Consider the following 54,000-nt stretch of genomic DNA (forward strand, 5'->3'; position numbering starts at 1 on the left):
GACTTCACCAAGAACCTCCAGAACGTGCTCGACACCGGCGCCTCCAAGCTCACCGATGCCGACCTCAACGAGGAGGCCGCGAACTCCCAGGCGCTGTCGACCCGCCAGTCGCTCGGCATCTCGGCCCTCTCGCTGGCCAACACCGCGCAGCAGGGCATCCTCCAGCTCCTGCGGTAGGCTGCGCCCACGCGCGTTCGGAGCGAGGTCGGGGCATCGCCCCGGCCTTTTTTCATGCGTGAGGCCCGGCGGCGATCGGGGGCGAGGCCGGAACGGTTCGTTAATCATCGCAACGCGACAGTCGCGCGGGGGAGGCATCATGGCCCGACGCACGAATCATCGCGACCTGCCGTTCGCGTCCCAGCGACGATCCTCGACCGCGAGGCTGCTGAAGGATGCCTCGCTCGAGCAGCGCGCCGGACGGCTCGCGGCGGCCGAGCGGCAGTATCGCCGGGTGCTGGATGCCGACCCGCAGAACGCCGAAGCCAACTACAAGCTCGGCATCATCGCGAGCCAGACCGATCGCGTCGCGCTGGCGGTGCCGCATTTCGCGGCCGCGTTGAAGGCGGGGCCGGACCAGCCGCATTACTGGCTCTCGCTCGCCACCGCCCTGCTCGGCGCCCGCCGGGTCGGCGACGCCCGCTCCGTGCTCGAGCGCTTCCGCGAGAAGCGCTTCGCCGATGCCGAGACCCAGGCGACGCTGACGGCGCTGATCGCCAACCTGTTCACCGAAGCGCACCAGCATTACGAGGACCGGCTGTTCAAGGACGCCGAGCCGCTGATCGACATGATCGTGATGCTCGACGAGGGCCACGTCGAAGCGCTCCACATGGCCGGCAGCATCGCCGCGCAGACGAACCGCCTGACCCTCGCCGTCGACCTCCTGCAGATCGCCGTCTCCCTCGACGACGACGCGCCGGTGATCAAGGCGAATCTCGGCACGGTCCTCGCGCGCCAGGGACGCTACCGCGAGGCGAATGCCTGCTTCGACCGATCGATCGAGATCGATCCGAACAACCCGAACAGCTTCAGCAACTTCGGGGTCGCCCTGCGCAAGCAGGGCCGCCTCCGCGACGCGATCGACCGCTTCGACGAGGCGCTTCGGCTTTGCCCCGACTTCGCGCAAGCCCACAGCAACCGCGGAAGCGCCCTGATGGACATGGGCCTGCTCGACGAGGCCATCGCCGCCTACGACGAGGCGCTGCGGATCGACCCGAGCCTATCCTTCGTCCAAAGCAACCGCCTGTTCACCAAGCTGTACTCCGCCGACTATACCGCTGAGGAACGCTTCGCCGACGCCCAGGCCTTCGGCCTTCGGTTCGCCGATCCGCTGCTGCGCCGCCGCCCGTTCGCGAACGATCGCGATCCCGAGCGCCGCCTGCGGGTCGGTTTCGTCTCGGGCGATTTCCGCGAGCATGCGGTCAACTACTTCTTCGAGCCTGCGCTGCACCGGTTCGATACGACGCAGATCGAGACCTTCGCCTTCTCCAACACGGTGAACGAGGACGCGGCGACGGAGCGCCTCAAGGCGAGCTTCGCCCACTGGCACTGCCTGTGCGGCCTCACCGACGACGAGGCGGCAGACCTGATCGAGGCGGAGGCGATCGACATCCTCGTCGACCTGTCCGGCCACACGGCCGAGAACCGCATCCTCGTCTTCGCCCGCAAGCCCGCCCCGATCCAGGTCGGCTGGATCGGCTATCCCGGAACGACCGGCATGTCGGCGATCGATTATCGCTTCACCGATCTCCACGCCGAACCCCCCGGCGTCGGCGACGACCTCAGCGTCGAGGCGCTTTGGCGCCTCCCGCGCGCCGGCGCGTGCTACCAGGCCCCCGCGGCCTCGCTGCCGCTGGCCGATCATCCGCCCTCGGAAGACAACGGCTACGTCACCTTCGGCTGCTTCAACCGCTTCACCAAGGTCAGCGACGCCGCGCTCGAAGCCTGGGGCCGCATCCTCCACCGGGTCCCGGGCTCGAAGCTGCTCCTCGAGATCGCCGACGTGGACGAGCCGGCGACCGCGCGCCACGTCGCGGCGCGGCTCGAGCGCCTCGGCGTCCCGCTCGACCGCACGATCCTGAAGGCGCGTTCGCCGAGCAACCGCTACGTCCTCTACGACCAGATCGACATCGCCCTCGACCCGTTTCCCTACAATGGCGGCACGTCGAGCCTCGATACGCTCTGGATGGGCGTGCCGTTCATCGCCCTGGAAGGGAGCCACTTCGTGGCCCGGATGGGCCATTCGATCCTGACGAATGCAGGCCTGCCGGAACTCAGCGCTCCGACCGTCAACGCGTATGTCGACCTAGCCAGCCGTTTGGCCGAGGATGCGGGGTGGTTGCGGTCCATCCGCCACGATCTTCGCGGCCGCTTCGCAGCGAGTCCGCACATGGATCATCGTCTTCTGGCGGACGACGTCGTCGCGGCTTGGCGCATGATGTGGCGGCGCTGGGTCGCTTCAACGCCTGCCCCCGCCGATCCGATCGGCAACCTAGAGCCTTAATTCGGCGTGACGTAGAGGACCGTGTCGAAGCCGTGGTGGCCATGCTGCCGCAGGCGGAACCGTGGGCGATGGTAGAGGCTGGCGATGATCCGCGGGATGTCCCATAGGTCCGAGGGACGATGGTAGACGCTGACGGCGATCGTCGGCCGCCGCGCCAGAAGCTCTGCCATGCCCTGCAGGGCGTCGCGTTCCGCCCCCTCGATATCGAGCTTCACGTAGACGTCGCCGGTGCAACTGACGGCGTCGTCCAATCTGACCACTTGGATATCCGTCGTAGAGGTGCTTGCCGCAACGAAGTCCTGCGAGCCCATGACGCGCGACGCTTCGCCGTCGCCGTCGGTGAATTGAACGGTCTCGTTCGCATCGGAAAGCCCCGCCTTGATCAAGGTGTAGCGGCCGAGCGTTGCGCGATGCCTTCGGGCGGTCTCGACGAGAGCTGCCATGTTCCGCTCGTCCGGTTCGAAAGCGATCCAGTCGTATACGGAGACGTCGTGCGCGAGCAGCGTCTCCAGCGTGTCTCCCGTATAGGCTCCGCCATCGACGAAGGTGATGGGTTGATCGAAGATGGGGAGGAAGGCGGGAACGTATGCGTCCGATGCGCAGAGTTCGGGATGGCGCCGTGGGTCGGTCGAAAGCCGATAGTCGAGCAGGGCGAGCAAGAGAGCCTGGCTCTCGGCGTCGCCCAGCCGATCGTGGAGCGCTTCGATATCGTCGAGCCGATCGAGCGTCGCAGCGGGTGGTGCGAGCCAATAGTTGTCGAGCGAGAATCCGGGTATCGTATACAGATCTGTCGGGAAGAGGACTTGGGTGAAACCGCGCGCAATGGCCCATTCTGCTAGGGAGCGCGACGGCACGTAATGGTTCATCAATCCATGCACGTAGGCCGATCCTTCGATCTCGGCATTGCCGAGATCGTCGGGATGGCGGCACGGCAGGCCGTCGACGGTCGATCGCTCGCGCCCGGTCCGGTCGACGAAGCCCAGGACCGGCACGTCGAGCCGCACGAGCTCGCGCGCGATCCGCCTGCCGAAGCCGCCGGCGCCGTAGATGTGACAGCCCCGCCCGACACCCGCGAAATCCTGCTCGGGGACGGCGAGGCGCCGGCGAAGGTCGGCAAACGCGGTTCCGCTCATCACGGCCTATCCTGTTCGGCGTGCGGCATCGGCGGTCCGGCGGATCGCCTGGTCGAGGGGGGTCCAGACGTCCAGGCCGAGGTCGCACCGGGCCTTGTCGATCGACGGGACGTAGCGGTTGCGGTCGGCGCCTGCGCTGGGGAGGCCTCGGATCGCGACGCCTCGGCTCGACGGAATTTCCGCGGCGACCGCGGCCGCCAGGTCGGCGATGCTGATCGGCTGGTCCGAGCCGACGTTGTAGGCCGTGCCGGGCATGCCGCGCACGAGGAGCGTCGTCAGCCAGCCCGCCAGATCCGCCGCGTAGAGGTAGGAGCGGACCGGCTGCCCATCGCCCGAGACGACGATCGTCCGCCCATCCAGGGCGTCGCGGATGAAGTTGCCGATGGCGAAATGCCCGTCGAGCGGCAATCCCGGCCCGATGAAGGCGAAGGCCCGCGCGATCACGGCGGCCGTCGCCGTCCGGGCGGAGACGATCGCGCACATCTGCTCGGCGAGCCGCTTGGCCTGCCCGTAGGCCGAGCGTGGATCGAGCGGATCGCAGGCGCCGGGGTGATCGTCCGGAATCGCCGCGAGGTCCGGCGGCTGGCGGCCGTAGACTGCGCCGGAGCTGACGTAGAGGAAGCGGAACACCTCCGCAGCGGTCGCGAAGTCGAGGACGCGCCGCGTGCCCTCGGTGATCGACGCGATCAACGTCATCGGATTGCGATCCGCCGCCGCGCTCGTGTCCGTCGCCGCGTGGATCACATGGGTGAAACGTCCGGCCGGAAAGGCGAAGGATCGCACGTCGCCGGCGATCAGCCGGACGCAGTCGAGTTGCGCGAGATCGGGCGAGGCGCGGAGGAACCCGCCGGGATCGCGCGAGAGGACGGTGACCGTGAGATCGATCGGCAACGTGGTTCGCGCGCGCGCCAGCAGCGCGAGCAACCATCGCCCGAAGAAGCCGGTCCCGCCGGTGAGGAAGATCGAGGCACGATCGAGTTCGGCGAGCGCCGGGGCCACGCGGGCGATCACCGCATCGAGATCGCCCGAGGCGATGCCGCCGAAGCCGTCGCTCACGCGGGTGCGCGCCGGACGATCAAGTGCTCGGGCACGGTCTCCGAGGCCGGATCGAGGGGAACGATCATGTTGGCGCGGAACTCGTCGCGCGGCAGCAGCGGCGACATGTCCTCCAGCGGCATCGAGCGCATCGATCCGTCGGCCTGGGGCAGGGCCGCCGATTTCGGGAACAGCGCCTCGGTTTCGATCACGCGCACGTCGACGAGGAGCGGCCCCGGGTGATCGAGCGCGCGCCGGATGCCGTCGCGCAGGTCGGCGACGTCCGAGATCGCAAACGCGTCCCAGCCGAAGGTCTTGGCCAGCGCGACGAGATCGGGGATGTCGAGCTTGGCCTGCGGCCCGCTGCCGACGTAACGGCCCTCGAAGTAGTTGCGCTGCGTCGTGCGGATCGAGGCGTAGCCGTTGTTGTTGAACACGAACATCCGAACCGGCATCCCGAGGCTGGCAATCGTCTGCAGTTCCTGCACGTTCATCATCAGCGAGCCGTCGCTCTCGATCCCGACGAAGGGCCGGCGGTCGGACGCCATGTAGGCGCCGATCATCGCCGGCAGGCCGTAGCCCATCGCGCCGAGACCCGAGGTCAGGAACACCCGCTGGCCCGGCTTGTTCTGGAAGCCGGTGTGGAAGAACTCGACCGCCAGGCCGGAGCTTCCGGTGACAATCAGGCCGTCCTCCGGCAGTTCCTCGGACAGCATCTGGGTCAGGTGGAAATGGCCGATCGGCCCTTCTGTCGGGAAGGGCGCGCCGTCGTTGATCGGATAGCGCCGCTTCCAGTCGGCGCAGCGCGCGAGCCAGCCGGACCGGTCGACCGGCGCGGCCTCGCGCGCCCGCGGCAGGAGCCGTCCGATGAAGTCGCGCGCGTCGGCCTCGATCCTCAAGGAGAAGCCGGCATTCTCCGAGAACTTTGCCAGCTCGGCGGCATCGACGTCGACGACGACCTTCTGCGCGTGGCGGCCGAACTTGGCCGGGTTGTGCGCGGTGACGACGTTGTCGAGGCGCGCGCCGATCGCGATCACGAGGTCGGCGTTCTGGACCGCGAAGTTCGGCGCGCGCAGCGCCACCGTGCCGGGCTTGCCGACGCTCAGGGGATGGGCCGCCGGGATCAGGTCGGCGGCGTTCCACGTCGTCACCACCGGGATCTGCAGCGTCTCGTAGAGCTCTCGGAACGCGCCCGCCGCCTCCGCCAGGCGGATGCCGTGCCCCGCCAGGATGATCGGCCGCTCCGCCCGCGCCACCATGCCCATCACGGCATCCAGCTGCGCCTCGCTCGGGCCGGTGCCCGGGTCGGGCGACGGCGGCGCGAAGCCGGCGAGCGCGGCGACGTCGATCGTAGCGTTCTGCACGTCCAGCGGAATGTCGAGCCAGACCGGCCCGCGCCGCCCCATCGTCGCGCGGTGCACCGCCTCCTCGAGATGCCGGCGGATCGCCGCCGGCTCCATCACCGTCGCGGCGTATTTGGTGATCGGCCGCACGATCGAGACGATGTCGACCTCCTGCGGCCCCATCTGCCGGACGCCGCTCGCGCCGATGAGGTCGTCGCGCTTCACCTGGCCCGAGATGATCAGCAGCGGCACGGACTCGATCCAGGCTCCGGCGCATCCGGTGATGGCGTTCGTCGCCCCCGGGCCCGTCGTCACCAGGGCGCAGCCGAGGCGCCCGTTCACCCGCGCATAGGCTTCGGCCGCGATGGCCGAGGCCTGCTCGTGATGGTTCGGGACGTAGGTCAGGGCGGGGCAGGCGCCGACGGCGTCGACGAGGTACATCGCGCCGCCGCCGGGCACGAGGAAGACGCAGCCGACCCCTTGGGCGGCCACGAACTGCGCGACGTAATCGGCCAGGCGCCGGAGATGGGTGGTCATCGCGGGTGGGTCTCTCGATGGTGCGGCAGGCTCGGAGATCGGCCGGGGGCGTCGGTCAGGCGAGCCAGTAGCGCAGGAAGGTCTTGCGATCCGGGTTCTGCCCGATCGCCGGATCGGTGTAGAACGAGTCGTCGACCGCGTGGGTGGAGGAGATCTCCTCGAACACCGCCCCGGTCCGGCTCTCGAAGGCGTGCCGCGTGCCCGGCGTGATCGTCACCACCGAGCCCGGCCGGCAGACCTGATCCTCGCCGTCGAGCCGCAGGACGAGATCGCCGTGCAGCATGTGGAAGGTCTCCTCCTTGCGCGCGTGGTACTGCTCGGGATGCGACTGCCCCGGCAGGACGACGATGAGCTTCTTACAATAGCCGCGGTTGACCACGGTCACCATCGTGATGCCGACCCGATCGAACCGGTCGAGACCGTAATGGTGCGAGATCTCGAGCTCGGCCTCGCCCGGCACCACCCCGCGGCTCTCGCTGAGCAGGGCCTTCACGCGCTCGACGATCGACAGGATCCGTGCCCGGACCTCCTCCCGCCGCGTGGCGGCGGACGTGACCGGGGCCGCGGCGGGGATGTCGTCGGTCGCGGTGTAGTGCGTGTACTTCGACCAGTCGTTGGCGGTGACCTGGCCCGGCTGCGCGGGGATCGCGAAGAACACGTCCTCGGCCTTGAGCCGCTGTCCCTTGGCGATCGGCCGCTTCGCGAACACGCCCCGGCGCAGGTCGCGCAGGGCGTCGCGTTCCTCCCGCGACGGCTCGACCCGCTCTCCCGTCACCCCGGCGCAGGCATAGGCCTTCCGGGCCGAATCCAGCCAGGCCCGCGCCTGGGCGGGCGATGCGGAGTAGGCGTTGAGCGCGTAGGTTTCGGTCGGGACGCCAACATGCTTCTCGAACAGCGTAGCGCCCTTCGCGATCGCCATCGCGACGGGCAGCGTCTCGTTCGGGTCCTCGTGCGTCGAGTATCCGATGCGCAGGTGGGGATAGCGCGCGCGCAGGAGATCGATCTGGTTGAGCTGCAGGTCGCTTGCGGGCGTCGGATACTGCGCGACGCAGGTCATCAGCGCGAAATCGCGCTCGCGGTGGCGCATGAAGGACACGATGTTGTCGATGTCGAGCAGCTCGATCCCGGCGGTCGAGCCGACGACGGGCAGATCGGTCCGCCCGATCGCCTCGATCAGCGGCCAGTCGGTGAACGAGCAGCTCGCGATCTTCAGGATGTCGAAGCCGTCCGCGACGATGCGATCGACGGAGGCCTCGTCGAAGGGCGTGCACATGGCGTACAGCCCGTGCTCCTTGATCCGCGCGACCAGGCGGCGCGTCTGCGCGCGGTCCAGGCGGGTTTCGGAGAACCGCTTGATGTACTTGATGTCGGTCCGGCCCTGGAAATCCGGGTGGATGAAGGTGTCGAGCTCGCGGAACTGGAGCTTGATCGCGAAGGCGAAATCGTAGCCGCGGGCCAGGGCTGCGAATTCGTCGATGATGCGAAGCCCATGCTCGACGTCGCCCATGTGGTTGTTGGCGAGCTCGAAAATGAACAGGCGCTCCGGGATCAGAGAGGCGACAGGCGACGTCCGCGACAGTGACATGGGGTTGGTCTCGTTCAGCAGGGCGCTTCGGTGTGTCGTTCGCTGCGCCGGCACGTCCGCGACGCTCGAGCGGACGCCGCGGACGCGCCGGTGCTCGCCTCCGGGGCGTCGTCCGGCGCGGGTCTGGCGATCACCGCGAATCTTCCCGGCGATCATAGGGGTGGTCGGGTGGGTGTCTCAAGCGGGCGACGCGAGCGGGCGACGATCGAGAAGACATGGCTGCCCTTGCCGCCGGCCGAGACCGGATGGGAGATCCGCGTCAGCGTCTCGAGGCCGGCCTGCTCCATCATCGCGTCGATCGCTTCCTCCGTGAAGAAGTTGACGTGCTCGTGCCAGTGCCGCTTCGCCGCCGCCCGATCCCCGGAGGCGGGAACGAGGCGGACGATGTCCTCGTGCGGGACCTCGAGGTACAAGATCGTCTTCGGATTCATCGCGGCCGCGATCTCGCGAAGCTGCTCGCGCGGAAAGGGCACGTGTTCGAGCACGTTGCTCGAGACGACGAGGTCGTAGGGTCCGGTCCGAGCCTGATCGAGGGTCACCCGCTCGGCGCCGGAAACGACCGGTTTGTCGGAGATGTCGTAGACGTGGTGGAGCGAGGCTCGGTCCTTGAACGGCGTGTTCACGCCGGTATCGCCGCCCCAATCCAACACGCGCGGCGCCGCCGCGACGTGATCGGCGAGGATCGCCTCGATCGCCGGGATGTAGGCGCTGCCGCCGAGCAGGATGTCGTTGCGGGCGCCGTATCCCGGCTCGAAGCGCTCGCGCTGGGCACGATAGGCGGGGCCGCGATAATCGGCGTAGAGCGCGGCCATCTCCGCGTCGTCGAAGCGCATGTCGAGAAAGAGCAGGCCGCAGCCCTCGCAGGCCAGCGTGTTGCAGACGCTGTAAGCGCGGCCGAGCGTCAAATCGCGCATCGCCCAGTCCGGCGTGATTTCAACGCTGTCCCAGCCGAAGATCCGATGGGCGAGGAACGGCATCAGCACCGCCGGGACGCGGCGCAGCGTCGTCCCATCGCAGCAGACGCAGCTTTTCGCGATCTTCATGCCGGCATCCCCGTGTAGCGCGCGATCTGGCTCGACAGGAGCCGGCGCAGCGGCGCGCCGGTCAGGTCCGAGCGATACAGCGCGACGCTCGCCGCCAGGCCCTGCTCCAGGCTCCAGCGCGGATGCCAGCCGAGGATGCGATGGGCCCGCGTCGAATCCAGGCGCAGCAAGCCGGCTTCGTGGAGCTGCCCCGGCACACCGGCTTCGTGCCAGCGCGCGTCGGCCGCCCACAGCCTGGCGACCGCATCGGCGACGTGGCGGACCGACACCTCGCCTCCCGCCGTCGGGCCGAAGTTCCAGCCCTGGCCGAGCAGGTCCGGCGCGTCGTGGGCGCGCTCGCACAGCACCAGGTAGCCGCAGAGCGGTTCCAGCACGTGCTGCCACGGACGGACCGCATCCGGGTTCCGGATCGCCACAGACCGCGCATCGCGGAAGCCCCGCACCAGATCCGGGATCAACCGGTCCGGCGCCCAGTCGCCGCCGCCGAAAACGTTGCCGGCGCGCGCGGTCAGGGTGCGCAGGCCGGCCCCGGGTCCGTACGACCGGGCGTAGGCGGAGGCGACGTGCTCGGCGCAGGCCTTGCTCGCGCTGTAGGGATCGTGGCCGCCGAGCGCCTCGTTCTCGCGGTAGCCCCAGGGCCATTCGCGGTTCTCGTAGCACTTGTCGCTGGTGACCACGAGGACGAGGCAGCCGTTCCCGCGTCGGCGGGCCGATTCGAGCACGTGGACCGTGCCCATGACGTTGGTCGCGTAGGTCTCGACCGGATCCGCGTAGGAGCGCCGCACCAGGGATTGCGCGGCGAGATGGAGGACGATCTCCGGCTCCGCCTCGGCCATCACGGCCTGGACCGCCGCGAGGTCGCGCACGTCGCCCCTGCGGTCGAGGAGGCCGTCGCCGAGCCCGGCGTCTCGAAACAGGCTCCGGCCTTCGAGGCGATCGCGCGAGAAGCCCGTCACGACGGCGCCGAGAGCGCCGAGCCAGTGCGCGAGCCACGCGCCCTTGAAGCCGGTATGGCCGGTCAGCAGCACGCGGCGCCCGCGCCAGAAGGCGGGGCTCGGCAGGGCGCCGGCGATCACCACCGCTTCCACGGCGCGGTGCCGTCGGCCCAGAGCCCGTCGAGATGGATCTTGTCGCGCAGCATGTCCATCGGATGCCAGAAGCCGTGGTGCCGGAACGCGGCGAGCTCGCCCTGCGCCGCAAGCGCCTCCATCGGTTCCTGCTCCCACATCACGTCGTCGCCCTCGACGAGGTCGAGCACCTGCGGCGACAGCACGAAGAAGCCGCCGTTGATGAAGTCGTTCGTCTCGGACGGCTTCTCCTGGAAGACCGCCACGCGCTCGCCGTCGAGCGCCATGGCCCCGAAGCGTGCCGCCGGCGACACGGCCGTCACCGTCGCGCGCTTCCCGTGCGCGCGATGGAAGGCGAGCAGCGCGTCGAGATCGACATCCGACAGCCCGTCGCCGTAGGTCATGCAGAAGTCCTGGTCGCCGACGTAGTTGCGCACGCGGCGCAGGCGGCCGCCGGTCATCGTCGATTCGCCGGTCTCGACCAGCGTGATTTGCCAGGGCTCGGCGACGCTGTTGTGGATCACGGTCGAATTGTTCTTCAGGTTGATCGTCACGTCGGACGTGTGCAGGAAATAGTTCGAGAAGAACTCCTTGATCATGTACCCCTTATACCCGAGGCAGATCACGAATTCCGTCAGCCCGAAGGACGAGTAGTACTTCATGATGTGCCAAAGGATCGGCTTGTTGCCGAGCTCGACCATTGGCTTGGGCCGGATCATGGTCTCCTCGCCGAGCCGTGTGCCGCGGCCGCCGGCCAAAATGACGACCTTCATGAGTGCCGTGCTCCCACCCTGCCCGCACCGGTTCGACGGTACCCCGTAGTGTCAGGGCGTTTCCATTCCGTTAACCATACCGGACGATAGCTCGCGCGCGGCTCTCGCGCGATGCAGGGGCCTCGAACAGCCGCCCGTGCGACAGGAATGGGGAATGTCGGTGCATGGCGGACGGTGACGGGACGGAAGCGCCCACTCTCGACGCCACGGCCAGCGCGGACCGGATCCGCGACGAGATCCTGCGCCTCGTCGATCTCTACGCGTCGAAGGCCCATGCAACGCGTCCGTTCGAGGCCGGCGCATCGCCGGTTCCGGTCTCGGGCCGCGTCTACGGCGCCCCGGAGATGCGGCTGCTCGTCGATTCCGCGCTCGAATTCTGGCTGACCACCGGCCGCTTCAACGCGGCGTTCGAGGGGCGCCTCGCGCGCTTCATCGGCGCCCGCTACTGCCTGACCTGCAATTCCGGGTCCTCGGCCAACCTCCTCGCGGTAACCGCGCTGACCTCGCATCTGCTCGGCGACCGGCGGCTCGTGCCCGGCGACGAGGTGATCACCTGCGCCACCGGCTTTCCGACCACCGTCAACCCGATCCTGCAGAACGGCCTCGTCCCGGTCTTCCTCGACGTCGAGATCCCGACCTACAATCTCGATGTCCGCGCGCTCGAGGCTGCGCTCTCGCCGCGGACGCGGGCGATCGTCGCCGCCCATACGCTCGGCAACCCGTTCGACCTCGGCGCCGTCACGGCCTTCGCCAAGACGCACGACCTGTTCCTCGTCGAGGATTGCTGCGACGCGCTCGGGGCCACCTATGACGGCCGCATGGTCGGCACCTTCGGCGATGTCGGCACGCTCAGCTTCTATCCGGCCCACCACATCACCATGGGGGAGGGCGGGGCGGTCTTCGCCGGGTCGAGCCGGCTCAAGCGCGCGCTGGAATCCCTGCGCGACTGGGGCCGGGATTGCTACTGCGCGCCGGGCCAGGACGACACCTGCAAGAAGCGCTTCGACTGGAAGCTCGGCGACCTGCCGCACGGCTACGATCACAAATACACGTACTCGCATCTCGGCTACAATCTGAAGATCACCGACATGCAGGCCGCGGTCGGGGTCGCCCAGCTCGACCGGCTCGACGGCTTCATCGCGCTGCGCAAGCGCAACTACGCGCTGCTGAGGGACGGGCTGCGCCGGTTCGAGGACCGATTGATCCTCCCCGAGGCGACGCCGCTGAGCGAGCCGTCCTGGTTCGGCTTCCCCCTGACGCTGCGCGAGAGCGGCCGGCGCAACGACCTCTTGAAGCACCTCAACCGTCACCGGATCGGCACGCGGCTGCTGTTCGGCGGCAACCTCACTCGCCAGCCCTATATGCTGGAGCGGCGCTTCAGGACGGTCGGAGACCTCTCGGCGAGCGATCGGGTGATGCACGACACCTTCTGGATCGGCGTCTATCCCGGGATCTCGCCGGACGCGATCGCCTACATGGTCGACAGCATCGGCGCGTTCTTCGCCGGCTGAGCGCGCGCACCGGCCGCGCGGCGTCGGCGTCACCAGTACAGCTGGAACCGCCCGATGAAGACGTCGGCGTCGACGGCGCGGCCGCCCTGGAGCGCCGACGGCGCGGTCCGCGAGCGGACGTAGTCGGCCATGATCCGCACGTTGCGGTCCGGGTACCAGTTCACCCCGACGCTGACGTCGCGCTCGATCCCGCCGCGGACCGTGCCGTCGTCGAGGTCGATCGCGCTGACCCGGGCGGCGACCTCGAACACGCCGATCCCGCCACGGCTCACCCGCGCGTCCTCGCCGACCTTGACGCCCTCGAAGATCGCGTAGGTCGTGCCGTATTTCGGCGTCACGGCGTAGGCGCGGCCGGCGCCGTTGAGCACGTAGCTCGCCTCGACGTAGCCGCCCTGGAACGCGACCGATCGCGCCCCGTCGAAGCGCGACACCTCGGTGCGGATGTACTCGGCCTGGATCAGCAGCGGTCCGGTGCGGTAGGCCGCCTCGAGCCCGATCCGGCCGATGCTCGCCGCATCGCGGATGTCGCCGGTGTTCACGAACGGGCGGGCGAACAGGAAGGCCTCGGAGCGGCTCGACAGGGCGAGCGGCGTCTCGTCCCGCGGCAGGCTGCGATAGCTCCCGGCGATGCCGAGATGCAGCACCGCGTCGTCGGTGTGGATGGGCGCGAAGGTGGCGCGGGTGGTCGAGGCCACGCCCTCGCTGCGGATGCCGGTGTTGGCGTTGCCGCCGAAGACGCCGGTGACGACGCTCCAGTCCGCCCCGCTCCGGCCGATCGCGAAGCCGAAGTTGCGGGCCGGCGCGAACGCGTCGGCGAGCGAGCGTTCGGTGAAGACGGTGTTGTTGTCGCTGATCAGCTGATCGAGGCTGAACGGCTCCTTCATGTTGCCGACCGTGAGGATCATATCCGGGATGCCTTTCCAGGCGATCGCCGCATCGTTGATCGGCCGCATCGGGTCGGCGAAATCGTACTGGAACGCGATCTCGATGGATTTGCCGAGCGTCAGGTAGCTCTCGATCCACGAGCGCCGGACGCCGACGTTGTCGGAGAACGGCTCGGCAAACCCCGGCTGGCGGATGCCGGCCGCCCCGAAATCGAGCTGCAGCTTGCCGCCGATCCGAAGCTGGGCCGCGTCGTCCGGGAAGCGCAGCGTGATGCCCTTGTCATCGATCGTCAGCGTCTCGCCGTAGGGTCCGGCCAGCGGCGCGGCCGCGACGCTGCCGGCGGCGACAGCCGCACCACCGGCCAGCATGGCGGCCAGGCATCGCCGCGCGATCGACCGCTTCGCCATCATCGTCTCCGAGAGCTCCCCGCCCGTGCCCAGGACGAGCGATAGCCCGGGATCGCTGACGGTATCGCGACAGGGCGGCGACGACCGCACGCGATTCACAGCATCGGCAGGGTTCGCGGCCGCGGCCCGCGCGGAAACTGCGCCTCGATCATCGCGATCTCCGCCGCGTTGAGATGAAGCTTCGCCGCGCCCGCATTCTCGATCGCCCGCGATGCGCGGCCGGTCTTCGGGATGGTGAAGGTGTTCTCGATCCGCGTCAGGAACGCCAAGGCCACGGCGTAGGGCGTCGTCCCGTGCGCCGCGGCGATGCCGGCGAGCACGCGGCCGCCGGCGCTCGACGGGTTCGGGAAGTCGCCGCTGCCGAAGGGCGAGTAGCCGACGAGCGCGACCCCGTTCGCGGCGCACCACGGCAGCACCGCGTGCTCGATCGCCCGCTCGCCGAGATGGTACAGCACTTGGTTGCAGGCGATGCGGTAAGGGCCGGCGATGCGCAGCGCCCGGTCGAGGTCGTCGACGTCGAAGTTGCTCAGGCCCCAGGCCAGGATCTTGCCCGCCTGCCGCAGGTCCTCGAACCCGGCGATGGTCTCCTCCAGCGGATGGCTGCCGGGCCAGTGCAGCAGGTAGGCGTCGAGCCGGTCTGTCCCGAGCCGCCGCAGCGACTGCTCGCAGGCCCGCGCCACCCCGCGCCGCGTCGCGTTGCCCGGAACCACCTTGGAGACGAGGAAGACCTCCTCGCGCACGCCGCGGATCGCCTCACCGACGATGGCCTCGCCGTCGCCGTACATCTCGGCCGTGTCGATGTGGGTCATGCCGGCATCGATGCCCGCCCGCAGGGCGGCGACCGCGCCGTCGCGGGCCGTGGCATCGATGTGCCACGTGCCCTGCCCGATGACCGGGACGTTGAGGCCGGTCGAGCCGAAGGGTCTGGCGTGCATCGCGTGGATCCTGTCTCGCTGGGGCGCGCGGCGCGCCCCGAAGGTCCGATGTCGGCGGGGCGGCCACCCGATCGGCGAACGGATGGCGCCCGCGCCTTAATCGCGCCATCATGGGACGTTGAGCAATGGCTCGGCACGGGGTCCGGACCTAGACTTTGGACGATGTCCCGTTTCCGAAACGGGGCGCCGTCCCGCGGGCTACGTCCCTCTCCGGTTCGAGAACGCTTCAGGATCGGTTTCGTGCACGCTGCCTGTCCGCCTCCCGTCCCGCTCCCCGCCCAGGCGGATCTCTGAATGCTGCCGCAGCATCGCTGGTTCTGGGCCCTGATCGTCGTCGCATCGGGCGGGGCCGGCCTTCTCTACAACCTCCTGTTCGTCGGCGGCACCTCGCTCGCCGCCGGCCTGATCTACGGTCTCGCCGTCGGGGTGACGGTGCTGTCGTTCGATCGCGGGCTGATTCTCTCCGGGCTTCAGACGCGCCTGCGCCGCCTCCCGGCGATGCTGTACGTGCCCTCGGCCGAGCTGCTCTACGTGCTGATGATCGCGCTCGGCTGCGCGCTCGGCGGCCTCGTGGTCTGGTCTCTCGGGCTCACCGCCGACAGCCTGTCGGCGGCGGTCCGGATCACGCCGCGGGTGCTGGCCTACTCGCTCGCGGTCTCGGCGCTGCTGGTCTTCGTCGTACGGATGCGCGACCTGATCGGCGGCGAAGTGTTCGTGAACTTCCTCGTCGGACGCTACCACAAGCCGGTGCGGGAGGAGCGCATCTTCCTGTTCCTCGACGTGGTCGGCTCCACCGCCTTCGCCGAGACCCACGGCGACCTCCGGGCGCAGGAGTATCTCGGCGCGATCTTCGCGACGCTGGCCGAGCCGGTGCGGCGCAACGCCGGCTCCACCGACGATTACATCGGCGACCTCGCCATGATCACCTGGCCGATGGCGCGCGGCCTCAAGGATGCGCGCTGCGTCGCCTGCGTGTTCGACGTGCTCGACCGAATCGAGGCGGATGCGCCGGCGTGGACCGCGCGCTTCGGCACGGTGCCGCGGCTGCGCGCGGCCCTGCACGGCGGATCGGTGGTCACGGCGGAAGTCGGCGTCGACCGGCACAAAATCGCCTATTTCGGAGACGCGGTGAACGTCACCTCGCGGATCGAGGCGCTGTGCCGGCCGCTCGGCGTGAACATCCTCATCTCGCAGGACCTGCTCACCCGCCTCGGCGGGTTGCCGCCCGGGATCGCGGCGCGGTCCCTCGGAGCCCACGCCCTGCGCGGGCGCGGCCAGCCGCTCTCGGTGGCGACCTTGGAGCGGCCGGCCCCCGAGGTGCCCCAGCCGATCCAGGCGGAGCGGCCGGCGCTTCGGGTCGCGCGATGAGCGGACGCTGGCTTACCGCCCTGCGCATGCTGCTGCGCTACGGCCTGCCGCTCGCCGGCATCGTCGTGGTCGGCCGGGCGATCGTGCTGTCGATCGGCGGCGAGATCTCGAAGGCGCAGTTCGCCCTTGGCGTGCTCCTGATGGTCGCGGGATTCTCGGCGCGGCTGGTGCCGAAGGCCCGTCGGCCGCGAGCGACGGCGGAGCGGCGCGCCGCCGCGAGACGGCCGACATGACCGGCTCGACGGCGATCTACGTCGACGCCGACGCCTGCCCGGTGAAGGACGAGACCTATCGCGTCGCCGCCCGCTACGGGCTGCACGTCTACGTCGTCGCCAACAGCTTCCTGAACGTGCCGCGCGAGCCCTGGATCGAGCGCGTGGTGGTCGGCGACGCGATGGATGCCGCCGACGACTGGATCGCCGAACGTGCCGGGCCGGGCAGCATCGTCGTCACGGCCGATGTGCCGCTGGCCAGCCGCTGCGTGAAGGCGGGCGCGACGGTGATCGGGCCGAACGGCAAGCCGTTCTCGGACGCGTCGATCGGTATGGCGCTGGCGACGCGCAACCTGATGCAGGACCTGCGCGAGGCCGGCGCGATCACCGGCGGGCCGCGCCCGTTCTCGGCGCGCGACCGGTCCGAGTTCCTCGGCGCCCTCGACCGTGCGGTGAACCGCATCCGGCGCGGCTCGACCTGACGGCGTGGCGCGTCAGCCGGCGACGAGCGCCTTGAGCGCGTCGTTGAGGCGGTCCTGCCAGCCCGGGCCGTCCTTCTGGAAATGCGCGAGCACGGCGCTGTCGAGGCGGAGCGTCACCGATTCCCGCGCGCCCGGGGCGGCCTGCGGCTGGCGCGGGGCCGGCGGTGCGGCCGCCGGGGCGGGCTTGGCGGTGGTGGCCGCCTTGAAGGCGGCTTCGGCCGCCTGACGCGGATCGGTGATGCGGCGCGTGCGGTCGAAGGCCATGGTCGCGCCTCAGGCCTTCTTGGCGGCTTTGGCCGCACTCTTCTTCGCGGCCGCCTTCTCGGCGACGGCCTTGTCGGCCGCCTTGTCTGCGGCCTTCTCCGCCGCCTTGGCCTTCGCGGCGGCCGCCTTCGTCAGCGGCTTCACCTCGGCGGCCTTGGCCTGCGCGTCGGCGGCCTCCTTGGCGAGCCGCAGCGCCCGCAGGCGGACCGTGCGCTCGTCGACGGCCTTGATCGAGGCGATGTGCTCCGCCATGGCCTGGGCGCCCTCGCGCTGCATGCGCTCGGCCCGTTCCGCGCGCTCGGCCCGCTCCTCGGCCTTGTGCTTGGCTTCCTCTTCCGGCGTCCGGACTTCGTCCTCGGCGTCCGCGCCCGTATCGATCTCGTCGCTCATCATATTCCTTTCGTCCCGTCCGGGTCCCGTCACGACAAGGGCGCTCCACGCTCCGCAGGAGCGCGCCGTTGCGTCGGGATGGGCAGGCTCGGCGCAACCCGAGGACAGGTGGGCGGCCGGTTCGCATCGTCTCCGCTGATCCACCGCGAACCCGTCGCGGCGTGCGGAACGAGTGATTGTGTAGCACGCCGGAGGCCCCGATGGCGAATGCCGCGGCCTGGTCGAAGGCAAGTCACGGCGACTTTTCCCGTGCAGCCGTAGCCTAACCTTCGACGAACGAACGTATGACCGCCGGCGGCACCTTCCGCCGGCGGCTCGGACGTCGGTTCAGCGCACGCGATAATTGAGGGGGATCGTCACCGACAGGCTCGACTGGGTCACGCCGGCGGGCGCCGCCGGCAGGCTCCCGCGCACGGCGCCGAGCGCCGCGCTGTCGATCTGGCTGACGCCGCTGCTGCGCGCGAGGCCGGCGCTCGTCACCTGGCCGGACCGCAGCACGGTGAAGCGCACCATCGCCGTGCCGCCGGCCGTGCCGCTCGCGGCACCGGGGTTCATCCGGCCATGGATCGCCGAGCTGATCGCCCCGGTCCATTGCCGCATGGCGCTCGGATCGCTCCCGGCCGAGGCCCGGCCCGACGCGTTCTCGCGGGAGGACGATGCGGAACTCCGGCTCTCGGCGCCCGCGCGGGCCTGGGCCTGCTTCGCCTTGGCCTCGCGGGCGGCCTTGGCCTTCGCCTCGCGGACCGCCTCCTTGCGCTCCTCGATGGCCTCGCGGCGGGCCTCCTCGAGCTCTTCCCGGCGCTTCTGCGCCCGGAGCTTCGCCTCGCGCTCGGCCTTAAGCTTGGCGAGGTCGACCTTCGGCTTTTGCGGCTCGGCCGGCTTCTCGGGCTCCGGCGCCTGCGCGACCACCGGCGGCGGGGGCGCCAGCGGCTCGGCCTGCTCGGCCTGGGAGGTGATGATCGGGCTCTCGGGCTCGACCGCGACGGCGTCGGGCGGGACCTCCGCGACGGACGCGGGCGGCGGCGGCGCGACCACGGCCTCGTCGGGCTTCGCCTCGGCCACCTCCGGCGGCGGCTTGGTCGGCTCCGCCTCGGCCGGATCCTCGACCGGCTTGGTTTCCGGCGGAGCGGCTTCGCTCGCCTGGGTCTCGCTCGGCGCCTGCGTGTCCGCGTCGGTCATCAGCGGGGCAAGGTCGATCGAGATCTGCTGCTCGCCGGGGGGAGCCGGCGGGGTCAGCTTGAACAGGGCGAGGCCGGCCAGCGCGCCGAGATGCAGCACGAGCGCGACGAGGAAGGCGGGCACGAGCCCGGACGTGCGGGATTCGGGAGCCCCGGTGTCGGCGATGACGGACATGGCTTACCGAGCCGCCCCGTTGGCCGCCCCACCTGCGGCCGCCGCAGGAGCCGCGCCGGGCGCGGCACCGCCGGGCGACTGGGCGATCAGCGAGACCTTGGTGAAGCCCGCCTGCCCGACGAGGCCCATCACTTCCATGATCTTGCCGTAGGGCACGTCCTTGTCGCCGCGGACCAGCATCACCTGATCCTTGTTCTCGGCCGCCATGGCGCGGAGGCGCGGCATCAGCGTCTCGTTCGTGAAGATCTCCTTGGCGATCGACGGCTTGCCGTCCTTGTCGATCGTCACCTCGACCGGCTTCTGCGACTGCGCGACCTTGGCGGCCGAGGTCTTCGGCAGCTGCACCGGCACGCCCGTCGTCATCAGCGGCGCCGCGACCATGAAGATGATCAGCAGCACCAGCATGACGTCGACCATCGGCGTCACGTTGATCTCCGACATCGGTGCGGTGTCGAGATCGTCATCGTCGGAACCGCTCGCGCGGATCGAACCCATCGCCATGCGGCGTCCTCCGGGATCGGCGGCCCGGCCCTCGAGGGCGGCCGCTGCGGGAATGGAAGGCCCGGCCGCCCTTCGCGGGGCCGGGCTCGCGCATCGTGAGATCGCCGGGGGGCGCTACTCGGCGGCGGCGCGGTGCTGGACGCCGCGGTCGCGGGCGAGGCGGTTGCCGAGCACGCCGATGCCGGAGACGAAGGTGCTCTGGATCCGCCCGACGTCGTTGGCGAGCTTGTTGTAGGCCATCACCGCTGGGATCGCGACGACGAGGCCGATCGCGGTGGCGAACAGCGCCTCGGCGATGCCCGGCGCCACCACCGCGAGCGAGGTGTCCTGGCTGCGGGCGATCGACGAGAACGAGTTCATGATGCCCCAGACCGTGCCGAACAGGCCGACGAACGGCGCCGTCGAGCCGGAGGTCGCCAGGAGCGCGAGGCCGTTCTGCAGGCGCTTGACCTCCAGCGTCAGCGCGGCGCGCATGGCCCGCTCGATCCGGTCGCGCCGCTCGGCGCGGGTCTCCGAGGCGTCCTGGTCCCGCCAGGCGTCGAGGGCTGCCTTCACCACGTGGCCGGCGATGCCCTTCATCCCGGTCTCGAGGTTGCCGCCCGAGCGCACCAGCGCATCGAACGCCTTGGCCTGCCGCCGGGCGGCTGCGAGCCGGACGATCTTCTCGAACACCACGGTCCAGCAGGCGAGGGAGGCGACCACCAGCAGGATCATCACCCCCTTCACGATCGGGTCGGCCTGCAGGAACAGGCCCACGAACGAGAAGTCGTGACCGGCGTCGATCGGGGCGGAAGTCGGATCCATTGCGGGTTCCCTCGGGTGTCATTCGGATGCGGCAACGGCCGCGGGCCGCCCGGCGGCGCGGGGCCGTCGGGCGGGTCGGTTCTCACGAGGTCTCGCCGGCGTGCCGCTGGCGAGGTCGGCTCAGCGATCGAACGGGACGTTCGCCTTGGTCTCGGTCTCGGTGCGCTCCAGGCAGGATTCGCGGGTGGCGTCCCCGCCCTCGCAGGCGAGCACGTCGCTGAGCAGCACGCGGCTCAGCTTCGGGCACGCGATCCCGGGGAAGTTGAAGATCTTGACGGTGGTCTTGCGGGCGGAGATCGGGCCGAGCTCGGCGGCGACCCGCTTCTGCGCGATCCCGTCGGTGTCGAAGGCGAACAGGTCGAGCTTGTAGGATTTCAGGGCCGTCCCACGGCTGTTGTCGACGACGATGGTCGCGCGGCACGAATCGTCGGCGGGCTCGAGCCGGTTGAGCTGGAGCTTGATCGGCGCGGCCTTGTCGGCAAATCCGGCGTCCTGCGCCGTCGCCGACACGACGAGCGAGGCCGCCAGCACGAGCGACAGGCCGGCACTGGCCGCCGTGTCGAGCGCGAGGCGCCCGATCCGGCGCCGGTAGAGCGGGACGCCTCGCCCGAGCATCTGTTCAGCCATCGACTCGCTTTCCATCCTCCGCCCCGCGGCGGTCTCCCGGCGCCCTGCGCCGCATCGATCTCGTTCGCCCCGAAAGGATCCGGTCGGGTCCGGCTCCGTCCGGTCAGTGCAGGGCCGCACCGTCCGGCCGGCGCTTCGAGGCCCCGAGACGCCCCGCGGCCTCGTCGATCGGCCCGACCGCCGCACGCAGCGCGGCGACGAGGCGCGGCGCTTCGGGCCGGCCGGTGATCGCGGCCGCGCCGCGCTCGACCTCCGTCCAGAGCCTGCGCCGGCCGCGCCCGATCAGGCCGACCAGCGCGCATTCGTGCCCGGTCAGCCGGCAGCAGGTCGCCGGCATGAACGACCCGTCATCCGCCCGCTCGGCGCGCAGCGCGCGGACGACCCCGACGATCCCGGAGACGAAGCGGCCGCCGGCCTCGGCGCCGAGAAGCGTCTCCGCACCGTCGAACGCCGCATCCCAGCACGCGATGTCCCGCGTCATGTAGCCCCCGGCCACGAACCGGGCGACCGAGAGCGCCAGCACCTCCGCGTCGTCGCCGCAGACCTCCGCCACCCGCGGCATCGGCGCATGCTTCGACAGGATCGGTGCGGACATTCGGCCTCCGGAAAGTGCCTGCCGCACCGCCTCGTCACGCTGAAACGGACCGCACTGTGCCTGCGGGGCGGAAGTATCCGAGGTGGAGGGCAAGGATCAAGGGCACGGCCGAAAATCAGAGCCGTTCCAAACTATTACGAATACATCCCTGTTCTCGGCCGTCGTCTGTTGCCGAAAGATCCCGCCGTCCGTTGCCGCTTCTGCCCGTGCGTCCCGCCTTCGGCGCGGCGCGGCGTCCCTTGATGGGCCGGGTCGCCTCGTCCATATCTTGGCGTGCCGGGCCGCTGGGCCGGAAGGGGCGCTGCCGCCAGCGGGCCCCGCGACGAGGCGCCCACCGGCATTCGGGCACGGGGCCTCCACAGGGGTGTTGCCGCCGATGACCCGTCCATCTCCGTTCGGACACCCGTTCCTGCTCGGGTTCGACGAGATCGAGCAGGCCCTCGACCGGGTCTCCAAGGCCGCCAACGACGGCTACCCGCCCTACAACATCGAGCGTCTGGCCCGCACCGACCGGGAGCCGGACCGCCTGCGGATCACCCTGGCGGTGGCCGGCTTCACGCGCGACCAGCTCGACGTGATGCTGGAGGAGAACCAGCTGATCGTCCGCGGCCGTCAGGTCGACGACAAGGAGCGGCTGTTCCTCCACCGTGGCATCGCGGCGCGGCAGTTCCAGCGCGCGTTCCTGCTGGCCGACGGGATGGAGGTGCTCGGCGCCGACCTGTCGAACGGGCTGCTCTCGATCGATCTGGCGCGGCCCGAGCCCGAGCGGGTGGTGCGCCGCATCGCCATCCTCGAGCGCGATTGATCCGCGGGAAAAGCACCCCACATCAGGATCAGGCCCACGATCGCCGGATCGGTTCGATCAAGACGGGATCGTTTCCGGGCCGATTGCTCTGCCTCGAAAGGAGGGCACGACATGACCGACCTCAACACCTCCCCGCTGACGGCCGCCGACCTCGATCCGGCCGAATTCAACGCCGCCGACCTCGCGGCCCTGGGCGAAGGTCACATCGCCTACGTCCGCTCGATCCGCTCCGACGAGGTGATGCGGCTGTTCCCGCAGGCGCCGCAGCTGACGCCCGGCCTCGACCTGTTCGCGCTCCTGTCGGCCAGCGGCGCGCCGATCCTGCTTGCGGACTCGCGCGAGGTGATCCTCGCCAACGCCGCCGAGCACGACCTCTTCCCGGTCAGCCTGCACTAGCCGGTCTCGCCATCTCCGCCACCGCCGAGAGCAGCCGCGCGATATCCTGCGGCCGCGACAGGCGGTGGTCGCCGTCCGCGATCAGCGTGAGGACCGTGCCCGCCGCCGGCAGCCGGTCTAGGATGCGGAAGGCGTGGGCGTGCGGCACGTCCGGATCGTTCATCCCCTGGAGGATGTGGACCGGGCAGCGCAGGTCGAGGGCGCCGGTCAGCAGGCGGTTGCGCCGGCCGTCCTCGATCAGCGCCATGGTGATCGCGTCGGGCTCGGGCGCGTAGGCGCTCTGGCGCAGCCAGACGCCATCCTGCTCCAGCGTGCGGCGCACCTCGGTCGGGAACCGATCCCACATCAGGTCCTCGGTGAAGTCGAGGGCCGGCGCGATCAGCACGAGGCCGGTCGGCGCCGACGCCCCGCGCGCCGCGAGGTTTCGCGCCGCGAGGCAGGCGATCCATCCGCCCATCGAGGATCCGATCAGCACCGGCGCTTCCGGCGCGTGCGCGGCGAGCACGCCCTCGGCGTCGGCGAGCCAGGTCGAGATCGTGCAGGCCGAGAACTCGCCCTCGGATTCGCCGTGGCCGGAATAATCGAACCGCACGAAGCGCCGCCCCTCGGCGGCGGCCCAGGCGTCGACCGCCATCGCCTTGGTGGCGCCCATGTCCGAGCGGAAGCCTCCGAGCCAGACGATCGCCGGACCCGCCCCGTCGCGCACGCGCACGGCGATCCGGCGTCGGTCCGCTCCTTCGCCGACGTCGACGTGCTCCAACGTCGTCCCGTCCCGCATCCCGCTCTCCCGATTCGCCCGGCCCGCGCGTTCCCGACCTGAACGCCGCGTCTTCAGCCGCCGTTTACCAGACCGTAAAGCGTACCCGTGATCCTATGACAATGAACGCTTCCTTGCGGCCGCGGCCCGCCTGCGCCCTCTCGCCGCGCAGCCGCCGATGAACGGCGATTCCCGTCCGTCGGTCGGCTTCCCCGGCGACGCGTCGCCGCTGGCCGGTGCCTGCGTCCTTCAGATCATTCCCGAGCTCGACGCCGGCGGTGCCGAGCGCACCACCGTCGACATCGCGGCCGGCCTCGCGGCGGCAGGTGCGCGTGCGCTGGTCGCGACGGAAGGCGGGCGCCTCGTCGGCGAGCTTCAGGCCAAGGGCGGCATCTGCCTGCCGTTCCCGGCGGCGTCGAAGAACCCCGTTCAGATGGCCCTCAACGTCGGCCGCCTGGCGCGCCTGTGCCGGCGCGAGGGCGTGCAGATCATCCATGCGCGGTCCCGCGCCCCGGCCTGGGTCGCGCTCGGCGCCGCGCGACGGCTGAAGCTGCCCTTCGTCACGACCTATCACGGCAGCTATTCCGGCCGTACCGGCGTGAAGGTGCTGTACAACTCGGTGATGGCACGCGGCGACGTGGTGATCGCCAACTCGCACTACACCGCCGACCTGATCCGTCGCCTGCATGCCGAGCAGGCGGGCGACCGGGTTCAGGTGATCCACCGCGGAACCGACCTCTCCGCCTTCACTCCCGTCGCGGTCGGCGCCGCGCGGGTCGAGGCGTTGCGCCGCGTTTGGGGCGTCGCCCCGCACGAGCGCGTCGTCCTGCTGGCGGCCCGCCTCACCGCGTGGAAGGGTCAGCGCATCCTGATCGAGGCGGCGGCGCTGATGCGCGCGCAGGGCGTCGCCGATTTCGCCATCGTGCTCGCGGGCGACCCCCAGGGCAGGGTCGCCTACGAGCGCGAGCTCGACGCGCTGGTCGTGGCGCGCGGGCTCGAGGGCGTCGTCCGCCGCGTCGGGCATTGCACCGACATGCCGGCGGCCTTCCGGGCCGCCTCGGTCGTCGCGGTGCCCTCCGTCGAGCCGGAGGCGTTCGGCCGTTCCGCCGTCGAGGCCCAGGCGCTCGGCACGCCGGTGGTGGTGTCCGACCTCGGCGCGGTCCCCGAAACCGTTTTGAGCCCGCCCGAAGTGTCGGCCGGCCAGCGCACCGGCTGGCGCGTTCCCGCCGGCGATGCGGCGGCGCTCGCGGCGGCACTCGGGGAGGCGCTGTCGCTCGGCGCCAGCGCGCGCGACGCGCTGGCCCGCCGCGAGCGCGCCCATGTGGAGGCGAACTTCTCCCTGGAGCGTATGGTCGGCGACACGCTGGCGATCTACGCCAAGCTGCTCGGCCGATCGGAGCCCGCCTGACCCCGCGTCGCGATGGGGGCTTGTTCTTTTGGCCTGCAAGCTTCACATCGGGGAAAAGGTTTTCGCATTGCGGGAGCCGGTATCGTTTTGCGTCGAGACGGCGGCATGTGTTGACTTGCCGCACGGTTCGGCCAAGGTAAGCTGTCCGGGATAGGCCGGAGCGATCGGTGGTCTGGGCAGCCTGGAACGGGATGCCAGGGGCCGCCGTTTCGTCGTTGCATCAGGAGAACACCGCCATTCGTAGACCCATGAGAGCCATGCCGGCCCCGCAGAAGGACGGGCCTCGCGCCAACCGGGATATCCGCGGCGTGCGCGAAGTGCAGCTCATCGACGACACCGGCCAGAACCGGGGCGTCGTCGCCTTCTTCGATGCTCTGGCCCTGGCCGAAGAGGCCGGCCTCGACCTCGTCGAGATCGCACCGAACTCCGTTCCTCCCGTCTGCAAGCTGCTCGATTACGGCCGCTTCCGCTTCAACGAACAGAAGAAGCAGAACGAGGCCCGCAAGCGGCAGAAGACGGTCGAGGTCAAGGAGATCAAGCTCCGCCCCGGCATCGACAAGCACGATTACGACACCAAGATGAAGTCGGTGCAGCGCTTCTTCGAGGAGGGCGACAAGGTCAAGGTGACCCTGCGCTTCCGCGGCCGCGAGATGGCGCACCAGGATATCGGCCTGCGCCTGCTCGAGCGGGTGAAGACCGAGACCGCCGAGATCGCCAAGGTGGAAAGTGAGCCGATGCTCGAAGGCCGCCAGATGATCATGATCCTGGCGCCGCGCTGATCGCTCCGCCGAGGCCCGTGGAATTCCAAAACGCCGTCTCGCTCCGCGAGGCGGCGTTTTTCATGATGCGGTCGCGCGTCGCCGTTCATCGGACACCATGCGCCTTTCACGGGCCGTCGCGCTTTCACCGGCCGGTCGCGCGGATTATCTGCTGCGCATGGCCCTGACATCCGACGAGATCGAACGCTACGCCCGCCACCTCGTGCTGCCGGAGATCGGCGGCCCCGGGCAGGGCAGGCTGAAGGCGGCGCGCGTGCTCGTGATCGGTGCCGGCGGGCTCGGCGCCCCGCTGATCCAGTACCTGGCCGCCGCCGGCATCGGCACGATCGGCATCGTCGACGACGACACGGTCTCGCTCTCGAACCTGCAGCGCCAGATCATCCACGGCACACCGGATCTCGGCCGGCCGAAGGTCGAAAGCGCCGCGGACGCCGTCGCCCGCCTCAACCCGAACGTGACGGTGGTCGCCCATCCGATCCGGATCGATGCCGCATCCGCCGAAGCCTTGGCCGCCGCGTACGACGTCGTCGCCGACGGCTCGGACAACTTCGCGACCCGCTACGCCGTATCCGACGCCTGCTACCGGGCGCGCCGCCCCTTGGTCACCGCCGCCCTCGGCCGTTTCGACGGCACGCTGACGACGATCCGCGCCCACGAGACCGGGCCGGACGGCGCCCCGAACCCGACCTACCGCTGCCTGTTCCCGAACCCGCCGCCGCCCGGCACCGTGCCGCCCTGCGCGGAAGCCGGCGTGCTCGGGGCGCTCGCCGGCGTGATGGGCTCGCTGATGGCGATGGAGGTGATCCGCGCGGTGACCGGCTTCGGCGAGCCGCTGGTCGGGCGGCTGCTGATGGTCGATGCCCGTGCGATGCGGTTCGAGACCTTGGGCTACGCCTGGGACGAGGCGAACCCGCTCAGCGGCGCGGTGCCGTCACAAGCCTGATGGCGGGGTCCATTCCGCTTCGGCATTCACCTTGCCGAGGCAGCACTTCTTGAACTTCTTGCCGCTGCCGCACGGGCAGGGATCGTTGCGGCCGACGTCCTTGAACGGGTTGACCGTCGGCAGGCCGTAGCCGGCCTTAGTCCACGCGAGCTGAACGATCGGGTCGTCGAGGTAGCCGTGGTTCCACGCGTCGAGGCGCGACCGGTCGTTGGGCTTGCGCTCGGCCTCGCGCAGGGTCTCCTTGAACCACGCGGCATCGCTGAACTCGTCGGTGATGCGCTTGTCGCGCCGGGCCGCCTCGGCCCGCGGGGCGAGCTCGCGCAGGCCGAGATAGGCGATCGCCTCCTCCCAGGCGATCCAGCCGACCGCCTCCTCGACGGCGGCCTTCGCGTCGTCGAAGCGGACCAGCAGGTCGCGCAGGGTCTGGCGCGGAATCCGACCCTCGATCGCCAGGAAGACGCAGGCGGACAGCAGCGCCTGGCGCACCGCATCGTCGACCGTGCTGTCGAGGATCAGCGCGAAGATCCCGTCGGTCCGCCCGTCGAACAGGCTCGCGATCATGCGGGCGAGCGTCGTGGTGACGGCGTCGCCGAGCACCGCGTCCACGCTCTCCTCGTCCTGGCGCAGGAAGCGCAGGAGCGGGGCGAGCAGCCGCGGATCGCGGGCATGGGCGAGCACGTGCAGCCCCCAGAACAGCAGGTTCTCCTGCTCCGGCGTCAGCTCGGCGCCCTCGGCCGCCCCCGCGAGGAGGCGAAGGGTCTCGTCCGCGACGAGATCCGGCTCGGCCAGGGCGCGACGCAGCAGCGGCTCGGGCAGGGTCTCGGCAAGGGACAGTGCCTGGCTGAGCGCTTCGGCGTCGGTCATGGTCGGGTCGCCCTCGTTGCGTGCCGATCGCGTCGCGTGCAGGTCGCGCGCCGGTATGGTCGTCGGGGCGCGGGGTTCAGCCGCGCAACGTCGCGCCGGTCTTGCGGCCGACCTCGGCGACGATCCGGGCGCTCACCGCCTCGATCTCCGCATCGGTCAGCGTCCGCTCCAGCGGCTGCAGCCGCACCGCGATCGCCACCGATTTCGAGCCGTCCGGGATGCCGGTGCCCTCGTAGACGTCGAACACCTCGACGCCGGTGACGAGCTTGCGCTCGGCGCCGGCCGCCGCCTTGACGATCTCGCCGGCGGCGACGTCGCGGCCGACGACGAAGGCGAAGTCGCGCGACAGCGGCTGGAAGTCTGAGAGCGTCGCCGCGCCCTTGGTCTTGGTCGGCTTCAGCTTCGGGGCCGGGATCGCGTCGAGGACGATCTCGAACGCCACCAGGGTGCCCTTGAGATCCAGCGCCTTCATCACCCGCGGATGCACCTCGCCGAAGAAGCCGACCGGGTTCTTCGGGCCGAACTGGAGCGTGCCCGAGCGGCCGGGATGCAGCCAGTCCGGGCCGCCCGCCACGACCTGGAGCCCGCCCGTCGGAACGCCGAGGGCGGCCAGCATCGCCATCGCGTCGGCCTTGACCTGGAAGGCGTCCACGGTCGGCGCGGTGCCGTCCCAGTGGCGCCCGCCGCCCGCGAGGTTGGCCGTTCCCCGGCGCACGGCCGCGGCGCGGATGGTCTGTCCCTCCGGCGTGTCGTCGGCGAAGCACTGCCCGACCTCGAACAGGGCGGCATCGGGATAGCCGCGGTCGGCGTTGCGCTGCGCCGCGCGCAGCAGGCCCGGCACCAGGCTCGGCCGCATGTCGGAGAGTTCCGAGGCGATCGGGTTGGCCAGCACCAGGTCGGCGCCGCCGCCGCCGAACAGCACCGCGTCGTCGTGCGGGATGAACGACCACGTCACCGCTTCCATCAGGCCGCGGCTCGCCAGCGCGCGCTTGGCGCGGCGGGTGCGCTTCTGGATCAGCGTCAGCGTCGGGCGCGCGAGGCCGGCCAGCGGCGCCAGCGGCTTCGACTCGATCCGGTCGAGGCCCGCGATGCGGATGATCTCCTCGACGAGGTCGGCCTCGCCCTCGATGTCGGGCCGCCACGACGGCGGCAGCACCTTCGCCCGGTCGCCGGTGCCGGAGACCTGGAAGCCGAGCGCCTCCAACGTGACGGTCATCTCGGCGCGGGACAGCTCGATCCCGGCCAGACGCCGCACTTCGGTCCAGGGGAAGTCGACGACGCGGTCGGTCTCGGGCATCGCGCCGGCGATCGTCGCCTCGGACGGGATCCCGCCGCAGAGGTCGAGGACGAGCTGCGTCGCGCGGTCGAGCCCGGGCAGCGTCGAGGCCGGGTCGACGCCGCGCTCGAAGCGGTAGCGCGCATCGGTGATCACGCCGAGCCGCCGTCCGGTCTGCGCGATGTTGGCCGGGTTCCACAGCGCCGATTCGATCAGCACGTCGGTGGTGGAGGCGTCGCAGCCCGAGGCCGCCCCGCCGATGATGCCGGCGATGGATTCGACGCCGTTGTCGTCGGCGATGACGACCATCTCGCCGCCGAGCGCGTGCTCGCGCCCATCGAGGCCCTTCAGGGTCTCGCCCTCGCGGGCGAGCCGGACGGTCAGGCCGCCGGCCACCTTGGCGGCGTCGAACACGTGCAGCGGCCGGCCCTGGTCGAAGGTCATGTAGTTGGTGATGTCGACCAGCGCGTTGATCGGGCGAAGGCCGATCGCACGCAGCCGCGCCTGCATCCAGTCCGGCGAGGACCCGTTGCGCACGCCGCGCACGCGGCGGAGGGCGAAGTGCGGGGCGAGGTCGCGCGCCGCCTCGGGAATGTCGAGGGCGACGGCGACCGGGCAGGGGTCTTCGCCGCGGATCGGCGGCTCGGCCAGGGGCTTCAGGGCACCGATGCCGGTGGCGGCGAGGTCGCGGGCGATGCCGTGGACCGAGGCGCAGTCCGGGCGGTTCGGCGTCAGGTTGATCTCGATCACCGGATCGTCGAGCCCGGCCCACAGCGCGTAGGGCGTGCCCACCGGCGCGTCGGCCGGCAGCTCGAGGATGCCGTCGTGGTCGTCCCCGAGGCCGAGCTCGGCCCCTGAGCACAGCATGCCGCGGCTCTCGACGCCGCGGATGTTGCCCACCGAGAGGGTCATGTTCTTGCCCGGCACGTAGGTGCCCGGCGGCGCGAACACGCTGAGCAGGCCGGCGCGCGCGTTCGGCGCGCCGCAGACCACCTGGAGCGGCTGCCCGTCCCCGGCGTCGACGCTGCAGACCCTGAGCCGGTCGGCGTTGGGATGCTGCTCGGCGGTGAGGATTTTCGCCACCACGTAGGGCTTCAGCGCCGCCGCCTTGTCCTCGATGCCCTCGACCTCGAGCCCGATGCGGGTGAGCGTCTCGGCGATCACGTCGAGGGACGCCTCGGTGTCGAGGTGGTCCTTGAGCCAGGAGAGGGTGAATTTCATTTCGGTCTGTCTTTGAAGATCAGGTGGATCGCCAAGCTCATCCTTTCGGATGCGCTCAAGGCTTCGAGGAGGCCGACCAGCTCGCGGGCCTGCTCCAAGTGATCGCGAGCTGCATTTTCCTGGTAGAAGCCGAGGCGGGGTGGTGCGTAATCGGCGAGCATGCGTGCCCCCTGCAACGGCACGATCAGGTCGCCGATCCGTTTGAGCGAGACATTCGTCGCGAGCGGGCTGCCTTTGGGCTGGAAGGCCGTGCGAAGCGAACCGTGATCGAGCGCGCGGTAGACTTTCTCGTATTCGCTCGACGCGCGATCGGAATCGCCGAGAAGGGTGTCGGCACACAGGCGGGCGAGGGCGTGGAATGCAGCGTAATAGGCCGTGCTGACGGCGCGCCGCTTCACGCTCGAACTGTCCGGGTGGGCGTCGACGATATCCTCGGCCAATCGTAGCAGGCGTGCGACCATCGTGGACATGGCGTCAGTCTACGTCCGCGTGAACTTGCCGCTCGTCGGCGATGTCGTTGCTCAGGAACACGAAACGATCGTCGCCGCGGGCGATGAGGGCATCCCGGATCGCGTGCACCGTTCGCACGAGTTCGGCGCGACTGGCCGGTCGCGTGCTGTACCGAGCCGTCACGCGGATGATCGGGGCGCCATCGAAATCCGTATCGAATCGAACCTCCGCTGCCTTGTATTGCCCACCGGGAAAGCGGTGTTCGAGCACCGAAGAGACAACGTTTTCCACTTCGCGTTCCGTCATGGCGCTCACCCTTTCTACCCCGTCAGGCCGCCGATCAGACTCGGCACGTCGAGCAAGCGGAAGCCGTAATGCTCGATCCAGCGCAGGTCGGCCTCGAAGAACGGCCGCAGGTCCGGCATGCCGTACTTGAGCATGGCGATGCGGTCGATGCCGACGCCGAAGGCGAAGCCCTGGACCTCGCTCGGGTCGAGGCCGCAATTCCGCAGCACGTTCGGGTGCACCATGCCGCAGCCGAGGATCTCGAGCCAGTCGGTGCCCTCGCCGAAGCGGATCTCGCCGCCCTTGCGCGAGCACTGGATATCGACCTCCGCCGAGGGCTCGGTGAAGGGGAAGAACGAGGGTCGGAAGCGCATCTTGACGGCGTCGACCTCGAAGAACGCCTTGCAGAACGCCTCGAGCACCCATTTCAGGTTGGCGATGTTGGCCGCCTTGTCGATCACCAGCCCCTCGACCTGATGGAACATCGGCGTGTGGGTCTGGTCGGAATCGTGCCGGTAGGTCCGGCCCGGGATGATCACCCGGATCGGCGGCGTCTGCGACCTCATGGTGCGGATCTGGACCGGCGAGGTGTGCGTGCGCAGCACCTTGCGCTTGCCCTCGGCGTCGGGCGCCAGGAAGAAGGTGTCGTGCATCTCCCGCGCCGGATGCCCGGGCGGGAAGTTCAGCGCGGTGAAGTTCAGCTCGTCGGTCTCGATGTCCGGGCCTTCGGCGACCGAGAACCCCATGTCGGCGAAGATCGCGGTGATCTCGTCGATGACCTGGCTGATCGGGTGGATGCGGCCGCGGGACTCGGGCGCCTCGCGCAGCGGCAGGGTCACGTCGATGCGCTCGGCCGCGAGCCGCGCTTCGAGGGCCGCCTCGGCGAGCGCGTCGCGGCGCTGGGCGATCGCGCCCTGCACCCGGTCGCGCAGGCCGTTGATGAGCGGGCCGCGCTGCTTGCGCTCCTCCGGGCTCATCGCGCCCAGCGTCTTCAGCAACTCGGAGACGCTGCCCTTCTTGCCGAGCGCCGCGACGCGCAGGGCCTCGAGCGACGCCTCGTCGGTGGCGGCCGCGACCTGGGCGAGCAGGTCGCGTTCGAGGGTGTCGAGATCGGTCATCGCTGTCCCATCGCGTGCGGTTCACCGCCCGGCGCCGTCGGCGCGCAGGCTCGTGGTCACAGGGTGTGCGAACATGACGAAGGCGCGGCGCTCCCCGAGGGAGCCCCGCGCCTTTCGCCGGTTCGTCGCTCGGATGAGGCTCAGGCGGCCTTGGCGGACTGAGCGGGCAGGGCGGCCTTGGCCTTCTCGACCACGACGGCGAAGCTCGCCGGCTCGTGGATCGCGAGGTCGGACAACGCCTTGCGGTCGACCGCGATGCCGGACTTCGCCAAGCCGTCGATGAAGCGCGAATAGGTCAGGCCGTGCTCGCGGACGGCAGCGTTCAGGCGCTGGATCCAGAGGGCGCGGAACGTGCGCTTCTTGTTCTTGCGGTCGCGGTAGGCATACTGCATGCCCTTCTCGACCGCCTGCTTGGCGATGCGGATCGTGTTCTTGCGCCGGCCGTAATAGCCACGGGCGGCCTTGAGGACTTTCTTGTGCTTGGCGTGACTGGTCACGCCGCGTTTGACGCGGGCCATGGTGTATCTCCTGGATCGAAAAAAGCAGTCTCGGCGGTCGTGAAGGGCTTACCGGCTGTTGGGCAGGAAGTACTTCTTCACGTTGGCGGCATCGCCCTCGAACAGGGTGGTGGTGCCGCGCAGGTTGCGGATCTGCTTCGTCGTCCGCTTGATCATCCCGTGGCGCTTGCCGGCCTGGGCGTACATGACCTTGCCGGTCCCGGTGATCTTGAAGCGCTTCTTGGCGCCCGATTTGGTCTTCAGCTTGGGCATTTGGCTCTCCGCTGCGCGAAACCCCAGCCGTCCGACGATGGCCGGAGGGGTGCGCTCGATGGATGCTTCTGGTGGAGCAGCATGAACCGCCACGGCAGCCCTAACCGGCCGGGCGGTTCCACGCGGAGCGGCTTATGGCAGAAACCGCGCGCCGCTTCAATGCCTTCGCGGATGCCTGATCGGCCCCGCCGTCCCGAGCGACGCGTCCGGGGCTCGGCTCACAGCTTGGCCGTGATCGTGGCGAGCACCGAGAGCGGCGCGCCCGGGGCGTTGTTGAACGGGTTGAACGGCTGCTCGATGTAGCGCCGGTCGGTGAGGTTGCGGGCATTCAGCGAGAAGCGGGCGTGCTCGTCGAGATCGTAGAACACGGCCGCGTCGAGGCGCGCATAGCCGCCGACGGAGTAGCTGTTGTTCAGGTCGCCGGTGCGCCGCCCGACATAGGTGATGCCGCCGCCGACGGTCCAGCCGCGCAACGGGCCCTCCTGGAACTGGTAGGTCGACCACAGGCTGGTGCTGAAGCTCGGCACGCCGATCAGGCGGTTCCCGACGACGTAGACGTCATCCTTGGTGATCCGCGCATCGAGGTAGCCGACGCTGCCAATGACCTTCCAGCCCGGCAGGATCTGGCCAGCCAGATCCGCCTCGACGCCCTGCGAGCGCTGCTCGCCGGTGATCACCGAGAAGCCGGTGTTGACGGGGTCGGCGGCGGCCACGTTCTGGCGGGTGATGCGGAAGGCGGCCGCGCTCAGGGTCAGGTCCGGCGTGAGGTCGAGGCGGCTTCCGACCTCGACCTGGTCCCCGGTCTCGGGCGTCGGGTTCGAGACGTTGAGGACGTTGGCGGTCTGCGGCTTGAACGACGTCGTGTAGCTCGCATAGAGCGTCAGCGGATCGAACGGCCGGTAGACGAGGCCGACTCGCGGCGAGGTCCCGGACAACGCCAGGTCCGGTGGGATCGTGCGCGAGGTCGGCGTCCGGTTGAAGTAGAACTGCGTTCCGGTGTCGTAGCGGACCCCGATCAGCACCTGCAGGCCGTAGCCGAGGTCGACCTGATCCTGGAGGTAGAGGCCGTAGAGCTCGCTTCTCTGGCGGAGGTCGCCCTGCAGCGCCGTGCCGACGATGGCCGAGCCGAAGCTCGGCGTGAGGAAGCTGATCGACGGATAGCCGGTGCTCTGCGTCGTGTAGGAATGGCGAAAGCCGTCGGTGTACTCGAACCCGACCAGCACGGTGTTGCGCAGCTCGAACAGGTCGAACTTCGCGACCATCTCGGTCTGGCTGTCGATCGAGGCATAGGCCGAGCGGACCGCGGTCTCGCGCCGTGACACGGTCCTGTTGTTGTCGGTCAGGCCCGTCGCACGGGTCGCGACGAGATCGAAGGCGCCGCCCTGGGCGCTGAAGACCTCGCGTAGGGTGATGGACTCGTTCACGTCGTGCTCGATGCGGAGCACGCCGAAATTCGCCGTGGCGTTGTAGCGGCTGAAGGGCTCGCCGTAGTAGCGGCCGATGTCGTCGAGGGGGGCGCGTCCGTTCCGGGCGATCAGTCCCTCGTCGTACTGGGTGTCGGTGCGGGTGAACTCGCCGAGGAACGACACGCGGGTGTCGGGAGACGGGTTCCAGGCGAAGGCCGGCACCACGAAGGTGCGGGCATTGTCGCGATCGCCGTAGTTGCGGAAGGTCGGGTCGGACTGTCCCGCGAAGCTGATGCGGGCCGCCAGGCCCTCGACGCCCGGGATGGCGCTCGACACCGAGCCCTGCACGCGCCGGAAGCCGAAGCTGCCGCCCTGGATGCTGAGGTCGCCGGACGGGACGAGCGTCGGCTGCCGGGTGACGATGTTGATCAGGCCGCCGGGCTCGCCGCGGCCGTACAGCACCGAGGCCGGTCCCTTCAGCACCTCGATGCGCTCCACGTCGGCGAGGTCGCGCTGGACGGTGTAGAAGTTGCTCGCCTGGTTCAGCAGGATGCCGTCGATGGCGTAGGTCTGCGTGGCGAAGCCGCGGATGATGAAGGTCTCGCTGCGGCCCTGCAGGGTGCCGCCCGGCTGCACGTTGCTGACGTTCTGCAGCGCGTCGCCGAGCCGAACGTCCTGCTGATCCACCAACACGTCGCGCGGCACCACCTGGACGGATTGCGGCGTATCGGCCAGCGGCGTGTCGGTGCGCGTGGCCGTCGCCGAGCGCGTGGCGCGATAGCCGACCACCGGTCCGCCCGCCCGCTCGCCGCCCGTGCCGGTCACGCTCAGCTCGGACAGGACGACCTCGTCCGTGGCCGGGCCGGCCAGTGCTGGGACCGGGGATGCGACACCCGCCAGCAGGCCGGCCACCGCGGCGAGAAAGCAACCGATGGTTTCATGACGGGGCCGTCTCGCATCTCCACCATCACCGACCATGGTTTTCGCTCGCGCTCGGATATTCGAAGCCGATCGGCTCCGCGCAATCCTTGAGCGATGGCGTGCGGTGCTTGCAATGATCTCAACGCGGAAAGCGGTCGACGGATATGATCCTTCCGGAGGCGTCGCCGAAAGGCCACAACATCGATTTGTAATACTTCAAAGCTGCTCGTTACGGTTTCGATTCTTGTGCGCGCCGCGGATCGCCATGTCCGCCGGCGTCCCGGTCCACGGGGCTCACGGCTCGATCGGGCATCGCGGGCCGACCGGTCGTCGAGGATACCGGGGACAAGTCCCGGTGGAGACGACGAAGCGCTGCCTTTGCACCGCACAAGGAACCATAACCTTGGCCGTGGGTTTCGTTCATGTCCCACTCAGCCCGGGTCGGGTTAGATCCCCGAAACGCAGGCTACTCAGGAGACCTTTCGTGCGCATTGCCCAGATCGCCCCGCTCTCGGAAGCCGTACCGCCCAAGTTCTACGGCGGCACAGAGCGCGTCGTCAGCTGGATCACCGAAGAACTGGTCCGCCAGGGCCACGACGTCACCTTGTTCGCGAGCGGCGATTCCGAGACGTCCGCCAAGCTCGCGGCCTGCACGCCCGAAGGTCTGCGTCTTCTGGGCTATCGCGATCATACCGCGAGCCATCTCGCGATGCTGCACCAGGTTCATCGTCGGGCGCACGAGTTCGACATCCTGCATTTTCACATCGATCTGCTTCAGTATCCCATGTTCGAGGATCTGAACCACAAGTGCATCACCACGATGCACGGTCGCCTCGACGTGCCGGACTTCATGCCCGTCTACAAGACCTTCACCGGGATGCCGCTGGTGTCGATCTCCGACAACCAGCGCGAGCCGATGCCGCCGAACGTCAACTGGCTGTCGACGATCCATCACGGCCTGCCGGCCCAGAACTGCCCGTATTCCCCCGAGGCCAAGGGCGGCTACCTCGCCTTTCTCGGCCGCATCTCGCCGGAGAAGCGCCCGGACCGCGCCATCGAGATGGCGATCCGCTCCGGCACGCCGCTGAAGATCGCCGCCAAGGTCGACAAGGCCGATCAGGATTACTGGGACGAGGTCATCGAGCCGATGATCCACCACCCGCTGATCGAGTATATCGGCGAGATCAACGAGGAGCAGAAGAAGGAATTCCTCGGCAACGCCCTGGCGCTCGCCTTCCCGATCGACTGGCCGGAGCCCTTCGGCCTGGTGATGATCGAGGCGATGTCGGCCGGTACCCCGGTGATCGCCTTCCGCAACGGCTCCGTGCCGGAGGTGATCGCCGACGGCGTCAGCGGCGTGCTGTGCGAGACCATGGACGACGCGGTCGCCGCGGTGGCCAAGGTCAAGACCATGAGCCGCGCCGGCGTCCGCCGCCACTTCGAGACCGCGTTCACCGCCGAGTGCATGGTCAAGAAGTACGTCGCCGCCTACGAGGAACTGCTCGCCGCCCGCGATTCGGTGATCGCCCTGCCGACCGCCTCCGCCTTCGCCCCGCATTACGGCGAGATGAACGGCTCGGCCCGCCCGGCGATCTCGATCGCCGCGATGCCGGCCTGATCCGGTCGCGGCGGGCCTCGCCCGCCGCCGCATCCGGCACTCGGCTTGCAAGGGCCGCCCAAGGGCCGTCGAAGCGGCGCGGGCAGGGTTTTCTCCGTCCTCGCCCCGTCGTACAAACGGCTCAATCAGACGGTCACCAGGGCCGCCGTATCGCAAAGGCGCGATCCGGCGGCCCTTTCGATTCGCATTCCAGGATGCGCGGAGCAGGTCACGCATGGCGGACACGATGACGGCAAAGGCGCAGCCCGGCAGCGAGGCGCAGCAGAAGATTCCGCGCGGCTTCCAGGATGCCGACGAGGTGCTTCCGCAGTACCACATCGAGGCGCAGACCTCGCTGGTGGACCGGCCGCTGCGCTCGCTCAAGTTCGGCGAGGCCTTCGCCGTGCTGGATTCGTTCGGCGACATCGGCGTGCAGCCCGGCCCGGAAGGCCTGTACTTTCAGGATACGCGCTACCTGTCGCGCCTGCACTTCACCATCGAGGGCCAGCGCCCGCTGATGCTGTCCTCGGTGATGCAGGACGACAACGGCGCACTCTCGGTCGACATGACGACCCCCGACATCCGCCTCGACGGCGGCGACGAGATTACGCTGGCGCGCGAGATCATCGCGATCGAGCGCACGAAATTCCTGTTCCGCGGCGCCTGCTACGACCGGATCGGCCTGCGCTCCTACGATTCCCGCCAGCGCACCCTGCGCATCGAAGTGACGTTCGATGCCGATTACCGCGACCTGTTCGAGGTCCGCGGCACGGCGCGCACCAGCCGCGGCAAGCGCGCAGTGCAGGTCGCGAGCGACCAGGAGGTGCAGTTCCGCTACGTCGGCCTCGACGAGATCGTGCGCACCACCGCGCTGCATTTCGGGCCCAAGCCGAAGCTGCTCGAGCCCGGCCGTGCCGTCTTCGAGGTGACTCTGGCGCCCGAGGGCCGTGCCTCGCTGTTCGTCCGCGTGGTGTGCGAGGCGCATCGCGCCTTCACCAGCGCGCCGTCCGCCGAGAAGACCGGCGAGGATGCCGCCGCCGCGCTCTCGCTCGCCTCGGGCAGCACCGCGGTGCGGCCGCCGAAGGGCCTCGACGAAGGCATGGTCTTCGCCCGCGCCTACCGCGACGCGCGGCGCGACCTGCGCGAGCTGACCGCCGGCATCACCACGATCATCTCGTCGAACGACCAATTCAACGAGGCCGCCTGCCGCGCCACCGCCGACCTCTACATGCTGGCGAGCCGGACGCCCGAGGGCATCTACCCGTTCGCCGGCATCCCCTGGTACTCCACGGTGTTCGGGCGCGACGGCATCATCACCGCGATGATGGCGCTGTGGATCGATCCGAAGTTCGCCAAGGGCGTGCTGCGCTACCTCGCGGTGACGCAGGCCAAGACCGTCGATCCGGCCGCCGACGCGCAGCCGGGCAAGGTGCTGCACGAGACCCGCCGCGGCGAGATGGCGATGCTCGGCGAGGTGCCGTTCCGGCACTATTACGGCACCATCGACGGCACGCCGCTCTTCGTGATGTTGGCCTGGGACTATTACGCCGTCACCGGCGACCGCGAGACCATCACCCGGATCTGGCCCGCGCTCGAGCTCGCGCTGGCCTGGATGAACGAGTACGGCGACCGCGACGGCGACGGCTTCGTCGAGTACGCCCGCGACACCGACAAGGGGCTGGAGAACCAGGGCTGGAAGGACAGCCACGATTCGATCTTCCACACCGACGGGCATCTGGCCAAGGGCCCGATCGCGCTGTGCGAGGTCCAGGGCTACGTCTACGCCGCCAAGAACGGCATGGCCAAGCTCGCTGCGATGCTCGGTCACGACGCCATGGCCGAGAGCCTAACGCTCGAGGCGAACGACCTGCGCGAAAAGTTCGACGCCGCGTTCTGGAACGCCGAGATCGGCACCTACGCGCTGGCGCTCGACGGCGAGAAGCGCCAATGCGCCGTGCGCTCGTCCAATGCGGGCCACGCCCTGTTCACCGGCATCGCCAAGCCCGAGCGGGCGGCGCAGGTGGCGGCGACGCTGCTGTCGAAGGACGGCTTCAACGGCTGGGGCGTGCGCACGATCGCCCGCGGCGAGGCGCGCTACAACCCGATGTCGTACCACAACGGCTCGATCTGGCCGCACGACAACGCGATCATCGCGATGGGGCTCGCCCGCTACGACCTGAAGCACGAGGCCGCGCGCATCTTCCAGGGCATGTTCGAGACCGCCTTGTACCAGGACCAGAAGCGGTTGCCGGAGCTGTTCTGCGGCTTCATGCGCCGGCGCCAGCGCGGGCCGGTCTCCTACCCGGTGGCGTGCAGCCCGCAGGCCTGGGCCGCGGCGGCGCCGTTCGCCTTCCTCTCGGCCTGCCTCGGGCTGGAGCTCGATCACGCGCGCAACCGCGTCCGCCTGCGCAACCCGATCCTGCCGGCGTTCCTCGACGGGGTCTCGCTCTACAACGTGCGCCTGGGCGATTCGCGGGTCGACCTGCGGTTCCAACGCCACGGCGGCGACGTCACCGTCAGCGTCACGCGTCGCCTCGGCGATGCACAGGTGGCGGTGCTGAAGTAGCCGCCGCGCGTGGGTCTCGGAGCGCGAGGCGGCGGTCGCCTCGCGCAGCCGCGCATCATTCCGGATGCGGCTCGCCGTCGGGCTTCGGAAGCGTCAGCACCACGCCGGCGAAGTCTCCGCGCTGCCACTTGCGCGCGACCGGATAGGCATGGTCGTACCCGGGCACGGTGAGGGCGAAGCCCAGCGGCAGGCGATGGCGGCGCGAGATCGCGAGCTTCGCGCCCGCGACCGACATGTCGCGGATCACGCAGGCATGGGTCGTCCCGTCGGGACAGGTGATCGTCGCCGGGATCATCACCGTGTGGCGGCCCCCGCCCGATCGCTTCTCCGGCGGAGGCTCCATCAGGCTGAGATGGTTGCGGGAAGCGGCGAGCTCGGACCACGCCTTCGCAACCATGCCGCGATGCTCCTATCCTGCCGCGGCCCTTGCGGTGCGGTGCCTGTTCCTGCTCCGGGTTGTCGTAAGCTCGGTTTCTCAAGAAGGGTTGAAGATGCAGCCGCCGTCCTCCGCCATCGCGCCGACGGATCCACACCGTCACGGTAGCTCCGCGGGCGAGGCCTCGGTGATCGTTGAGGTGTCGGCGTGAGCGCCGAGGCGAGCCCGCTCGACCTGGCGCAGGCGCTGCTGCGCTGCCCCTCGGTGACCCCGGAGGAGGGCGGGGCGCTTGCGCTGCTCGACCGGATCCTCACCGCGGCCGGGTTTGCCGTCTCGCGGCCGGTCTTTTCCGAGTCCGGCACGCCGGACGTCGAGAACCTCTATGCCCGGATCGGCACCGGCGCGCCCTGCCTGCTGTTTGCCGGCCATACCGACGTGGTGCCGCCGGGAGACGCCGCCGCGTGGCGAAGCGGCCCGTTCGCGGGCGCGGTCGCCGACGACGTTCTCTACGGGCGCGGCGCCGTGGACATGAAGGGCGGCATCGCCTGCATGCTCGCCGCCACGCTCCGGTTCCTGCAGGCGCGCGGCCCGGGTCTTCCCGGCTCGATCGCCTTCCTGATCACCGGCGACGAGGAGGGACCGGCGGTCAACGGGACCGTCAAGCTGCTCGACTGGGCGAAGGCCCGGGGCGAGCGCTTCGACCATTGCCTGCTCGGCGAGCCGACGAACCCGAGCACCCTAGGCGAGATGATCAAGATCGGGCGGCGCGGCTCGCTCACCGGCAAGCTCACCGTCCACGGGCGGCAGGGCCACGTCGCCTACCCGCACCGGGCCGAGAACCCGATCCCGGGCATGCTGCGCCTCGCCTCGGCGCTGGCCGCGGACCCGCTCGACGGCGGCACCGCGCATTTCGACGCCTCGAACCTCGAGTTCACGACGATCGACGTCGGCAACCCCGCGACCAACGTCATCCCGGCCGACGCGCGGGCGGTGTTCAACATCCGCTTCAACGAGGGATGGGACGCGCAGACGCTCGCCGCCGAGATCCGCCGCCGCCTCGACGCGGCCGCCGGCGGCACGGTCCGCTACGCCCTCGACCTCGCGCCCTCGAACTCTCCGGCCTTCCTGACCCAGCCCGACGCCTTCGTCGCGCTCGTCTCCGACGCGATCGAGGCCGAGACCGGGCTGCGTCCGAAGCTCTCGACCACCGGTGGCACCTCGGACGCGCGCTTCATCAAGGATTTCTGCCCGGTCATCGAGTTCGGCCTCGTCGGCGAGACCATGCATCAGGTCGACGAGTGCGTGCCGGTCGCCGACCTCGACCGCCTGACGGCGATCTACGGCCGGATGCTCGACGCCTACTTTCCGGCGTCGGGCCAGACGGGTGGGCCCTCGGCGGGATAATCCACGCCGACGAAGCACAGCCCGCAGGCGGGCGCCATCGGGCCGCAGCGGCTGCGGTCGCGCGAGGCCAGGATGTCGGCGACGCCGGCCGCATCGAGGCGTCCGCTTCCGGCGAGCATCAGCGTGCCGACCATGCTGCGGACCTGATGGTGCAGGAAGGAGCGGGCGTGGGTCTCGACCACGATCTCCTCCATCGATCCCATCTTACGGCGGGCGACGTCGAGGCGGTCGAGGGTGCGCACCGGGCTGTTGGCCTGGCACTCGGCGGCGCGGAAGGCGGTGAAGTCGTGCAGGCCGAGCAGGCTCTGCCCGGCCGCGTGCATCGCCGCTGCATCGAGCGCCCAAGGCACGTGCCATACTTGGCCGCCGGTGAAGGTCGGCGGGCTGCGCCGGTCGAGGATGCGGTAGCGATAGTGCCGCCGGATCGCCCAATGCCGCGCGTTGAAGTCGGGGGGGACGATCTCCGCCGAGAGGATCGAGACCGGCACCCGGCGTAGATGCGCGTTCAGCGCGTCGCGCACCACGTCCATCCGCCACGCCTTGGCGAGATCGAGATGGGCGACCTGATGCGTCGCATGCACGCCGGAATCGGTGCGCCCGGCGCAGGTCAGCCCCTGCGTCTCGCCCGAGAACCGCGTCACCGCCGTCTCGATCGCGCCCTGCACGCTCGGCGCGTCGGCCTGTCGCTGCCAACCACGGAAGGGCGCGCCGTCGTACTCGATGACGAGCTTGTAACGCGGCATCAGGGTGGGCTCTGCGGGTGAGCGGAGGACGCGCCTTTCCCTCCCCCCCTGCGGCGCAGGGTACCTTCCCCCGCAGAGGGGGGAGGGAACGGGCGGTTGTCGATTTCCCTCATTCGAAACGCGCGCCGGCAATCACCCGCGCCCCGCGCAGGAACTCCGCGCCGCTGGCGCTGCCGCTCTTTCCGGCGCGTCGGACCTCCAGGATCCGCACGGCGCCCGAGCCGCAGGCGACCGTGGCGTCGGCGTCGAGGAGCGTTCCGGCGACGCCCGATCCGGTGGCGGGCAGAGCCCGGAGCACCTTCACCCGCTCGGCGCCCTTCCCGAGGTCCACCTCGAAATAGGCGCCCGGGAACGGGCTCAACCCGTTGATCTGCGCCGCGACCGCGTCGGCATCCCGGGCCCAGTCGATCCGCGCCTCGTCGTTGGTGATCTTCCTGGCGTAGAGCACGCCGTCCTCAGCCTGCGGCCGGAAGGTCAGAGTGCCGGCGTCGAGCTCCTGCAGAGCTTGCGCCATCAGGTCGGCGCCCGCCGGCATCAGCGCGTCGTGCAGGTCGCCCGTGGTCATGCCGGGGCGGATCGGGATGCAGGCTTCCAGCGCCACCGGCCCGGTGTCGAGGCCGGCTTCCATCCGCATCACGCCGACGCCGCTCATCCCGTCGCCCGCCATCACCGCGCGGTGGATCGGCGCCGCCCCGCGCCAGCGCGGCAGCAGCGAGCCGTGCAGGTTGAGGCAGCCGTGGCGCGGCGCGTCGAGGATCGCCTGCGGCAGAAGCATGCCGTAGGCGACGGCAACGGCGACGTCGGCCCGGTGGCGCGCGAAGGTCTCGGCGGCCTCGGCGTCCTTAAGGGTCGACGGGGTCAGGACCGGCAGGCCAAGCCGGTCCGCGAGCGCATGGACGGGGGAGGGGCGCAGCGCCATGCCGCGCCCGGCCTTCGCCGGCGCGCGGGTGTAGACCGCCGCGATGGCGTGGCCGTCCTCGGAAAGACGCGCGAGCGTCGGCACCGCGAAATCCGGGGTGCCCATGAAGACGACGCGCATGTTCGGTGTCCGATCAGGCCGCGTCGCGCTTGGCCGCCTTGGTGAACTTCTTCACGATCCGGTCGCGCTTGAGCTTCGACAGGTGATCGATGAACAGCACGCCGTTGAGGTGGTCGATCTCGTGCTGGATGCAGGTGGCGAGCAGGCCGGACGCCTCGATCTCCTGCATCGCCCCGTCGAGGTCCCGGAACCGCACCCGCACCTTGTCCGGCCGCGTGACCTCGCCGTAGACCTCGGGGATCGAGAGGCAGCCCTCGTCGTAGACCCGCGTCTCCTCGGAGGCCCAGACGATCTCGGGATCGAGGAAGATCTGCGGGTTGCGCACGCCCTCCTCCTTGGAGGTGTCGATGGTCACCATCCGCTTCGTCACGCCGATCTGGATCGCCGCGAGGCCGACGCCGGGCGCGTCGTACATCGTCTCGAGCATGTCGTCGGCGAGGGTGCGGATCTCCTTCGTCACGGGGCCGACCGGCTCCGACGGCAGGCGCAGGCGCGCATCGGGCAGGATCACGAGGGGACGGATCGTCATGGCTCGACCGGGTGACGGGGCAGGTGGCGGGGCGGGCGTGTCGCCGGAATAGGATGCGGGGGGAGGGCGGTCAAATGCCCGCGCCGCCGCCGCCGCGGCAGGTCCTAGAACGCCGTGCGGCTGCGGATCGCCGCCGTCAGCGTGCCCTCGTCGAGATAGTCGAGCTCGCCGCCGACCGGCACGCCGTGGGCGAGCCGCGTCACCGTCAGGCCGAGGTCCTTGATCGCATCGGTGACGTAGTGGGCCGTGGTCTGCCCGTCGACCGTGGCGTTCAGCGCGATGATGATCTCCTTCACCTCCGGCCGGGCCGCCCGCTCCACGAGGCTGGCGATGTTGAGGTGCTCGGGCCGGACCCCGTCGAGGGCCGAGAGCACGCCGCCGAGCACGTGGTAGCGCGCCTGCACCGCGCCCGAGCGTTCCAGCGCCCAGAGATCGGACACGTCCTCGACCACGACCAGCAGCGTCGGGTCGCGCGACGGGTCGCTGCAGATCGTGCACGGATCGCAGGTGTCGACGTTTCCGCATTCGCGGCAGACGACGATGCGCTCGACCGCGACCCGCATCGCGTCGGCCAGCGGCGCGAGCAGCGTGTCCCGCTTCTTGATGAGCTGCAGGGCCGCCCGCCGGGCGGAGCGGGGCCCTAGGCCCGGCATCCGCGCGAGCAGCTGGATCAGGCGCTCGATCTCGGGGCCGGCGACGGCTTGCGGCATGAACGGTTCGTTTTCCTGGGCGGGGCCTGGGCGGGGCCGGGTCGGGGCGGGAGCGCCCATGCGATACCGCCGAACGCGGCCGGGACGAAGGCGGCGTGGGGTCCCACGCGGCGGCGATGCGATGCGCTCGGGTGAACGGTTTCCGGCCCCCTGACAAGCGGCCCTCGTCTGTCCCCCTCCACCCTTCGTCCAAGTTGACGGCGAAAGCTTGCCGCCTATCCAAGACGAGCCGGGAGCGGCGAACCTGCGTGCGGCGGTCCTGTACGACCGCACGGACGCTCCCATGATCCGGCGCCTGGCGCGCCCGGAGCAGCGACGCGGCGCGAGCAGGGGCCCGGGAGAGAGACCTTGAGCAACATCGGCGATCATAACGCGGCCCACGGCGCGGAGGCGATCGGCCTGCGCAACCTGAAGGCCGTGCACTGGAACCTCGAGGCCCCGCGCCTCTACGAGGAATCCCTCGCCCGCGGCGAGAGCCGCCTGGCGCGCGGCGGCGCGCTGGTGGCGACCACCGGCACCCATACCGGGCGCTCGCCCAAGGACAAGTTCGTGGTGCGCGACGCGAGCACCGAGAACGAGATCTGGTGGGAGAACAACGGCGCGATCACGCCCGACCAGTTCGCCGCCCTGCTCGCCGACTTCCAGGCCCACGCCGAAGGCCGCGAGCTGTTCGCGCAGGACCTATACGGCGGCGCCGACCCGGCGCACCGGGTGAAGGCGCGGGTGTTCTCGGAATTCGCCTGGCATTCGCTCTTCATCCGCAACCTGCTGATCCGGCCGCCGCGCGCCGAGATCGCGGCCTACGTCCCGGACATGACGATCATCGACCTGCCGAGCTTCCAGGCCGGCCCGGCCCGCCACGGCTGCCGCTCGAAGACCGTCATCGCCATCGACTTCACCCGCAGGATCGTGCTGATCGGCGGCTCGGCCTATGCCGGCGAGATGAAGAAGTCGGTCTTCACCTACCTGAACTACATCCTGCCGGGCGCCGGGGTGATGCCGATGCACTGCTCGGCCAACGCCGCCCTCGACGCCGAAGGCGGCTCGGCGATCTTCTTCGGGCTGTCGGGCACCGGCAAGACCACGCTCTCCAACGATTCCTCGCGCAAGCTGCTCGGCGACGACGAGCACGGCTGGAGTTCGGACGGGATCTTCAACTTCGAGGGCGGCTGCTACGCCAAGACCATCCGGCTCTCGCGCAACGCCGAGCCCGAGATCTACGCCACAACCGAGCGCTTCGGCACGGTGATGGAGAACGTGGTGATCGACCCCGAGACCCGGATCCCGGATTTCGACGACGCCTCGCTCACCGAGAACACCCGCTGCGCCTACCCGCTCGACTTCATCGCCAACGCCAGCGACACCGGCCGGGCCGGGCACCCGAAGAACATCGTGATGCTGACCTGCGACGCGTTCGGCGTGATGCCGCCGATCGCCAAGCTCACCGGTGCGGAGGCGATGTACCACTTCCTCTCCGGCTACACCGCCAAGGTCGCCGGCACCGAGCGCGGGCTGACCGGGCCCGAGGCGACGTTCTCGACCTGTTTCGGCGCGCCGTTCATGCCGCGCCACCCGAGCACCTACGGCAACCTGCTGCGCGACCTCATCGCCCGGCACGACGTCGATTGCTGGCTCGTCAACACCGGCTGGACCGGCGGCGGCGTCGGCACCGGGCGGCGGATGCCGATCCGCGTCACCCGCCGGCTGCTCACGGCGGCGCTCGACGGCTCGCTGTCGAAGACCGAGTTCCGGCGCGACCCGTATTTCGGCTTCGCGGTGCCGGTCTCGGTGCCCGGCGTCGAGCCGCACATCCTCCAGCCGGTGAAGACCTGGGCCAACAAGGCGGCCTTCGCCGAGACGGCGAGCCGGCTCGTCGGCATGTTCAAGGAGAACTTCAAGCGCTTCGAGCAGCACGTCGACGCGGACGTGCGCGCGGCCGAGCCGAACGCGCAGGCGATGGCGGCCTGAGGGGCTCGGGTCTTCCCTCCCCCTTGGGGGGAGGGAAGGGTACGCGTCCGACCGTCGCCTCAGCCCGGCTTGCGCTCGCTCAGGAACGTCTTCATTCGCTCGAGCGCGCGCAGGATGTTCTCGGCCGAGTTGGCGTAGGACAGGCGGATGTAGCCCTCGCCGTGCACGCCGAAATCCGGGCCGCCGATGACGGCGACGCCGGCCTCCTCCAGCAGGGTCGAGGCCAGGGCCTTGGCCTTCCAGCCGGTGCGGCCGACGTTCGGGAATGCGTAGAACGCGCCCTTCGGCACGATGCAGGAGACGCCGGGTAGGTCGTTGAGGCCGTCGACCACGATCGTCCGCCGCCGGTCGAACTCGGCGACCATCTCGGCCACGCAATCCTGCGACCCGTCGAGCGCGGCGATGCCGGCCCACTGCGTCGCCGCGTTGACGCAGGAATGGGCGTTGACCGCGAGCTTGCGCGCCGCCTCGTAGAGCGGCTTCGGCCAGACCGACCAGCCGAGCCGCCAACCGGTCATCGCGTAGGTCTTCGAGGCGCCGTCGAGATAGATCAGCCGGTCGCGGATCGCTTCGTACTTGAGCAGCGAGTGATGCGTCTGCCCGTCGTAGGTCATGGTGCCGTAGATCTCGTCCGACATCACCGCCACGCCGGGGTGGTCGGCGAGCCCCTTCACCAGGGCGTCGATCTCGGCCTTCGGGGTCACGCCGCCGGTCGGGTTCGCCGGCGAGTTGACGATGAGCAGCCGGGTCCGCGGCGTGATCAGCGCCAGGGTCTCCTCGGCCGAGAAGGCGAAGCCGTTGGCCTCGCGGATCGGCACCGGGACCGGCGTCGCGCCGGTGAACTCGATCATCGAGCGGTAGATCGGGAAGCCGGGGTCGGGATAGAGGATCTCGGCGCCGGGCTCGCCGAACATCAGGATCGCCATGAACATGGTGACCTTGCCGCCGGGCACGATCATCACGCTTTCGGGTGAGACCTCGACGCCGTGGCGCCGGTGGATGTCGCGGGCGACCGCCTCGCGCAAGGGAAGGATGCCGGTGGCCGGCGTGTAGCCGTGATGGCCGTCGCGCAACGCCTGGATGCCGGCCTCGACGATGTGGGCCGGGGTCGGCATGTCGGGCTGGCCGATGCCGAGATTGATGACGTCGCGCCCCTGGGCCGCCAGCGCGTTGGCCCGCGCGAGGACGGCGAAGGCGTTCTCCTCGCCGATGCGTCCGAAGGCCGGAACGATCTGCATCATGGAAACGCCCTCATGATTCGCGCAGCCGAGCCTCGCGATTGCCCGGCGCGCCGTCCTGCCCGGAACGAAGCCTGCTCCCTGCACGCCGCGTGCCGGGAGGGACGCAGCGCTCAGTTCTTGGAGCGCTCGGCCAGCTTGCTCGCGCCGAACGACAGCGCCACGGCGATGACGGCCAGGATCACGAAGGTCTTCACCGACGCGTAGAACAGGGCCGGCTCGATGCCGGTGTCGGTGTAGAGCACGAGGCCGATCGCGGCGAGCGGCAGCGAGATCAGGATGAAGAGCGGAACGAGCGGGTTCATGAACGGCACTCAGGTCGTGCGGGGCGGCGGCGCAGCCCTCGCGCTTGGACGGATCGCTCGTCCTTAGCATCCCGGCGTGGCCGTGGGGACACCCTGCGCACCGTTTTTTTGCCGCGCGATGGAGCCTGGCCGCAGTTCGGATCGACAAATATCGGCGGGGTAGCAACGCGGACATTTTTACGAGATCGATCGGTGTTGCTAAGAAAGACGCAAGTCTCGGCGTTTATGTTCGCCCCTAACAAGGGGAAACCGAATTGATGCGCTCACCTGTGTCGAAGCCGCGCTCGATCATGTCGGATCGCGCGCAGATTGACGCGCTGGTGCTGCAGATCGGCAGGCTGGTCCGTCATCGCGGCTACGTCCGTACGAACGTCGCCAGCGCGATGCTGCTCAAATATCTTCCCTCCGACGCCGGGTACGACTGGAGGGGCGAGGCAGGATTGCAGGTCCGTTTCCACGAGGCCGGCCTGGACCTGAAGACCCTGGAATACCTCCTCACGAGCGCCCGTCTCGAGATCACGCACATCCAGGAACGCGCCCGCTGACGAGCCTCGGGCGGCGCGGCCCTCACGCCGGCACCCGCACCGTCGCCCGCAGGCCGCCGAGCGGGCTGTCGTGGAGCGAGACGTCGCCGCCATGGGCACGGGCGATGTCGCGGGCGATCGACAGGCCGAGGCCCGAGCCGCCGGCATCCTGCCGCGCATCGTCGAGGCGCACGAACGGCTTGAACACCTCCTCGCGGCTCTCGAGCGCGATGCCCGGGCCGTCGTCGTCGATCGAGACGAAGAACGCCCGCGCCTCGGCCCGGCCGGAGATCGCCACCGTCTCGCCGTAGCGCGCGGCGTTGGCGGCGAGGTTGAACAGGCAGCGCCGGAACGCGTCCGGCCGGACGGTGACCGAGGGCGACCCGGCCAGCTCGAAATCCGAGACCTGGGCGCCCAGGCGCTCGACGTCGGTGCGCAGGTCCTCCAGCAGGGCGCGCATGTCGGTCGGCGCCGCGTTCTCGGCCGAATCACCGCGGGCGAAGGCGAGGTAGCCTTCCAGCATCCGGCTCATCTCGTCGACGTCGCGCGAGAGCTCGTCGATCTCCGGGGTCTGCTCGATCAGGGCGAGCGAGAGGCGGAACCGGGTGATGATGGTGCGCAGGTCGTGGCTCACGCCGTTGAGCATCGTCGTGCGCTGCTCCATCGCCCGCTCGATGCGGCGCTTCATCTCGATGAAGGCGTGGCCGGCCTGGCGGACCTCGCGGGCGCCGCGGGGGCGGAACTCGATCTCGCGGCCCTTGCCGAAGCCCTCCGCCACCGCGGCCAGCCGCAGGATCGGCTTGATCTGGTTGCGCAGGAACAGGATCGCCACGCCGAGCAGCACCATCGACGAGCCGATCATCCAGACCAGGAAGATGTGCGAGTTCGAGGCGTAGGCCTGCGAGCGGCGGGCGGTGATGCGCATCACCCCGTCGGGGATCGCGACGCGGATCTCGATCAGGTTCGAGCGCCCGACGGTGTCGATCCAGAACGGCCGGCCGATCTGCCGCTTCAGCTCGTCCGACAGCGCCTCGTCGAGGATCGAGAAGAACGGCCGCGGCCCCGGCGGCGGGATCTTGGCCCCCTTCAGGATGTCGAGGTCGAGGTTCAGCCGCTCGCCGGCGATGCGCGAGAGCGTCTCGGCGTCCTTGTCCTGGGGATAGACCTCGTAGATGTCGATCAGGGCCGCGACGTCGGCGGTGACGGCCGAGGACAGGCGCTTGGTCACCAGCTGCCAGTGCCGCTCCATGAAGGTGTAGGCGATCACCGATTGCAGCAGCACCACCGGGGCGATGATGATGATCAGCGAGCGGGCATAGAGCCCCTTCGGCAGCAGGTCGCCGATGGCGCGGGCGAGCCGCTTCCACAGGGTGCGCGGGCCGCCCAGCCGGCGCTGGGCCGGGCGACGCACGGTCGCGAGGTCCGGCGCGGTCATGCCGGGCACCGTGCGGGGCGGGGTGCTGTCGTGCCGGGGAATGTCGGGGCCGGCGGGAGGCGGCGCATCGGGCGAAGGTCCGGGCGGAGGCCCCGGAAGCGGGACGTCCGTCTTATGCCACTGCCGACGCGCCGCTCCAACGCGCGCTCGGTCCGACGCCGATCAGGATGCCGGCGCCGAGCAGCACGAGGCGGCCGTCAGGCCGTCCTCGCGCACCTCGTGCGTACCGGCCTCGGTGCTGCGGATCCGATAATTCGGCGCGCCCGCCTCGGCCGGCAATAGGCCGATCACCTCGAAGATGCGGTTGCCGTTTCGCGCCGCCGCGAGGTCGCGGCGACGCACGAGCTGCCCGAGATGAAACTTGTGGCCCATGTCGTGCTCTCCCACTGTCGCGCTCCCTTACGCGACGCGGGGCGGCTTCGGTTTCGCTTCGGGGATCGGCGAACGCGAGAGACTGAGGATCGTCCGCTGCGGACGCCCCGACTTCTGGGCGATCTCCTCGTCCTGTGCCGAGATCACCTCGCGGGCCGGCTCGTCGCCGTCGAGACCACCGAGGATCTCCATCGGGACGCGGCGGTTCGAGGCTTGCGAACCGTCCTCGTAGACCACGTCGAACAGCACGGAGCCTCGCTCCTGCGGCCTTTGCCTGGTGCGCTTACTCATTGCCTGCTTGGGGTTGGGGTCAACGTGAAACGCCGCCCAGGGATGGAACGGCTCCCGATCGATGGGCGGACCGGGGCGGGAGACGCCACCCGGCCCGTCAGCGGGAGCCGCATGCGGCTGGCGAGAAGGGCCTCGGCCGGCATCGAGGCTGAGATGGCGCAGGTCCGCGCGTTTGGCAACGCACGGCACGTCCGCGCGCCTTGCAGACGTCCGCGCGCGAGAAGCCGAAGGCGTTGGGGCCGTGTGCGGCGACCGCTCGCAGCCGCCGTGGCGCATCAGCCGGCGAGGGAGAGCTCGCTCTCGTTGGCGGCGCGCTCGCCGGCCGAGGACTTGATCCGGTAGCAGGGCTCGCCGGTCCGGTCCTCGGGCATCAGGCGGACGATCTCGCACAGCAGGCCCGAGGCATCGTCCTTGACGGAGCCGAAGCCGCCGCGCGACTGACGGACACGCTGGCCGAGCTTGAACTTGTGGGACATCGTACATCACTCCTGATCGCCGCGACGCCGGCTGCCGGACCCGGGGCGGGTGCGACGTTCGAAGTGACGGATTCGGCTGGGTCGGGTGGCGCCGGCCCGCCCGCCGCGGCCTGAGCCGCGTCGGTTGGATCGCCGCCGGGGCTCGGCTGCGGGCCTACTTGCGCGCGCGCAGCTTGCGCGCCGCGAAGCGGGCGTCGCGTGCCTCTTTCTGCTCGGCGGCCAGGGCGGCCTGACGCTCGGCCTTCTCGGCGGCGATGCGCAGCACCTCGGCAGCCTCGAACTCGCGCTGGGCCTTCGCCTCGGCGACGCGCTGGATCTCGGCGGCGACCCGGGCGGCCTCGCGCTCCTTGTTGCGCTCCTCGCGGGCCTCGATCACGGCCTGACGCTCGGCCTGGCGGGCGACGACGGCGGGATCATCGGCGGCCGGCCGCGAACGATAGCGCGCCAGCATCGCTTCCCGCGCCTTCGCAGCGGTCTCGAGCCGGTCGGAGAACTGGTTGTCCTTGGATTGATTCACACAAGATCCTTATGCGCCACCGGCCCCATGCCGGCTGCGGTCAGACAGGTCGGACCGAATCGCAAGGCTCGCGGCCCATGACGCTCGGCGGATGGCGGCCGCCCCGCCGTGGCGGGACGCGGTCGGCGATGAGACTCGCTCATCGCGCTTCGGTCGCAACGCTCCGAAAACGCGCGAAGCCGTCCCGGGTGGGACGGCTTCGACGACGATCCGAGGCGAACTCGGTGCTCAGGCGGCCTGGAGGCTGCCGGCGGACTGCTTGCCGCTACGACGATCGGTCTCCATCTCGTAGGAGATCTTCTGGCCTTCGGTCAGGCCGCGCATTCCGGCGCGCTCCACAGCCGAGATGTGCACGAAGACGTCCTTGCCGCCGTCATCCGGCTGGATGAAGCCGAAGCCCTTCTGATCGTTGAACCACTTGACGGTGCCGGTGCTCATAGAAAATTCCGTATCTTATCAGTCGTCATAATTCGACCGGCGCATGTGAATCACGCGCCAGGTCGCGGGTCGTCGAAATGTGGGAGAAAATCAGCGCACGTCCATTACGGACGGAACGGCCGGATATCTGGCCAGAGATCGATGTTGTACTTTTTGCACACTCGGCGACATTTAGCAAACACCGCGTGCGACAAACACGAAAGCGCGCGTCTCGATCCGAGAACCGCACGGTGGGTCGACGGCAAATCGTTCGGCGGGAATGCGGGAAAGCGTGCTAGGCTCGGGTCATGCCCGCCACGCGCTCGTGCGGACGGTCTCTTCCTTCGAGGTGGACATGGCGCGCATCCCCGAGACCGGTGACTCCTCCGTCGTTTCGATGGCGGAATACGACAAGCGCGCCAAGCGGATCTCCGGAAACACGAGCGAGATCGCCGAGGACCTGAAGAAGAGCCGCCAGGCGACGAGCCTTCGCCTGATCGAGACCGCCGAGCGCAAGGCCTCGACCCCGCGCCTGACGCTCGTCGGCTCCGGCGAGGAGCCGGCCGGCACCGACTGATCGGCCCTTGGCGCGATCGGAGCGGCCGGACGTATCAGCAAGCCCGCGCGACGCGTTCGCGGGGGCTGAACGTACGATCCCGAAGGCATCGCGCGATCGCGGACGAGCCGCTACGGCAGCGCCAGGCTGCGGCGGGCCCGGCGGCGCTGCAGCCACAGGCTCGCCGCGAGCGCCGTGCCGATCACCACGGCCGACACCGCCGTCGTCAGGCTTCCCAGAGCGTAGATCTCCGGCGTCGTCACCGTGGTGGTGAGACCCTGGAGCTCGAGCGGCAGGGTGTTGCGCCCGCCGATCGCCTGGCTGGTGCGGGCGAGCTCGTCGAAGGACAGGGTGAAGCCGAACAGGGCGACGCCGACCAGGGCCGGCGCCAGGATCGGGACCACGACGTGGCGCAGCGTCTGCGCTCCGGTCGCGCCGAGGTCGCGGGCGGCCTCCTCGTAGGCCGGATCGAACCGGTTGAAGACCGCGAACATGATGAGAAGGCCGAAGGGCAGCGTCCAGGTCAGGTGCGCCCCGAGCGCCGAGGTGTAGAGCCCCATGGCGGTGCCGTGGTCCTGCAGCCATCCCCAGCCGGTGGCGGCCGCCAAAGCGTTGATCGCGTCGTCGACCAGACGGAACTCGAGGCCGATCCCGAGGGAGACCACGATCGAGGGCACGATCAGGCTGGCGACCGCGATGGCGAACAGGGCGTTGGCGCCGCGAAAGCCCTTGCGGAAGGCGAGGCCCGCGAAGAACGCCAGGACGACGGTGAGCGCCATCACCACGAAGCCGAGGCGGAGCGAGCGCCCGAACGCCGCCCAGATGTCGACGATGCCGCCGCCGGCCCAGAGCTTGGCGAACCAGTGCGTCGAGACGCCGTTCATCGGAAACGTCAGGCCGCCCTGCGGACCCTGGAAGCTCAGCGCCAGGATCGTCAGGGTCGGGCCGTAGAGGAACAGCACGTAGAGCGCGAAGAACGCCGCCAGCGCGGCGAAGGCCAGGCCTCGGGGACGATCGCTCACGCTGAAGGCTCCGTCATGGTCAGAGTTCCCGCCGCAGGTCGATCACCCGGGTGAGCCCGAGGATCATCATCAGCACGGCGGCGAGCAGCACCACGGCGTTGGCGGCCGCGGCCGGGAACTGCAGGTACGACATCTGCACCTGGATCACCTTGCCGACCGACGCGATCTGCTGGCCGCCCATCACGCCGACGGTGACGAAGTCGCCCATCACGAGGGTGAGCACGAAGATCGTCCCGATGGCGATGCCCGGCTTGCACAGGGGAACGATCACGCTCCACAGCGTCTGCCACCCCGTGGCCCCGGCATCGTAGGCCGCCTCGATCAGCGACCGGTCGATCCGCGCCATGCTGTTGAAGATCGGCACGATCATGAAGACCGTGTAGAGGTGCACGAAAGCCAAGGTCACCGCGAAGTCCGAGTACAGCAGACCCTCGATCGGGCTCCCGATCACGCCCATCCCCTGCAGAGTGTCGTTGACGAGGCCGTTGCGCCCGAGCAGCGGAATCCACGAGATCATGCGGATCACGTTCGAGGTCCAGAACGGGATCGTGCACAGCAGGAACAGCCCCATCTGCACGGTGCGCGAACGGACGTGGAAGGCGAGGAAGTACGCGACCGGGAACCCGATCAGCAGCGTGAAGGCCAGCGTCAGCGCGCAGAACTTGAGGGTCGAGAGATAGGTCCGCGCCGTGGTGCACGGGTCCGCGAGGTTGCCGCAGCCCTCGAACACGTCGCGGTAGTTCTGCAGCGTGAAGGCTGGGATGATCTCGTACTCGTTGTACTCCCAGAAGCTGACCATCAGCGTCAGCAGGAGCGGGATCGCGAGGAAGACCAAGAACACCAGCGCCATCGGCGCGGCCTGAAGATAGGCGAGGGGCCGCCGGCGGCGGGCCGGGGCGGCCTCGGCCCGAACCGAATTCGCCGGCACGTCGGCGAGGGCAGGAAGCGCAACGTCGCTCATCGCGAGCCCTCCGACCGATGCAGCGGGCGCCGTTCCCTTCCGCGTCCGCGGGCGACCGGTTCCACGGCGCCTGTCCTCGAATCGCGGGTTCCCTCTCCCCTTCGGGAGAGGGGGCAGGGCGATGCTTCGAACGATCCATGCATAGACGATATGCCGAAGTGCGTGAGCACCATGGACTCGGCGAACGAGGGGCGCGGCGTAGCCA

Annotated in this window: 57 protein-coding genes; 17 read left to right on the forward strand and 40 right to left on the reverse strand. The window is 69.9% G+C overall.

The features are described from left to right. Positions 1–177: flagellin (locus MKK55_RS17190; protein ID WP_279596259.1), on the forward strand; the 177-nt coding region annotated here is incomplete at its 5' end. Between the two features lie 139 nt (positions 178–316). Beyond that, positions 317–2,500, forward strand: a complete 2,184-nt coding sequence (locus MKK55_RS17195; protein WP_243936726.1) for a tetratricopeptide repeat protein — start codon at positions 317–319, stop codon at positions 2,498–2,500. Here MKK55_RS17195 and MKK55_RS17200 read toward each other — a convergent pair. The 7 genes from MKK55_RS17200 to rfbF form a co-directional block, all read right to left on the reverse strand. Then, positions 2,497–3,633, reverse strand: a complete 1,137-nt coding sequence (locus MKK55_RS17200) for an FkbM family methyltransferase (protein ID WP_243936728.1) — start codon at positions 3,631–3,633, stop codon at positions 2,497–2,499. The two genes, MKK55_RS17195 and MKK55_RS17200, sit on opposite strands and share 4 nt — an antisense overlap. A 6-nt stretch (positions 3,634–3,639) precedes the next feature. Further along, positions 3,640–4,689: an NAD-dependent epimerase/dehydratase family protein gene (locus MKK55_RS17205; RefSeq protein WP_243936730.1), complete on the reverse strand. Its 1,050-nt coding sequence runs from the start codon at positions 4,687–4,689 to the stop codon at positions 3,640–3,642. Then, a complete protein-coding gene (locus MKK55_RS17210; protein WP_243936733.1) occupies positions 4,686–6,548 on the reverse strand; it encodes a thiamine pyrophosphate-binding protein in 1,863 nt (620 codons plus the stop codon). Before MKK55_RS17210 ends, MKK55_RS17205 begins: the two co-directional genes overlap by 4 nt. A gap of 55 nt (positions 6,549–6,603) precedes the next feature. Next, complete coding sequence (locus tag MKK55_RS17215) at positions 6,604–8,133, reverse strand: N-acetylneuraminate synthase family protein (RefSeq protein WP_243936735.1); 1,530 nt, start codon at positions 8,131–8,133, stop codon at positions 6,604–6,606. A 152-nt stretch (positions 8,134–8,285) separates the two neighbouring features. Then, entirely contained in the window at positions 8,286–9,176 is an 891-nt protein-coding gene (locus MKK55_RS17220) for a class I SAM-dependent methyltransferase (RefSeq protein WP_243936737.1), read from the reverse strand. Next, positions 9,173–10,252 (reverse strand): CDP-glucose 4,6-dehydratase, encoded by a 1,080-nt coding sequence (rfbG, locus tag MKK55_RS17225; RefSeq protein ID WP_243936743.1) that lies wholly within the window; start codon positions 10,250–10,252, stop codon positions 9,173–9,175. Before rfbG ends, MKK55_RS17220 begins: the two co-directional genes overlap by 4 nt. Then, positions 10,249–11,016, reverse strand: a complete 768-nt coding sequence (gene rfbF / locus MKK55_RS17230) for a glucose-1-phosphate cytidylyltransferase (RefSeq protein ID WP_243936745.1) — start codon at positions 11,014–11,016, stop codon at positions 10,249–10,251. Before rfbF ends, rfbG begins: the two co-directional genes overlap by 4 nt. Positions 11,017–11,180: 164 nt before the next feature. Here rfbF and rfbH point away from each other — a divergent pair, with 164 nt between their 5' ends. Then, positions 11,181–12,527, forward strand: coding sequence for a lipopolysaccharide biosynthesis protein RfbH (gene rfbH, locus MKK55_RS17235; RefSeq protein ID WP_243936747.1), 1,347 nt, complete (start codon positions 11,181–11,183; stop codon positions 12,525–12,527). Positions 12,528–12,556: 29 nt separating this feature from the next. Here the strand turns inward: rfbH and MKK55_RS17240 are convergent, their stop codons facing one another. Both MKK55_RS17240 and MKK55_RS17245 read right to left on the reverse strand, forming a co-directional pair. Beyond that, positions 12,557–13,819: an OprO/OprP family phosphate-selective porin gene (locus MKK55_RS17240; protein WP_243936749.1), complete on the reverse strand. Its 1,263-nt coding sequence runs from the start codon at positions 13,817–13,819 to the stop codon at positions 12,557–12,559. A 95-nt stretch (positions 13,820–13,914) separates the two neighbouring features. Beyond that, positions 13,915–14,754, reverse strand: a complete 840-nt coding sequence (locus tag MKK55_RS17245) for an aldo/keto reductase (RefSeq protein ID WP_147729258.1) — start codon at positions 14,752–14,754, stop codon at positions 13,915–13,917. A 294-nt stretch (positions 14,755–15,048) separates the two neighbouring features. On the opposite strand from MKK55_RS17245, the gene MKK55_RS17250 reads away from it, so the two are divergent. From MKK55_RS17250 to MKK55_RS17260, 3 genes are read left to right on the forward strand one after another with little or no spacing between them, the layout of a single operon-like run. Further along, on the forward strand, positions 15,049–16,122 hold the full coding sequence (locus MKK55_RS17250) for an adenylate/guanylate cyclase domain-containing protein (RefSeq protein WP_147842352.1): 1,074 nt from the start codon (positions 15,049–15,051) through the stop codon (positions 16,120–16,122). Continuing rightward, entirely contained in the window at positions 16,119–16,355 is a 237-nt protein-coding gene (locus MKK55_RS17255; RefSeq protein ID WP_243936750.1) for a hypothetical protein, read from the forward strand. Before MKK55_RS17250 ends, MKK55_RS17255 begins: the two co-directional genes overlap by 4 nt. Next, the gene (locus MKK55_RS17260; protein WP_147729255.1) at positions 16,352–16,816 is read left to right on the forward strand and encodes a YaiI/YqxD family protein; all 465 of its coding nucleotides are present in this window, start codon (positions 16,352–16,354) and stop codon (positions 16,814–16,816) included. Before MKK55_RS17255 ends, MKK55_RS17260 begins: the two co-directional genes overlap by 4 nt. Before the next feature lie 12 nt (positions 16,817–16,828). On the opposite strand, the gene MKK55_RS17265 is transcribed toward MKK55_RS17260, so the two are convergent. From MKK55_RS17265 to MKK55_RS17295, 7 genes are all read right to left on the reverse strand, one after another. Next, positions 16,829–17,080 carry a BrnA antitoxin family protein gene (locus tag MKK55_RS17265; protein ID WP_147842350.1) on the reverse strand — a complete coding sequence of 84 codons (252 nt, stop codon included), beginning with the start codon at positions 17,078–17,080 and terminating at the stop codon, positions 16,829–16,831. Positions 17,081–17,089: 9 nt separating this feature from the next. Then, a complete protein-coding gene (locus tag MKK55_RS17270; RefSeq protein ID WP_147842349.1) occupies positions 17,090–17,470 on the reverse strand; it encodes a hypothetical protein in 381 nt (126 codons plus the stop codon). Positions 17,471–17,797: 327 nt separating this feature from the next. Next, positions 17,798–18,823 (reverse strand): TonB family protein, encoded by a 1,026-nt coding sequence (locus MKK55_RS17275; RefSeq protein WP_243936752.1) that lies wholly within the window; start codon positions 18,821–18,823, stop codon positions 17,798–17,800. Positions 18,824–18,826: 3 nt separating this feature from the next. Beyond that, positions 18,827–19,324 carry a protein TolR gene (tolR, locus tag MKK55_RS17280; protein ID WP_147729000.1) on the reverse strand — a complete coding sequence of 166 codons (498 nt, stop codon included), beginning with the start codon at positions 19,322–19,324 and terminating at the stop codon, positions 18,827–18,829. A gap of 114 nt (positions 19,325–19,438) precedes the next feature. After that, positions 19,439–20,128, reverse strand: a complete 690-nt coding sequence (locus tag MKK55_RS17285; RefSeq protein WP_147729001.1) for a MotA/TolQ/ExbB proton channel family protein — start codon at positions 20,126–20,128, stop codon at positions 19,439–19,441. Positions 20,129–20,248: 120 nt separating this feature from the next. Further along, positions 20,249–20,743 (reverse strand): Tat pathway signal protein, encoded by a 495-nt coding sequence (locus tag MKK55_RS17290; RefSeq protein ID WP_187275466.1) that lies wholly within the window; start codon positions 20,741–20,743, stop codon positions 20,249–20,251. A gap of 115 nt (positions 20,744–20,858) precedes the next feature. After that, positions 20,859–21,350 (reverse strand): hypothetical protein, encoded by a 492-nt coding sequence (locus tag MKK55_RS17295; protein WP_243936756.1) that lies wholly within the window; start codon positions 21,348–21,350, stop codon positions 20,859–20,861. Between the two features lie 376 nt (positions 21,351–21,726). Between MKK55_RS17295 and MKK55_RS17300 the strand changes: the two genes are divergently transcribed. Next, entirely contained in the window at positions 21,727–22,155 is a 429-nt protein-coding gene (locus MKK55_RS17300) for an Hsp20 family protein (protein WP_147729168.1), read from the forward strand. A gap of 111 nt (positions 22,156–22,266) precedes the next feature. Beyond that, entirely contained in the window at positions 22,267–22,551 is a 285-nt protein-coding gene (locus MKK55_RS17305) for a DUF1150 family protein (protein ID WP_147729167.1), read from the forward strand. Here the strand turns inward: MKK55_RS17305 and MKK55_RS17310 are convergent. Next, the gene (locus MKK55_RS17310) at positions 22,538–23,329 is read right to left on the reverse strand and encodes an alpha/beta fold hydrolase (protein ID WP_243936758.1); all 792 of its coding nucleotides are present in this window, start codon (positions 23,327–23,329) and stop codon (positions 22,538–22,540) included. The genes MKK55_RS17305 and MKK55_RS17310 overlap by 14 nt on opposite strands. Positions 23,330–23,486: 157 nt before the next feature. On the opposite strand from MKK55_RS17310, the gene MKK55_RS17315 reads away from it, so the two are divergent. From MKK55_RS17315 to MKK55_RS17325, 3 genes are all read left to right on the forward strand, one after another. Then, positions 23,487–24,716: a glycosyltransferase family 4 protein gene (locus MKK55_RS17315; RefSeq protein WP_243936760.1), complete on the forward strand. Its 1,230-nt coding sequence runs from the start codon at positions 23,487–23,489 to the stop codon at positions 24,714–24,716. Positions 24,717–24,973: 257 nt separating this feature from the next. After that, entirely contained in the window at positions 24,974–25,495 is a 522-nt protein-coding gene (gene infC, locus MKK55_RS17320) for a translation initiation factor IF-3 (protein WP_243933822.1), read from the forward strand. A gap of 157 nt (positions 25,496–25,652) precedes the next feature. Then, positions 25,653–26,438 (forward strand): HesA/MoeB/ThiF family protein, encoded by a 786-nt coding sequence (locus MKK55_RS17325; RefSeq protein ID WP_243936763.1) that lies wholly within the window; start codon positions 25,653–25,655, stop codon positions 26,436–26,438. Here MKK55_RS17325 and MKK55_RS17330 read toward each other — a convergent pair. The 8 genes from MKK55_RS17330 to MKK55_RS17365 all read right to left on the reverse strand — a co-directional run bounded on the left by MKK55_RS17330 (position 26,427) and on the right by MKK55_RS17365 (position 34,806). Next, positions 26,427–27,302, reverse strand: coding sequence for a DUF1186 domain-containing protein (locus tag MKK55_RS17330; protein ID WP_243936766.1), 876 nt, complete (start codon positions 27,300–27,302; stop codon positions 26,427–26,429). The genes MKK55_RS17325 and MKK55_RS17330 overlap by 12 nt on opposite strands. Positions 27,303–27,378: 76 nt before the next feature. Beyond that, positions 27,379–29,799, reverse strand: a complete 2,421-nt coding sequence (pheT, locus tag MKK55_RS17335; RefSeq protein WP_243936768.1) for a phenylalanine--tRNA ligase subunit beta — start codon at positions 29,797–29,799, stop codon at positions 27,379–27,381. Beyond that, on the reverse strand, positions 29,796–30,269 hold the full coding sequence (locus tag MKK55_RS17340; RefSeq protein ID WP_147725891.1) for a hypothetical protein: 474 nt from the start codon (positions 30,267–30,269) through the stop codon (positions 29,796–29,798). The genes pheT and MKK55_RS17340 overlap by 4 nt, the downstream gene beginning before the upstream one ends. A gap of 4 nt (positions 30,270–30,273) precedes the next feature. Then, complete coding sequence (locus MKK55_RS17345) at positions 30,274–30,555, reverse strand: hypothetical protein (protein ID WP_243936770.1); 282 nt, start codon at positions 30,553–30,555, stop codon at positions 30,274–30,276. 14 nt (positions 30,556–30,569) lie between these two features. Continuing rightward, positions 30,570–31,652 (reverse strand): phenylalanine--tRNA ligase subunit alpha, encoded by a 1,083-nt coding sequence (gene pheS, locus MKK55_RS17350; protein WP_243936783.1) that lies wholly within the window; start codon positions 31,650–31,652, stop codon positions 30,570–30,572. A gap of 140 nt (positions 31,653–31,792) precedes the next feature. Beyond that, positions 31,793–32,170, reverse strand: coding sequence for a 50S ribosomal protein L20 (gene rplT, locus MKK55_RS17355; RefSeq protein ID WP_147725894.1), 378 nt, complete (start codon positions 32,168–32,170; stop codon positions 31,793–31,795). Between the two features lie 48 nt (positions 32,171–32,218). Further along, positions 32,219–32,422 carry a 50S ribosomal protein L35 gene (gene rpmI, locus MKK55_RS17360; protein ID WP_018044555.1) on the reverse strand — a complete coding sequence of 68 codons (204 nt, stop codon included), beginning with the start codon at positions 32,420–32,422 and terminating at the stop codon, positions 32,219–32,221. 218 nt (positions 32,423–32,640) lie between these two features. Then, complete coding sequence (locus tag MKK55_RS17365) at positions 32,641–34,806, reverse strand: TonB-dependent siderophore receptor (RefSeq protein ID WP_409566082.1); 2,166 nt, start codon at positions 34,804–34,806, stop codon at positions 32,641–32,643. 427 nt (positions 34,807–35,233) lie between these two features. Between MKK55_RS17365 and MKK55_RS17370 the strand changes: the two genes are divergently transcribed. Together MKK55_RS17370 and MKK55_RS17375 are read left to right on the forward strand one after the other, a co-directional pair. After that, positions 35,234–36,367: a glycosyltransferase family 4 protein gene (locus MKK55_RS17370; protein WP_147725896.1), complete on the forward strand. Its 1,134-nt coding sequence runs from the start codon at positions 35,234–35,236 to the stop codon at positions 36,365–36,367. A gap of 226 nt (positions 36,368–36,593) precedes the next feature. Continuing rightward, positions 36,594–38,912: a glycogen debranching N-terminal domain-containing protein gene (locus tag MKK55_RS17375; protein ID WP_243936880.1), complete on the forward strand. Its 2,319-nt coding sequence runs from the start codon at positions 36,594–36,596 to the stop codon at positions 38,910–38,912. 55 nt (positions 38,913–38,967) lie between these two features. On the opposite strand, the gene MKK55_RS17380 is transcribed toward MKK55_RS17375, so the two are convergent. After that, positions 38,968–39,309 carry a PilZ domain-containing protein gene (locus MKK55_RS17380; RefSeq protein ID WP_243936786.1) on the reverse strand — a complete coding sequence of 114 codons (342 nt, stop codon included), beginning with the start codon at positions 39,307–39,309 and terminating at the stop codon, positions 38,968–38,970. 186 nt (positions 39,310–39,495) lie between these two features. Between MKK55_RS17380 and dapE the strand changes: the two genes are divergently transcribed. Continuing rightward, on the forward strand, positions 39,496–40,692 hold the full coding sequence (gene dapE, locus MKK55_RS17385) for a succinyl-diaminopimelate desuccinylase (protein WP_243936788.1): 1,197 nt from the start codon (positions 39,496–39,498) through the stop codon (positions 40,690–40,692). Here the strand turns inward: dapE and truA are convergent. The 4 genes from truA to recR form a co-directional block, all read right to left on the reverse strand. Next, positions 40,647–41,435, reverse strand: a complete 789-nt coding sequence (truA, locus tag MKK55_RS17390) for a tRNA pseudouridine(38-40) synthase TruA (protein WP_243936791.1) — start codon at positions 41,433–41,435, stop codon at positions 40,647–40,649. The two genes, dapE and truA, sit on opposite strands and share 46 nt — an antisense overlap. Before the next feature lie 109 nt (positions 41,436–41,544). Continuing rightward, entirely contained in the window at positions 41,545–42,474 is a 930-nt protein-coding gene (gene fmt, locus MKK55_RS17395; RefSeq protein ID WP_243936794.1) for a methionyl-tRNA formyltransferase, read from the reverse strand. A 13-nt stretch (positions 42,475–42,487) separates the two neighbouring features. Next, complete coding sequence (locus tag MKK55_RS17400) at positions 42,488–43,003, reverse strand: peptide deformylase (protein ID WP_147725902.1); 516 nt, start codon at positions 43,001–43,003, stop codon at positions 42,488–42,490. Positions 43,004–43,107: 104 nt separating this feature from the next. After that, positions 43,108–43,713 (reverse strand): recombination mediator RecR, encoded by a 606-nt coding sequence (gene recR / locus MKK55_RS17405; RefSeq protein ID WP_147730063.1) that lies wholly within the window; start codon positions 43,711–43,713, stop codon positions 43,108–43,110. Between the two features lie 348 nt (positions 43,714–44,061). Here recR and MKK55_RS17410 point away from each other — a divergent pair, with 348 nt between their 5' ends. Further along, on the forward strand, positions 44,062–45,681 hold the full coding sequence (locus MKK55_RS17410) for a phosphoenolpyruvate carboxykinase (protein ID WP_243936796.1): 1,620 nt from the start codon (positions 44,062–44,064) through the stop codon (positions 45,679–45,681). Between the two features lie 59 nt (positions 45,682–45,740). Here MKK55_RS17410 and MKK55_RS17415 read toward each other — a convergent pair whose 3' ends face one another. Further along, complete coding sequence (locus MKK55_RS17415) at positions 45,741–46,922, reverse strand: pyridoxal phosphate-dependent aminotransferase (protein WP_243936799.1); 1,182 nt, start codon at positions 46,920–46,922, stop codon at positions 45,741–45,743. 110 nt (positions 46,923–47,032) lie between these two features. Beyond that, on the reverse strand, positions 47,033–47,224 hold the full coding sequence (locus MKK55_RS17420) for a hypothetical protein (protein ID WP_147726916.1): 192 nt from the start codon (positions 47,222–47,224) through the stop codon (positions 47,033–47,035). Between the two features lie 269 nt (positions 47,225–47,493). Here MKK55_RS17420 and MKK55_RS17425 point away from each other — a divergent pair, with 269 nt between their 5' ends. Then, a complete protein-coding gene (locus MKK55_RS17425; RefSeq protein ID WP_147726914.1) occupies positions 47,494–47,769 on the forward strand; it encodes a hypothetical protein in 276 nt (91 codons plus the stop codon). Positions 47,770–47,791: 22 nt separating this feature from the next. Here MKK55_RS17425 and MKK55_RS17430 read toward each other — a convergent pair whose 3' ends face one another. From MKK55_RS17430 to MKK55_RS17455, 6 genes are all read right to left on the reverse strand, one after another. Next, positions 47,792–49,183 carry an ATP-binding protein gene (locus MKK55_RS17430; RefSeq protein ID WP_147842574.1) on the reverse strand — a complete coding sequence of 464 codons (1,392 nt, stop codon included), beginning with the start codon at positions 49,181–49,183 and terminating at the stop codon, positions 47,792–47,794. A 162-nt stretch (positions 49,184–49,345) separates the two neighbouring features. Next, on the reverse strand, positions 49,346–49,555 hold the full coding sequence (locus MKK55_RS17435) for a hypothetical protein (protein WP_147726911.1): 210 nt from the start codon (positions 49,553–49,555) through the stop codon (positions 49,346–49,348). Between the two features lie 27 nt (positions 49,556–49,582). Next, the gene (locus MKK55_RS17440) at positions 49,583–49,846 is read right to left on the reverse strand and encodes a hypothetical protein (RefSeq protein ID WP_147726909.1); all 264 of its coding nucleotides are present in this window, start codon (positions 49,844–49,846) and stop codon (positions 49,583–49,585) included. A 275-nt stretch (positions 49,847–50,121) separates the two neighbouring features. Continuing rightward, entirely contained in the window at positions 50,122–50,322 is a 201-nt protein-coding gene (locus MKK55_RS17445) for a hypothetical protein (protein ID WP_147842575.1), read from the reverse strand. A 154-nt stretch (positions 50,323–50,476) separates the two neighbouring features. Continuing rightward, positions 50,477–50,839 (reverse strand): DUF6481 family protein, encoded by a 363-nt coding sequence (locus MKK55_RS17450; protein ID WP_147726905.1) that lies wholly within the window; start codon positions 50,837–50,839, stop codon positions 50,477–50,479. Between the two features lie 228 nt (positions 50,840–51,067). Further along, positions 51,068–51,277, reverse strand: coding sequence for a cold-shock protein (locus MKK55_RS17455; RefSeq protein ID WP_147726903.1), 210 nt, complete (start codon positions 51,275–51,277; stop codon positions 51,068–51,070). A gap of 334 nt (positions 51,278–51,611) precedes the next feature. On the opposite strand from MKK55_RS17455, the gene MKK55_RS17460 reads away from it, so the two are divergent. Then, a complete protein-coding gene (locus tag MKK55_RS17460; RefSeq protein WP_147726900.1) occupies positions 51,612–51,833 on the forward strand; it encodes a hypothetical protein in 222 nt (73 codons plus the stop codon). Between the two features lie 110 nt (positions 51,834–51,943). On the opposite strand, the gene MKK55_RS17465 is transcribed toward MKK55_RS17460, so the two are convergent. Together MKK55_RS17465 and MKK55_RS17470 are read right to left on the reverse strand one after the other, a co-directional pair. Continuing rightward, entirely contained in the window at positions 51,944–52,834 is an 891-nt protein-coding gene (locus tag MKK55_RS17465) for an ABC transporter permease (protein WP_147842576.1), read from the reverse strand. 19 nt (positions 52,835–52,853) lie between these two features. Beyond that, complete coding sequence (locus MKK55_RS17470; RefSeq protein ID WP_243936801.1) at positions 52,854–53,795, reverse strand: ABC transporter permease; 942 nt, start codon at positions 53,793–53,795, stop codon at positions 52,854–52,856. Between the last annotated feature and the right edge of the window lie 205 nt (positions 53,796–54,000).

Origin of the sequence: Methylobacterium sp. J-059 (assembly GCF_022829485.1) — a bacterium.
Taxonomy (GTDB): Bacteria; Pseudomonadota; Alphaproteobacteria; order Rhizobiales; family Beijerinckiaceae; genus Methylobacterium.

Excerpts from the sequence above, each read along its gene's own strand:
- MKK55_RS17195 (WP_243936726.1), top strand. The coding sequence starts at position 317 with ATGGCCCGACGCACGAATCATCGCGACCTGCCGTTCGCGTCCCAGCGA.
- MKK55_RS17200 (WP_243936728.1), bottom strand. The coding sequence starts at position 3,633 with ATGAGCGGAACCGCGTTTGCCGACCTTCGCCGGCGCCTCGCCGTCCCC.
- MKK55_RS17210 (WP_243936733.1), bottom strand. The coding sequence starts at position 6,548 with ATGACCACCCATCTCCGGCGCCTGGCCGATTACGTCGCGCAGTTCGTG.
- MKK55_RS17215 (WP_243936735.1), bottom strand. The coding sequence starts at position 8,133 with ATGTCACTGTCGCGGACGTCGCCTGTCGCCTCTCTGATCCCGGAGCGC.
- MKK55_RS17220 (WP_243936737.1), bottom strand. The coding sequence starts at position 9,176 with ATGAAGATCGCGAAAAGCTGCGTCTGCTGCGATGGGACGACGCTGCGC.
- rfbF (WP_243936745.1), bottom strand. The coding sequence starts at position 11,016 with ATGAAGGTCGTCATTTTGGCCGGCGGCCGCGGCACACGGCTCGGCGAG.
- rfbH (WP_243936747.1), top strand. The coding sequence starts at position 11,181 with ATGGCGGACGGTGACGGGACGGAAGCGCCCACTCTCGACGCCACGGCC.
- MKK55_RS17240 (WP_243936749.1), bottom strand. The coding sequence starts at position 13,819 with ATGGCGAAGCGGTCGATCGCGCGGCGATGCCTGGCCGCCATGCTGGCC.
- MKK55_RS17245 (WP_147729258.1), bottom strand. The coding sequence starts at position 14,754 with ATGCACGCCAGACCCTTCGGCTCGACCGGCCTCAACGTCCCGGTCATC.
- MKK55_RS17250 (WP_147842352.1), top strand. The coding sequence starts at position 15,049 with ATGCTGCCGCAGCATCGCTGGTTCTGGGCCCTGATCGTCGTCGCATCG.
- MKK55_RS17255 (WP_243936750.1), top strand. The coding sequence starts at position 16,119 with ATGAGCGGACGCTGGCTTACCGCCCTGCGCATGCTGCTGCGCTACGGC.
- MKK55_RS17260 (WP_147729255.1), top strand. The coding sequence starts at position 16,352 with ATGACCGGCTCGACGGCGATCTACGTCGACGCCGACGCCTGCCCGGTG.
- MKK55_RS17265 (WP_147842350.1), bottom strand. The coding sequence starts at position 17,080 with ATGGCCTTCGACCGCACGCGCCGCATCACCGATCCGCGTCAGGCGGCC.
- MKK55_RS17270 (WP_147842349.1), bottom strand. The coding sequence starts at position 17,470 with ATGAGCGACGAGATCGATACGGGCGCGGACGCCGAGGACGAAGTCCGG.
- MKK55_RS17275 (WP_243936752.1), bottom strand. The coding sequence starts at position 18,823 with ATGTCCGTCATCGCCGACACCGGGGCTCCCGAATCCCGCACGTCCGGG.
- tolR (WP_147729000.1), bottom strand. The coding sequence starts at position 19,324 with ATGGCGATGGGTTCGATCCGCGCGAGCGGTTCCGACGATGACGATCTC.
- MKK55_RS17285 (WP_147729001.1), bottom strand. The coding sequence starts at position 20,128 with ATGGATCCGACTTCCGCCCCGATCGACGCCGGTCACGACTTCTCGTTC.
- MKK55_RS17290 (WP_187275466.1), bottom strand. The coding sequence starts at position 20,743 with ATGCTCGGGCGAGGCGTCCCGCTCTACCGGCGCCGGATCGGGCGCCTC.
- MKK55_RS17295 (WP_243936756.1), bottom strand. The coding sequence starts at position 21,350 with ATGTCCGCACCGATCCTGTCGAAGCATGCGCCGATGCCGCGGGTGGCG.
- MKK55_RS17300 (WP_147729168.1), top strand. The coding sequence starts at position 21,727 with ATGACCCGTCCATCTCCGTTCGGACACCCGTTCCTGCTCGGGTTCGAC.
- MKK55_RS17305 (WP_147729167.1), top strand. The coding sequence starts at position 22,267 with ATGACCGACCTCAACACCTCCCCGCTGACGGCCGCCGACCTCGATCCG.
- MKK55_RS17310 (WP_243936758.1), bottom strand. The coding sequence starts at position 23,329 with ATGCGGGACGGGACGACGTTGGAGCACGTCGACGTCGGCGAAGGAGCG.
- MKK55_RS17315 (WP_243936760.1), top strand. The coding sequence starts at position 23,487 with ATGAACGGCGATTCCCGTCCGTCGGTCGGCTTCCCCGGCGACGCGTCG.
- infC (WP_243933822.1), top strand. The coding sequence starts at position 24,974 with ATGCCGGCCCCGCAGAAGGACGGGCCTCGCGCCAACCGGGATATCCGC.
- MKK55_RS17325 (WP_243936763.1), top strand. The coding sequence starts at position 25,653 with ATGGCCCTGACATCCGACGAGATCGAACGCTACGCCCGCCACCTCGTG.
- MKK55_RS17330 (WP_243936766.1), bottom strand. The coding sequence starts at position 27,302 with ATGACCGACGCCGAAGCGCTCAGCCAGGCACTGTCCCTTGCCGAGACC.
- pheT (WP_243936768.1), bottom strand. The coding sequence starts at position 29,799 with ATGAAATTCACCCTCTCCTGGCTCAAGGACCACCTCGACACCGAGGCG.
- MKK55_RS17340 (WP_147725891.1), bottom strand. The coding sequence starts at position 30,269 with ATGTCCACGATGGTCGCACGCCTGCTACGATTGGCCGAGGATATCGTC.
- MKK55_RS17345 (WP_243936770.1), bottom strand. The coding sequence starts at position 30,555 with ATGACGGAACGCGAAGTGGAAAACGTTGTCTCTTCGGTGCTCGAACAC.
- pheS (WP_243936783.1), bottom strand. The coding sequence starts at position 31,652 with ATGACCGATCTCGACACCCTCGAACGCGACCTGCTCGCCCAGGTCGCG.
- rplT (WP_147725894.1), bottom strand. The coding sequence starts at position 32,170 with ATGGCCCGCGTCAAACGCGGCGTGACCAGTCACGCCAAGCACAAGAAA.
- rpmI (WP_018044555.1), bottom strand. The coding sequence starts at position 32,422 with ATGCCCAAGCTGAAGACCAAATCGGGCGCCAAGAAGCGCTTCAAGATC.
- MKK55_RS17365 (WP_409566082.1), bottom strand. The coding sequence starts at position 34,806 with ATGGTCGGTGATGGTGGAGATGCGAGACGGCCCCGTCATGAAACCATC.
- MKK55_RS17375 (WP_243936880.1), top strand. The coding sequence starts at position 36,594 with ATGACGGCAAAGGCGCAGCCCGGCAGCGAGGCGCAGCAGAAGATTCCG.
- MKK55_RS17380 (WP_243936786.1), bottom strand. The coding sequence starts at position 39,309 with ATGGTTGCGAAGGCGTGGTCCGAGCTCGCCGCTTCCCGCAACCATCTC.
- truA (WP_243936791.1), bottom strand. The coding sequence starts at position 41,435 with ATGCCGCGTTACAAGCTCGTCATCGAGTACGACGGCGCGCCCTTCCGT.
- fmt (WP_243936794.1), bottom strand. The coding sequence starts at position 42,474 with ATGCGCGTCGTCTTCATGGGCACCCCGGATTTCGCGGTGCCGACGCTC.
- MKK55_RS17400 (WP_147725902.1), bottom strand. The coding sequence starts at position 43,003 with ATGACGATCCGTCCCCTCGTGATCCTGCCCGATGCGCGCCTGCGCCTG.
- recR (WP_147730063.1), bottom strand. The coding sequence starts at position 43,713 with ATGCCGCAAGCCGTCGCCGGCCCCGAGATCGAGCGCCTGATCCAGCTG.
- MKK55_RS17415 (WP_243936799.1), bottom strand. The coding sequence starts at position 46,922 with ATGATGCAGATCGTTCCGGCCTTCGGACGCATCGGCGAGGAGAACGCC.
- MKK55_RS17420 (WP_147726916.1), bottom strand. The coding sequence starts at position 47,224 with ATGAACCCGCTCGTTCCGCTCTTCATCCTGATCTCGCTGCCGCTCGCC.
- MKK55_RS17430 (WP_147842574.1), bottom strand. The coding sequence starts at position 49,183 with ATGACCGCGCCGGACCTCGCGACCGTGCGTCGCCCGGCCCAGCGCCGG.
- MKK55_RS17435 (WP_147726911.1), bottom strand. The coding sequence starts at position 49,555 with ATGGGCCACAAGTTTCATCTCGGGCAGCTCGTGCGTCGCCGCGACCTC.
- MKK55_RS17440 (WP_147726909.1), bottom strand. The coding sequence starts at position 49,846 with ATGAGTAAGCGCACCAGGCAAAGGCCGCAGGAGCGAGGCTCCGTGCTG.
- MKK55_RS17445 (WP_147842575.1), bottom strand. The coding sequence starts at position 50,322 with ATGTCCCACAAGTTCAAGCTCGGCCAGCGTGTCCGTCAGTCGCGCGGC.
- MKK55_RS17455 (WP_147726903.1), bottom strand. The coding sequence starts at position 51,277 with ATGAGCACCGGCACCGTCAAGTGGTTCAACGATCAGAAGGGCTTCGGC.
- MKK55_RS17460 (WP_147726900.1), top strand. The coding sequence starts at position 51,612 with ATGGCGCGCATCCCCGAGACCGGTGACTCCTCCGTCGTTTCGATGGCG.
- MKK55_RS17470 (WP_243936801.1), bottom strand. The coding sequence starts at position 53,795 with ATGAGCGACGTTGCGCTTCCTGCCCTCGCCGACGTGCCGGCGAATTCG.